This window comes from Geobacillus sp. FJAT-46040, assembly GCF_002335725.1.
Lineage (GTDB): Bacteria > Bacillota > Bacilli > Bacillales > Anoxybacillaceae > Geobacillus > Geobacillus thermoleovorans.
Window position 1 is genome coordinate 1,439,187 of sequence record NZ_NISS01000001.1, and the last position, 56,476, is coordinate 1,495,662.

Annotated in this window: 55 protein-coding genes and 12 pseudogenes (2 of these 67 only partly in view); 14 read left to right on the forward strand and 53 right to left on the reverse strand. The window is 52.9% G+C overall.

Going from position 1 to position 56,476, the window contains the following annotated elements; genetic code table 11:
* Window positions 1-538, forward strand: the 3' portion of a protein-coding gene (locus CD000_RS07700) for an acyltransferase family protein (protein ID WP_096225369.1). Its footprint begins 458 nt before the window's first position; only the last 538 of its 996 coding nucleotides appear in the window; the start codon falls outside the window, past its left edge; the stop codon is at window positions 536-538.
* A 90-nt stretch (window positions 539-628) separates the two neighbouring features.
* Here CD000_RS07700 and thiE read toward each other — a convergent pair whose 3' ends face one another.
* From thiE to CD000_RS07860, 32 genes and pseudogenes are all read right to left on the reverse strand, one after another.
* Complete coding sequence (thiE, locus tag CD000_RS07705; RefSeq protein WP_011231007.1) at window positions 629-1,294, reverse strand: thiamine phosphate synthase; 666 nt, start codon at window positions 1,292-1,294, stop codon at window positions 629-631.
* 5 nt (window positions 1,295-1,299) lie between these two features.
* Window positions 1,300-2,100, reverse strand: coding sequence for a bifunctional hydroxymethylpyrimidine kinase/phosphomethylpyrimidine kinase (thiD, locus tag CD000_RS07710; RefSeq protein WP_011231006.1), 801 nt, complete (start codon window positions 2,098-2,100; stop codon window positions 1,300-1,302).
* Window positions 2,101-2,118: 18 nt separating this feature from the next.
* A complete protein-coding gene (gene thiM, locus CD000_RS07715; RefSeq protein WP_011231005.1) occupies window positions 2,119-2,928 on the reverse strand; it encodes a hydroxyethylthiazole kinase in 810 nt (269 codons plus the stop codon).
* A 172-nt stretch (window positions 2,929-3,100) separates the two neighbouring features.
* Complete coding sequence (locus CD000_RS07720) at window positions 3,101-4,123, reverse strand: glycosyltransferase family 2 protein (protein WP_096225370.1); 1,023 nt, start codon at window positions 4,121-4,123, stop codon at window positions 3,101-3,103.
* A gap of 1 nt (window position 4,124) precedes the next feature.
* Entirely contained in the window at window positions 4,125-5,804 is a 1,680-nt protein-coding gene (locus CD000_RS07725) for a DUF6044 family protein (protein WP_096225371.1), read from the reverse strand.
* 382 nt (window positions 5,805-6,186) lie between these two features.
* Entirely contained in the window at window positions 6,187-7,167 is a 981-nt protein-coding gene (locus tag CD000_RS07730) for a phosphotriesterase family protein (RefSeq protein WP_021322572.1), read from the reverse strand.
* On the reverse strand, window positions 7,167-8,849 hold the full coding sequence (locus tag CD000_RS07735; protein ID WP_096225372.1) for a long-chain fatty acid--CoA ligase: 1,683 nt from the start codon (window positions 8,847-8,849) through the stop codon (window positions 7,167-7,169). The genes CD000_RS07730 and CD000_RS07735 overlap by 1 nt, the downstream gene beginning before the upstream one ends.
* Before the next feature lie 296 nt (window positions 8,850-9,145).
* Entirely contained in the window at window positions 9,146-9,889 is a 744-nt protein-coding gene (locus CD000_RS19560; protein ID WP_369806549.1) for a 2-thiouracil desulfurase family protein, read from the reverse strand.
* Window positions 9,886-10,656: a 5-oxoprolinase subunit PxpA gene (pxpA, locus tag CD000_RS07745; protein ID WP_096225373.1), complete on the reverse strand. Its 771-nt coding sequence runs from the start codon at window positions 10,654-10,656 to the stop codon at window positions 9,886-9,888. Before pxpA ends, CD000_RS19560 begins: the two co-directional genes overlap by 4 nt.
* The gene (locus tag CD000_RS07750; protein WP_096225374.1) at window positions 10,653-11,624 is read right to left on the reverse strand and encodes a 5-oxoprolinase subunit C family protein; all 972 of its coding nucleotides are present in this window, start codon (window positions 11,622-11,624) and stop codon (window positions 10,653-10,655) included. Before CD000_RS07750 ends, pxpA begins: the two co-directional genes overlap by 4 nt.
* On the reverse strand, window positions 11,617-12,309 hold the full coding sequence (pxpB, locus tag CD000_RS07755; protein WP_096225375.1) for a 5-oxoprolinase subunit PxpB: 693 nt from the start codon (window positions 12,307-12,309) through the stop codon (window positions 11,617-11,619). The genes CD000_RS07750 and pxpB overlap by 8 nt, the downstream gene beginning before the upstream one ends.
* Window positions 12,306-12,635, reverse strand: a pseudogene (locus CD000_RS07760) (IclR family transcriptional regulator); the annotation flags it as partial. The pseudogene CD000_RS07760 and the gene pxpB, both read right to left, overlap by 4 nt.
* A gap of 63 nt (window positions 12,636-12,698) precedes the next feature.
* A pseudogene (locus tag CD000_RS07765) lies at window positions 12,699-13,058 on the reverse strand (zinc ribbon domain-containing protein); the annotation flags it as partial.
* 18 nt (window positions 13,059-13,076) lie between these two features.
* Window positions 13,077-13,418: pseudogene (locus CD000_RS19645) on the reverse strand (IS630 family transposase); the annotation flags it as partial.
* 116 nt (window positions 13,419-13,534) lie between these two features.
* Window positions 13,535-14,237, reverse strand: a pseudogene (locus CD000_RS19650) (IS630-like element ISBs2 family transposase); the annotation flags it as partial.
* A gap of 77 nt (window positions 14,238-14,314) precedes the next feature.
* Window positions 14,315-14,440: pseudogene (locus tag CD000_RS18115) on the reverse strand (RNA-guided endonuclease TnpB family protein); the annotation flags it as partial.
* A 45-nt stretch (window positions 14,441-14,485) separates the two neighbouring features.
* The gene (locus CD000_RS07780; RefSeq protein WP_369806550.1) at window positions 14,486-14,800 is read right to left on the reverse strand and encodes a hypothetical protein; all 315 of its coding nucleotides are present in this window, start codon (window positions 14,798-14,800) and stop codon (window positions 14,486-14,488) included.
* Between the two features lie 333 nt (window positions 14,801-15,133).
* Window positions 15,134-16,654 (reverse strand): NAD(P)H-hydrate dehydratase, encoded by a 1,521-nt coding sequence (locus CD000_RS07785; RefSeq protein ID WP_096225376.1) that lies wholly within the window; start codon window positions 16,652-16,654, stop codon window positions 15,134-15,136.
* A gap of 340 nt (window positions 16,655-16,994) precedes the next feature.
* A complete protein-coding gene (locus CD000_RS07795; protein WP_096225377.1) occupies window positions 16,995-17,393 on the reverse strand; it encodes a hypothetical protein in 399 nt (132 codons plus the stop codon).
* A 63-nt stretch (window positions 17,394-17,456) separates the two neighbouring features.
* The gene (locus tag CD000_RS07800; RefSeq protein ID WP_011230991.1) at window positions 17,457-17,864 is read right to left on the reverse strand and encodes a thiol-disulfide oxidoreductase DCC family protein; all 408 of its coding nucleotides are present in this window, start codon (window positions 17,862-17,864) and stop codon (window positions 17,457-17,459) included.
* A complete protein-coding gene (locus CD000_RS07805; protein WP_096225378.1) occupies window positions 17,864-18,547 on the reverse strand; it encodes an SOS response-associated peptidase in 684 nt (227 codons plus the stop codon). Before CD000_RS07805 ends, CD000_RS07800 begins: the two co-directional genes overlap by 1 nt.
* A 95-nt stretch (window positions 18,548-18,642) precedes the next feature.
* A complete protein-coding gene (locus tag CD000_RS07810) occupies window positions 18,643-19,578 on the reverse strand; it encodes an alpha/beta hydrolase (RefSeq protein ID WP_096225379.1) in 936 nt (311 codons plus the stop codon).
* A gap of 76 nt (window positions 19,579-19,654) precedes the next feature.
* A pseudogene (locus CD000_RS07815) lies at window positions 19,655-20,287 on the reverse strand (acyl-CoA dehydrogenase family protein); the annotation flags it as partial.
* A gap of 25 nt (window positions 20,288-20,312) precedes the next feature.
* Entirely contained in the window at window positions 20,313-20,852 is a 540-nt protein-coding gene (locus tag CD000_RS19385; protein ID WP_255404859.1) for an IS630 family transposase, read from the reverse strand.
* On the reverse strand, window positions 20,849-21,379 hold the full coding sequence (locus tag CD000_RS19390; RefSeq protein WP_198962492.1) for an IS630 family transposase: 531 nt from the start codon (window positions 21,377-21,379) through the stop codon (window positions 20,849-20,851). Before CD000_RS19390 ends, CD000_RS19385 begins: the two co-directional genes overlap by 4 nt.
* A 177-nt stretch (window positions 21,380-21,556) precedes the next feature.
* Window positions 21,557-21,856: pseudogene (locus tag CD000_RS07825) on the reverse strand (AMP-binding enzyme); the annotation flags it as partial.
* Between the two features lie 62 nt (window positions 21,857-21,918).
* A pseudogene (locus CD000_RS07830) lies at window positions 21,919-23,166 on the reverse strand (RNA-guided endonuclease InsQ/TnpB family protein).
* 140 nt (window positions 23,167-23,306) lie between these two features.
* Window positions 23,307-24,212, reverse strand: a pseudogene (locus CD000_RS07835) (class I adenylate-forming enzyme family protein); the annotation flags it as partial.
* The gene (locus CD000_RS07840; protein ID WP_096225380.1) at window positions 24,209-24,598 is read right to left on the reverse strand and encodes a MerR family transcriptional regulator; all 390 of its coding nucleotides are present in this window, start codon (window positions 24,596-24,598) and stop codon (window positions 24,209-24,211) included. The gene CD000_RS07840 and the pseudogene CD000_RS07835, both read right to left, overlap by 4 nt.
* A gap of 364 nt (window positions 24,599-24,962) precedes the next feature.
* The gene (locus tag CD000_RS07850) at window positions 24,963-25,751 is read right to left on the reverse strand and encodes an ABC transporter permease (protein ID WP_011230985.1); all 789 of its coding nucleotides are present in this window, start codon (window positions 25,749-25,751) and stop codon (window positions 24,963-24,965) included.
* Window positions 25,752-25,753: 2 nt separating this feature from the next.
* On the reverse strand, window positions 25,754-26,527 hold the full coding sequence (locus CD000_RS07855; protein ID WP_023634112.1) for an ABC transporter permease: 774 nt from the start codon (window positions 26,525-26,527) through the stop codon (window positions 25,754-25,756).
* Window positions 26,524-27,495: an ABC transporter ATP-binding protein gene (locus CD000_RS07860; protein ID WP_011230983.1), complete on the reverse strand. Its 972-nt coding sequence runs from the start codon at window positions 27,493-27,495 to the stop codon at window positions 26,524-26,526. The genes CD000_RS07855 and CD000_RS07860 overlap by 4 nt, the downstream gene beginning before the upstream one ends.
* A 161-nt stretch (window positions 27,496-27,656) precedes the next feature.
* On the opposite strand from CD000_RS07860, the gene CD000_RS07865 reads away from it, so the two are divergent.
* Window positions 27,657-28,085, forward strand: coding sequence for a hypothetical protein (locus CD000_RS07865; RefSeq protein WP_011230982.1), 429 nt, complete (start codon window positions 27,657-27,659; stop codon window positions 28,083-28,085).
* Window positions 28,086-28,463: 378 nt separating this feature from the next.
* Here the strand turns inward: CD000_RS07865 and CD000_RS07870 are convergent, their stop codons facing one another.
* On the reverse strand, window positions 28,464-30,452 hold the full coding sequence (locus CD000_RS07870; protein ID WP_198962529.1) for an acetoacetate--CoA ligase: 1,989 nt from the start codon (window positions 30,450-30,452) through the stop codon (window positions 28,464-28,466).
* Between the two features lie 239 nt (window positions 30,453-30,691).
* Between CD000_RS07870 and CD000_RS07875 the strand changes: the two genes are divergently transcribed.
* Genes CD000_RS07875 through CD000_RS07885 form a run of 3 tightly spaced genes read left to right on the forward strand, consistent with a single transcriptional unit; the run spans window position 30,692 to window position 33,036 of the window.
* Complete coding sequence (locus tag CD000_RS07875; protein ID WP_096225383.1) at window positions 30,692-30,946, forward strand: FeoA family protein; 255 nt, start codon at window positions 30,692-30,694, stop codon at window positions 30,944-30,946.
* Window positions 30,939-31,673: a FeoB small GTPase domain-containing protein gene (locus tag CD000_RS07880; RefSeq protein ID WP_011230979.1), complete on the forward strand. Its 735-nt coding sequence runs from the start codon at window positions 30,939-30,941 to the stop codon at window positions 31,671-31,673. Before CD000_RS07875 ends, CD000_RS07880 begins: the two co-directional genes overlap by 8 nt.
* Complete coding sequence (locus CD000_RS07885) at window positions 31,642-33,036, forward strand: nucleoside recognition domain-containing protein (protein WP_096225384.1); 1,395 nt, start codon at window positions 31,642-31,644, stop codon at window positions 33,034-33,036. Before CD000_RS07880 ends, CD000_RS07885 begins: the two co-directional genes overlap by 32 nt.
* Window positions 33,037-33,285: 249 nt before the next feature.
* Here the strand turns inward: CD000_RS07885 and CD000_RS07890 are convergent, their stop codons facing one another.
* From CD000_RS07890 to CD000_RS07920, 7 genes and pseudogenes are all read right to left on the reverse strand, one after another.
* Window positions 33,286-33,912, reverse strand: a complete 627-nt coding sequence (locus CD000_RS07890) for a histidine phosphatase family protein (RefSeq protein ID WP_096225385.1) — start codon at window positions 33,910-33,912, stop codon at window positions 33,286-33,288.
* A gap of 36 nt (window positions 33,913-33,948) precedes the next feature.
* Window positions 33,949-34,101, reverse strand: a complete 153-nt coding sequence (locus CD000_RS07895) for a peptidase U61 (RefSeq protein WP_096225386.1) — start codon at window positions 34,099-34,101, stop codon at window positions 33,949-33,951.
* Window positions 34,098-34,553 carry a GNAT family N-acetyltransferase gene (locus tag CD000_RS07900; RefSeq protein WP_096225387.1) on the reverse strand — a complete coding sequence of 152 codons (456 nt, stop codon included), beginning with the start codon at window positions 34,551-34,553 and terminating at the stop codon, window positions 34,098-34,100. The genes CD000_RS07895 and CD000_RS07900 overlap by 4 nt, the downstream gene beginning before the upstream one ends.
* Window positions 34,554-34,601: 48 nt before the next feature.
* A complete protein-coding gene (locus CD000_RS07905) occupies window positions 34,602-34,904 on the reverse strand; it encodes a DUF5634 family protein (protein ID WP_013145569.1) in 303 nt (100 codons plus the stop codon).
* Window positions 34,905-34,981: 77 nt separating this feature from the next.
* Window positions 34,982-36,961, reverse strand: a complete 1,980-nt coding sequence (locus tag CD000_RS07910; RefSeq protein WP_096226259.1) for a putative bifunctional diguanylate cyclase/phosphodiesterase — start codon at window positions 36,959-36,961, stop codon at window positions 34,982-34,984.
* Window positions 36,962-37,095: 134 nt separating this feature from the next.
* On the reverse strand, window positions 37,096-37,833 hold the full coding sequence (locus CD000_RS07915; RefSeq protein WP_096225388.1) for an IucA/IucC family C-terminal-domain containing protein: 738 nt from the start codon (window positions 37,831-37,833) through the stop codon (window positions 37,096-37,098).
* Window positions 37,833-38,477 (reverse strand): annotated as a pseudogene (locus tag CD000_RS07920) (ABC transporter ATP-binding protein); the annotation flags it as partial. The pseudogene CD000_RS07920 and the gene CD000_RS07915, both read right to left, overlap by 1 nt.
* 293 nt (window positions 38,478-38,770) lie before the next feature.
* Here CD000_RS07920 and CD000_RS07930 point away from each other — a divergent pair.
* The 3 genes and pseudogenes from CD000_RS07930 (at window position 38,771) to CD000_RS07940 (ending at window position 41,502) form a co-directional block, all read left to right on the forward strand.
* A complete protein-coding gene (locus CD000_RS07930) occupies window positions 38,771-39,739 on the forward strand; it encodes an ABC transporter substrate-binding protein (protein ID WP_096225389.1) in 969 nt (322 codons plus the stop codon).
* A gap of 230 nt (window positions 39,740-39,969) precedes the next feature.
* Window positions 39,970-40,824 (forward strand): annotated as a pseudogene (locus CD000_RS07935) (RNA-guided endonuclease InsQ/TnpB family protein).
* 207 nt (window positions 40,825-41,031) lie between these two features.
* The gene (locus tag CD000_RS07940) at window positions 41,032-41,502 is read left to right on the forward strand and encodes a PCYCGC motif-containing (lipo)protein (protein ID WP_369806595.1); all 471 of its coding nucleotides are present in this window, start codon (window positions 41,032-41,034) and stop codon (window positions 41,500-41,502) included.
* 163 nt (window positions 41,503-41,665) lie between these two features.
* Here CD000_RS07940 and CD000_RS07945 read toward each other — a convergent pair whose 3' ends face one another.
* From CD000_RS07945 to CD000_RS07965, 5 genes are all read right to left on the reverse strand, one after another.
* Entirely contained in the window at window positions 41,666-42,394 is a 729-nt protein-coding gene (locus tag CD000_RS07945) for a 3'-5' exonuclease (RefSeq protein ID WP_014195630.1), read from the reverse strand.
* On the reverse strand, window positions 42,387-43,439 hold the full coding sequence (locus CD000_RS07950; protein ID WP_096225391.1) for a DUF294 nucleotidyltransferase-like domain-containing protein: 1,053 nt from the start codon (window positions 43,437-43,439) through the stop codon (window positions 42,387-42,389). The genes CD000_RS07945 and CD000_RS07950 overlap by 8 nt, the downstream gene beginning before the upstream one ends.
* Before the next feature lie 17 nt (window positions 43,440-43,456).
* Window positions 43,457-44,758, reverse strand: a complete 1,302-nt coding sequence (locus tag CD000_RS07955; RefSeq protein ID WP_096225392.1) for an ammonium transporter — start codon at window positions 44,756-44,758, stop codon at window positions 43,457-43,459.
* A gap of 174 nt (window positions 44,759-44,932) precedes the next feature.
* A complete protein-coding gene (locus CD000_RS07960) occupies window positions 44,933-45,340 on the reverse strand; it encodes a VWA-like domain-containing protein (protein WP_096226260.1) in 408 nt (135 codons plus the stop codon).
* Between the two features lie 153 nt (window positions 45,341-45,493).
* Entirely contained in the window at window positions 45,494-45,682 is a 189-nt protein-coding gene (locus CD000_RS07965) for a YozQ family protein (protein ID WP_014195626.1), read from the reverse strand.
* A gap of 153 nt (window positions 45,683-45,835) precedes the next feature.
* On the opposite strand from CD000_RS07965, the gene CD000_RS19395 reads away from it, so the two are divergent.
* Together CD000_RS19395 and CD000_RS07970 are read left to right on the forward strand one after the other, a co-directional pair.
* On the forward strand, window positions 45,836-45,964 hold the full coding sequence (locus tag CD000_RS19395) for a hypothetical protein (protein WP_014195625.1): 129 nt from the start codon (window positions 45,836-45,838) through the stop codon (window positions 45,962-45,964).
* Between the two features lie 15 nt (window positions 45,965-45,979).
* Window positions 45,980-46,492 carry a YndM family protein gene (locus tag CD000_RS07970; RefSeq protein WP_013145584.1) on the forward strand — a complete coding sequence of 171 codons (513 nt, stop codon included), beginning with the start codon at window positions 45,980-45,982 and terminating at the stop codon, window positions 46,490-46,492.
* A gap of 338 nt (window positions 46,493-46,830) precedes the next feature.
* Here CD000_RS07970 and CD000_RS07975 read toward each other — a convergent pair whose 3' ends face one another.
* Entirely contained in the window at window positions 46,831-48,021 is a 1,191-nt protein-coding gene (locus CD000_RS07975; protein WP_014195623.1) for a toxic anion resistance protein, read from the reverse strand.
* 2 nt (window positions 48,022-48,023) lie between these two features.
* Window positions 48,024-48,668, reverse strand: a complete 645-nt coding sequence (locus CD000_RS07980; protein WP_096225393.1) for a 5-bromo-4-chloroindolyl phosphate hydrolysis family protein — start codon at window positions 48,666-48,668, stop codon at window positions 48,024-48,026.
* Between the two features lie 159 nt (window positions 48,669-48,827).
* Between CD000_RS07980 and CD000_RS19400 the strand changes: the two genes are divergently transcribed.
* Complete coding sequence (locus CD000_RS19400) at window positions 48,828-48,956, forward strand: hypothetical protein (protein ID WP_020279162.1); 129 nt, start codon at window positions 48,828-48,830, stop codon at window positions 48,954-48,956.
* Between the two features lie 20 nt (window positions 48,957-48,976).
* Window positions 48,977-49,639, forward strand: coding sequence for an SIMPL domain-containing protein (locus CD000_RS07985; RefSeq protein ID WP_014195621.1), 663 nt, complete (start codon window positions 48,977-48,979; stop codon window positions 49,637-49,639).
* Here the strand turns inward: CD000_RS07985 and CD000_RS07990 are convergent.
* The 6 genes and pseudogenes from CD000_RS07990 to CD000_RS08020 form a co-directional block, all read right to left on the reverse strand.
* Entirely contained in the window at window positions 49,629-50,378 is a 750-nt protein-coding gene (locus CD000_RS07990) for a zinc ribbon domain-containing protein (RefSeq protein ID WP_096225394.1), read from the reverse strand. The genes CD000_RS07985 and CD000_RS07990 overlap by 11 nt on opposite strands.
* A 134-nt stretch (window positions 50,379-50,512) precedes the next feature.
* Window positions 50,513-51,016: pseudogene (locus CD000_RS07995) on the reverse strand (MFS transporter); the annotation flags it as partial.
* Window positions 51,017-51,176: 160 nt separating this feature from the next.
* Entirely contained in the window at window positions 51,177-51,911 is a 735-nt protein-coding gene (locus tag CD000_RS08000) for a CAP domain-containing protein (RefSeq protein ID WP_096225395.1), read from the reverse strand.
* A 466-nt stretch (window positions 51,912-52,377) separates the two neighbouring features.
* Window positions 52,378-52,602: a glycoside hydrolase gene (locus tag CD000_RS08005; protein WP_096225396.1), complete on the reverse strand. Its 225-nt coding sequence runs from the start codon at window positions 52,600-52,602 to the stop codon at window positions 52,378-52,380.
* 376 nt (window positions 52,603-52,978) lie between these two features.
* Window positions 52,979-54,415 carry an NAD-dependent malic enzyme gene (locus tag CD000_RS08015; protein WP_096225397.1) on the reverse strand — a complete coding sequence of 479 codons (1,437 nt, stop codon included), beginning with the start codon at window positions 54,413-54,415 and terminating at the stop codon, window positions 52,979-52,981.
* Window positions 54,416-54,773: 358 nt separating this feature from the next.
* Window positions 54,774-55,325, reverse strand: a complete 552-nt coding sequence (locus tag CD000_RS08020; protein WP_096225398.1) for a DJ-1/PfpI family protein — start codon at window positions 55,323-55,325, stop codon at window positions 54,774-54,776.
* 145 nt (window positions 55,326-55,470) lie between these two features.
* Between CD000_RS08020 and CD000_RS08025 the strand changes: the two genes are divergently transcribed.
* Both CD000_RS08025 and CD000_RS08030 read left to right on the forward strand, forming a co-directional pair.
* Window positions 55,471-56,199 carry an NAD-dependent deacylase gene (locus CD000_RS08025; RefSeq protein ID WP_096225399.1) on the forward strand — a complete coding sequence of 243 codons (729 nt, stop codon included), beginning with the start codon at window positions 55,471-55,473 and terminating at the stop codon, window positions 56,197-56,199.
* On the forward strand, window positions 56,196-56,476 hold the 5' portion of the coding sequence (locus tag CD000_RS08030) for a fructosamine kinase family protein (RefSeq protein ID WP_096225400.1). 592 nt of this gene lie beyond the right edge of the window; 281 of the gene's 873 nt are visible here — the first part of the coding sequence; the start codon lies at window positions 56,196-56,198; the stop codon falls past the right edge of the window. Before CD000_RS08025 ends, CD000_RS08030 begins: the two co-directional genes overlap by 4 nt.

The following is a 56,476-nucleotide window of genomic DNA, read 5'->3' on the forward strand; positions in this document are numbered from 1 at the left end:
GAGCTTGTCGCGAACGCTCACGTTTTTCCCGTTCTTTTTGCTTGGATTTTTCTTTCAAAAGTCGGCGATCGAGCGCTTGTTTGCCGCCCCAGTGCGCCTCGTTTCGCTATTCGTGCTTGTTGGCATGTTTTTCGTCATCCATTTCGGGTTTCCGGATTTGCCGCAAGATTGGCTGTACGGCTCGAAATCGTACGATACGCTCGGCGTCTCGGAATCAGCCGGCATTGCGAGCCGCCTCGCCATTTATGGGGCGAGCCTGCTCATGATGTTTGGCTTTCTGTCGCTCATCCCGAGCCGTCGCTTCTCCTTTTCCGTGCTCGGGGCGCGCACGTTTTACATCTATATCTTGCACGGGTTTATTTTAAAATATTTGCACGAGACGCCATTCCCAGACTTTATTATGGATGTGCACGGCTATCCGCTTCTGCTTGCACTGTCGGTTGCCATGATGCTCATCCTTGGAAGCAATCCGGTCGTCCGGCTCGTGCGGCCGCTGTTGGAATGGCGATGGCCGAACTGGCGGCAGACAACGACCTAGCAGTCAAAAAAGAAGGTGTCCCGAAATATCAACGGGACACCTTTTTCCATTTATGGCGCTTTGCCTACAAGTGGAAACCGACTTTTTCATTCAGCGCGTGCGGGCTGCCCGCACCGCTTCCGCTAAGGCGGCGGCCGCCGCCTTTGGCGACGGAGCCGAAGCGATGGCGCTGATGACGGATACTCCATCCGCCCCGGCTTCCACAACGGTTTTGGCGTTCGCAGCCGTAATGCCGCCAATGGCGACGATTGGAATGGTGATGCCGGCTTCGCGCAAGCGGCGGAGAACATCCGGTCCTTGCGCTTCCTTTGCATCCTCTTTCGAACTGGTCGGGTAAATCGGGCCGACGCCGAGGTAATCGGCGCCCGCCTCAACGGCCGCCATCGCTTCTTCGACGTTGTGCGCTGAGACGCCCAAAATTTTATCGCCGATTTTTTCCCGCACGCGCCGCGCGTCCTCATCGTCTTGACCGACATGGACGCCGTCGGCATCAATGGCGAGGGCCAGCTCGACGTCATCGTTGACGATAAACGGCACCCCATAAGCGCGGCAAAGGCGCTGCAGCTGCCGGGCGAGCGCCTCTTTGTCCGCCCCTTTTAAAGCGCCCGGCCCTTTTTCGCGGAATTGAAACAACGTCACACCGCCGTCAAGCGCTTCTTTCAGCACATCGGCGGCCGGACGTTCGCTGTTTTGGCTTCCCATAATGAAGTAAACAGCCAGCCGCTCCTTCATTTCGCCGCTCGCGATGCGCACCATCGTTCTCACTCTCCATATTGGCGGTACGCCCAATGGTTCGTCGGCCCATGGCCTTGGCCGATGCCGAGCGGGTGGGCAATCGCCGATTGCACAAACGCCTTCGCCGTCGCGACAGCGTCGACAGGATGCCGCCCTTTCGCCAGCTCAGCGGCGATCGCCGCGGCAAATGTACACCCGGTTCCGTGCGTATGGCGCGTGTCAATTCGCTTGCTTTTAAAATAGGAAAATTCGCTGCCGTTATACAGCAAGTCGACGGTTTCTTCGCCATCATCGTCATGGCCGCCTTTCACGACGACATAGCGGGCGCCCATCCGGTGGAGGAGGCGCGCGGCTTCGCGGCGGTCATCCATCGTGCGGATGACAACGCCTGTCAACGCTTCCGCTTCTGGAATGTTCGGTGTAATGACAAGCGCCATCGGCAGCAGCTCTTCTTTCAGCGCGGCCACCGCTTCCTCTTGCAACAGCGGAGCGCCGCCTTTGGCGATCATCACCGGGTCGACGACCAGCCGCTCCCATTTATGTTTTTTCACTTGTTCAGCAACCGTACGAATGATCTCGGCACTAAAGAGCATGCCGGTTTTCACCGCATCCGCGCCTAAATCGGCGGCCACCGATTCGATCTGGGCGGCGACTGCTTCCGCCGAGAGCGGATAGACTCCTTGCACGCCAAGGGTGTTTTGCGCCGTCACCGCCGTGATCGCTGACATGCCAAAGACGCCGAGCTCCTGGAACGTTTTCAAGTCAGCCTGAATGCCGGCGCCGCCGCCGCTGTCCGACCCGGCAATCGTCAACGCTTTGTACACCATCGTGTTTCTCCTCCCCTTTTACCGTTGTTCCACCCGGCCATGCCGTTTGACATCATCGACGCTTGTATACGCCAACGCGTCCAAAAACGCCGTCTGGAAACTGCCCGGTCCGCGCTCCCCGGCTTTGGCCGCCGCCTGCTCCGCTGCGACGCCGTAATACACAAGCGCGGCCACCGCCGCTGCCGCCGCATCGCGCTCAACGGCCGCAAACGCTCCGATGACCGATGTCAGCAAGCAGCCCGCTCCGGTCACTTTCGTCAACAACGGATGGCCGTTCTGAATAAGATACGTCGTCTGTCCGTCCGCAACGACGTCCTCTTTTCCAGTAATCGCGACAACGGCGCCGAGCTGCTCCGCCGCCCGTTTGGCCAACGCCACTCGATCGCCGCTGCCGCCGCCGGCATCGACTCCTTTAATCGTCCACGCCTCACCAATCATATTGGCGATCTCCGCCGCATTGCCACGGATCACGGCAAGCTTGACTTGTTCCGCGATGCGGCGCGCCGTCTCCGTCCGGTAGCGCGTGGCCCCGGCCCCGACCGGATCGAAAATGACCGGCACGCCGGCTTCATTGGCTGCCTGGCCGGCGACAAGCATCGCTTCCACCTCTTTGTCATTCAACGTCCCAATATTGAGGACAAGCGCTCCAGCGAGCTTCGCCATCTCGCCCACTTCCTCTTTCGCATACGCCATCACCGGCGAAGCGCCAAGCGCAAGCAATCCATTCGCCGTCCAATTCGTCACAACGACATTCGTGATATTATGGACGAGCGGATTCTCCTCTCTTACCCGCTCGAGCAGTTCCGCCCATTCATGCCAATTGGCCATTTCCGGTTTCTCCCCTTTCCAAGCCCTTTCGCCGGCCATACACTGGCTTTCGCCGTACTTTCGGCCAATAGAATGATCCATTCTCCCCATCCATCAGTCTACTCTTTCTTTTTTTGAATTGCAAGACAAAGAAAAAAGGCGGCCGCCAAAGCGCACCTCCCTTTTTGTTCCATTACGAACGCGTCCATTCGGCCGCCCCTCCCTCTTCGGACGGCGCCGCCGGCGACAGCCGCTGCGGCAGCGGCCAATTCCACAAATCCAAATCGATGATATAGCGTGGCCGCCGTTTTGTTTCTTTATAAATTTTTCCAATATATTCACCAATCAGCCCGAGCGCCATCAGTTGCAACCCTCCTAACAGCCAAATGGACGTAATGAGCGACGTCCAACCCGTTTCCGTATGCCCGACCCATTTGAGAAAAAGAAAATAGGCGCCAAACATCAAGCTGACGACAAACGAGAGAAACCCAACGAGCGAAATGAAACGGATCGGGGTGACGCTGAACGACGTCACGCCGTCAAGCGCAAAGGCGATCATTTTTTTCAGCGGATATTTCGTTTTCCCGGCCAGCCGCTCTTTTCGGTCATAATAAACCGTCGCCGACCGAAAGCCCAAAAGTGGAACGATGCCGCGCAAAAACAAGTTCGCTTCCCCGAACTGTTCAAGCGCGTCCACAGCGCGCCGGCTCATAAGGCGATAGTCGGCGTGATTGTAAACGAGATCGACGCCAAACGCCTTCATCAACCGATAAAACCCTTGCGCCGTATGGCGCTTGAACCATGTATCGGCATCGCGCCGCCGGCGCACGCCGTAGACGATGTCATAGCCTTCACGAAACTTTTGCACAAATTCCCGAATCGCCGCTACATCATCTTGCAAATCGGCGTCGATCGAAACGAGGCAATCGGCATGCCTTTTCGCGGCGAACAGCCCAGCAAGCAGCGCGTTTTGGTGGCCGGCGTTATGCGCCAGTTTCAGCCCTTTCACTTCCGGGTGACGCAAACTCGCTTTGTATATGATCTTCCATGTGTCATCACAGCTGCCGTCATCAACGAACAAAAGCGCGCTGTTGGATGAAATGAGCTGCTCTTCAATCAATTGTTCGCGCAACTCCCGTAAGCGGCGGATCGTCTCCGGCAGCACCTCTTCTTCGTTGTAACACGGCACAACAATAGCCAACGTCGGTTCGAACATGTCACCTTCCTCCCTCCGGCACGACTTTGTATAAATAGATGGTCCACGCGGACTCTTTGGAACGGAACACCCGCTCAAGGCGCAAGGCGTTTTCGTCGGCATTTTCAATCGGCAGCGCTGAAAAAATGTAGCGCCCGCCCATGTTATAAAACACGTTTGTGTTCAATTCCAAGCTGCGAATCGTCCGCTTCGAGTTTTTCTGAAACATATACCGCTTGCCGAGCTCATCGACGAACAAATAGCAGCGCCCGCCCCATTCATCGAAATACTCGCGCAGTTTTTTGTTTTTCGCAAGCTCCTTGGCGATGATGCGGCGAAACCGATGCTTGTATTCGAGCGGATAAAAGTTGTTGTACGTATCGAGTGTGTAAAAGCCGTTGTATTGAGCGATCGCCGGGTGGATGCCGATGCTGGCGACACGGTATGTATGCACCGGGCGGCCGATATAGCGGCGAATGGCGGCAAACTGCTTTTCCGCGTAAAACTCGCGAAACGACGGCTTGTCGCGGTAGACGATTTCCTCATTGCATAAAGCAAGCACGACAAGCTGCAAGACAATGGCCGCCGCACCGACCGCCCGCCACCTTCGGCCTTCCTGCCAAAAAATTTTCAGCGCCAGTGCAAACAAGACGTAAATCACCATTGGCCGCAAAAAATGGTAGCGGGCGAAATTGAACTTATCGAGCAAATCAAACCGTTCGGTGAGCGGCAGCCATCCTTTGTAAAACCAAAACGCATACCATGTCGACAGCGCGAAGTTCAACCCGTGCAAAATCAAAAACAGTTTCTCCCGCCGCCAGCTTTTCCGCTTCCATACAATGTACAAGGCAACGAGCGTCACCGGTAAAATGACGAGCCCATGCACGGTCATGACGTGGGTGTGGCCGAGCACATAGTTTTTGAACGTCAGCCGGATGACGCGCCAAAGCGGCAGACGGGCGTGGAAATATTCGTCGCGGCTTGTCGGCTCATTGGAAAACAAGAGCGAATGGACAAGCCGGTAATCGACCGCCAAATAGAGCATCGTCATATAGACGATGGCCGCCAAAAACCGCCAATTCCAACCCTTGCCGCGGATGACATCAATGAGCCACCAAATCCCAAGCGCGCTCAAGAAAAAGAAAAATCCAAGCACGAAGCTCGAATAGAGCGGCAAAAGCGTCAACACCGCCCAGTTCACCCATGAACGCTCGCCGCCCCGAATGTTTAAAAACGCCCAAAGCGCAAGCGGCATCCCGAGCGTACTTAACATTCCCGATGGCCAAAACGGCGTCAAGGCAAACGTCAACGAAGAGCCGATGCGAATCCATCCCCAGCGCTCGCCCGGCAGCACATGTTTTCGCAGCAGCAAATACATGCCGATGAACGCCAATACGCGGGTTGCGGCTTGACTGAGCCCATAGGCGTAAATGGATGGAAACAGGGCGTGAAGCCAAACGATGCCGCTGAATTCTGTGCCGAACGCGTTGCGCGGCAGGCCGTTGATGATTTGCGGAATGACGCCATCGACCGGTCCGAACAGCTCACCGCTTCGAGTGAGCACCTTATACCAGGCGATGTTCGAATCCAAATTGTCATGAACGCGCATATGCGCATCTTCACCGAGCACAAAGTACGGCGACACGTACAAGGCGATGGCAACGAAAGAGAAGAGCAGGAGTCTCTTTTCGATGGACGGCACCTTTTCTCCCCCTTTCGCTTTTACTCATGTCTTTCCTTATTGTTCAACCCAACAGGAAAATTATTCATGAGAATGGAAAAAAAACGGACCCCTGTCCAAACAAAAAAACCGCCGTCGGCCAATTGAAGCCTGATGACGGCGGTTTTCTATTCACCTTTTGAACAGCCTTTTGCAGGCAACACAACGTTGCCCAAAAAAGCTGGTGATGGAACGAAAAAAACGCTCGGACCATGGAGATTTCGCTCTTAAACGCTCTCCCACCTACGCTCACGCGTGGAAGTGTGGGGTCTTCTCGGTTTAGGATGATAAACAACCGCTTTTCCGCGCGTTCGCAACAACGATTTTGCAGAAAGCGCGGTTTTTACCGACCTTACAAACGGCGTCAAGCCGAGAACAGCGCCGCCGGATTGCCGATGAACATTTGCTCAAGCACTTCGTCCCGGATTCCTTCATTTTTCAGCGCGGGGATGATGTTCACAAACAAATGCTCGACATGCCAATTTTTCATCATTTCCGCAAACGGTTCCGGCAGCGTAAACGGACGACCGAGCCAAACGTTGACAGTGTCATGCGACAGCATAATTTGTTTCTCGTACCCATCGCGGAGCAGAGCAAGGAGCGTCCGCACCCGCTCCTCATCGGTCGGCGCGCCGACCATCCCTTGGATGCCGAAGCGGTCAAACGCAATGTAAACGCCGTAAGCGAGCGTCTTTCGATGATAGTCCGGGTCCGTGTTGCCGCACATATGGCCGATGACAATTTTTTTCGGATCGGCGCCGTGCTCAAGCAAATAGGCGGCTTGTTCCGGCCCCATCGTTCCTTCTTGCGTATGGGTGATGATGACCGCGCCCGTCTCTTTTTGCGCGCGGGCGGCGGCGCGGAAGAACATCTTTTCGTACTCGGTGATGCGCCCTTTGCTCGAGGCGAGCTTGATGACACCCGCCTTGATTCCGGTATCGGCAATGCCCTCGGTCAGCTCGGCCATAAACATGTCGTAAATGTCATCTTCTGCTGTTCCGAGAAGCCGGCGGAATTGGAAGTACGGCGGCGCCCCTTCCCCTTCATAATAATAGCCGGTGGCGCAAATAATGTTCAGCCCCGTCTCTTCAGCGACACGCCGCAAAAACGCCGGGTTGCGCCCGCAATCGTTCGGCGTCGGATCGACAACCGTTTGAATGCCGTGCCGCTTCATCTTTTCCGCCGCCTCGACTGCGACGCGAAGCGCCTCGTCTTCACGGAACGTGCCGCGCGTCACATCGCCTTGAAACCCTGGATAACCGAAGAGGAAATGCTCGTGGATGAGCGTTTTGCCAAGCTGTTCCACCGGCACCGGCCCGCATACCGTTTCTACCATCTCCGCCATCAGTTGTTCACCCCTTTCCCCGCTTTTTCATACTCCTCTTCCTGCAGTTTCCGCCAAAGCAGCTTGCCGCTTGACGTCATCGGCAGCGATGAGCGGAATTCAACGAGGCGCGGATATTTGTACGCCGCCATTTGCGTCTTGGACCATTCAATGATCTCTTCTTCCGTTACTTTGCCGACATACTCGTCATGAAGGACGATAAACGCCTTCACCGTTTCGCCGCGGCGCGGATCCGGCACGCCGACAACGCACGCCTGCTGAACAGCCGGATGTTTGTACAAAAGCGACTCGACTTCGGTCGGCCACACTTTGTATCCAGAAGCGTTGATCATCCGTTTGACGCGGTCGACGATGAAAAAGTAGCCTTCCTCATCCATCCGCCCGATGTCGCCGGTGCGGAAAAACCGCTTGCCGTCGAGCTCGATGAACGCTTCTTCCGTTTCTTTTTCACGCCGGTAATAGCCGCGGAACACTTGCGGGCCACAAACGATGATCTCCCCGACTTCGCCGACGCCAAGCTCCCGCCCCGTCGCCGGGTCAATGATGCGCGCGTCGACGTCAAACGACGGAACGCCGAGACATTGCAATTTCGGCCGGTCCGGCGGATTGAAATGCGTCTGCGAAATCGTCTCCGTCAGCCCGTAGCCTTCAAAATAACGGACGCCGGTGAGCTGGAACAATTTTTCCCCGACCGCTCCCGGAAGCGCCGCTCCGCCGCCGGAAATGCTCGAAAGCGAGGAAATGTCATACCGGCCAAGCGCCGGGTTGGCCAAAAAGTCGATCAGCATCGTGCTGATGTTCACCCAATGCGTGCAGCGGTGCAATTCAATCAGCCGGGCGGCCGCGTCCCGATCCCAGCGCGTCATCAACACCATGGCGGCGCCGGCGAAAATCGGCGTATGCATGCTATGGACCATCCCCGTGACATGGAAAAACGGCAGCGTCGCCAACGCGACCGAATCGCTCGTCACATCGCCCCAGTGGTAGGCGCCGACGATGTTGGCGTTCACCGTCCGGTGCGGGTGGATGCAGCCTTTTGGCACCCCGGTCGTCCCGGATGTGTATGGCAAGACGGCGATGTCATCAACATGGCCGTTGTATGGAAGCGGCGGCAATTGGGCGCCGAGGCAGTCCGCCCATAAAAGAATGCGCTCATCCCCAATGGCCCGCCGCGGCGCCGCCACTTCAGCCGGAAGCGAAACCGGCGATTCATCGGAAGCATAATCAGAATAAGCGGCGACGATGATTTGTTCCAACGCCGTTCGTCCAAGGAGCGGGGCCGCTTTGTCAAGCAGCTCCTGTCCAACGATGGCGACTCTCGTTTCGCAATCATTGACGTAAAAGGAAAGCTCCTCTGAGGTGTTCATCGGATTGATCGGCACGACGATCGCTTCAGCGCGCAAAATGGCATAGTAGGAGATGACAAACTGCGGAGAATTTTGCATGTACAATAGAACGCGGTCGCCCGGTTTGACGGACAGCTTTTGCTGCAAATAGCCGGCCAACGCGTTCACTTCATCGAGCAACTGTTTGTACGAATACACGGCTCCGTAATAGTAAATCGCCGTTTTGTTCGGATAGCGCTTCGCCGTTGTTTCCAAATGGTCGACCAGCGTCGTCTCCGGCACAGCCAGCGTTTTTGAGAGCCGTTTCGGCCAATACGGGTAATGTCTCGTATTCATTCCGTTTTCCTCCTCCTTTTCACGCGATCGTTCACTGCGGCAGCCTCCACGCAAGCAGCATTGGATAGCTTTTTTTTACTGACCAGTTGGTATATAGCCGACTATTTTTTATTGTACACGCTTTCATGAATATTTTCAATAATTTTCTGAATATACAAAACAAAAAATACACCGCCTACAACAGGCGGCAGACGATCGCTTTGATGTCTGCTCCGTGCATACCGTTTCCCCTTTCTTGGCCCGTCATCATTTGCTTGTTCGTTTTTGGTTGATAGACAAAAGCCAATATGGCAATTCTAGAAAAGCTTACCATTATGTTGCAAAGAGGAGGAACACATGATGAGATTCGTGATCCCGCTTGTCCTTTCCTTTGCGCTCGCAGCCAGCTTTTTCTTCGACTCGTTCCGTTCGGCCGAAGCGGCAGCCAAAATCAAAACGTATCCAAACTGCACCGCGCTGAACAAAGAGTATCCAGGGGGCGCGGCCCGCTCCGCCTCTGTCAAAAACAAAGGAGGTGGCAAATTCATTTCCCTCGTCCAATCTCGGTTCGTCGACGACTGCACAAGCCGCCTTTCCTCGCCTCGTTTCACAAGTCGGACCGTCTCCCGCGGAACCCCAAGCCCAATGGCCACTTCTGGGCATACAGGCACAAGCCGAGCAAACTCCCCTAAACGAGAGACAAACGAATTGTGAATGATATCGCCGTTATACCGGCAGGCAGAAAAGCCGAGGCATTCGCTGACCACCACTGTCGGAATGGCGTAGTGCATCCTTTTGTACTCCTTTCTCGTTCCGTCACCTCTCTTTGTTATTGTAACCAATTGAAGATCGACTGTCATGAAGGCCATTTCATTGATCCAGCCAAAAAATCGGTATAAGTTAGAAGAAGCAATAAACAGCTCCAAATGAAAACAGCGCCCTAAGCGAGTTTCCTGCTTAAGGCGCTTATTCGGCAGCTGCTGCATGGCAGTGCACACGCCCATATACACCATTAAAGAAGACGGCAAGGGCGCCAAATATGGTGTTCCGGCTTTCTTCATCGTCTCTCCTCCTGCCGCATCGCCTCAATGGCGACGCCTTCCTTTTGCAGCGTTTCACGCAGCCGCTTGGCAAACCGCACCGCCTGCTCATTGTCGCCGTGCAGGCAGACAGTGTCGGCTTCAATCGACACGTCTGTCCCTTGCACCGAGCGGACGCGCCGGTCACGGATCATCGTGAGCACTTGCATGACCGCTTCGTCTTCATCCGCGATGATGGCGCGCGGATCGCTTCTTGGGGTGAGCGAACCGTCCGCCTGGTAGGTGCGATCAGCGAACACTTCACTCGCCGTCCGCAAGCCGCAGGCGCGGCCGGCGCGGATGAGTTCGCTTCCCGACAAGCCGTATAAGACAAGCATCGGATCGACATCATGCACCGCTTTGGCGATCGCTTCGGCCAGCGCCGCGTCTTTCGCCGCCATATTGTACAAGGCGCCGTGCGGCTTAACATGCGTCATCACGCCGCCTTCCGCCTTCACAAACGCAGCCAGCGCGCCGATTTGGTAGACTACATAGGCGTATACCTCCTCTGGCGAAACGGCCATGGCGCGTCGTCCGAAGCCAAACAAGTCCGGAAACCCCGGATGGGCGCCGATGGCAACGCCATGCTGGATGGCGAGTTGCACCGTCCGCCGCATGACGAGCGGGTCGCCGGCGTGAAACCCACAGGCGATGTTGACAGAGGTCACGTACGATAAGATTTCTTCCTGCCCAAGCCTATACACCCCAAAGCTTTCGCCGAAATCGCAATTCAAATCAATCGTCCTCACTGTTCTCCCTCCCATTGACGGCGAATGGCCGCAATCCATTGAGCCAGCCGTTGCTGTTGTTCCCGATAAAGCCACATCGCTTCTTCCGGCTCGATCGGCTGAAATTGGATAAAGTCACCCGGACGAGCCTGCGCGAGAATCGGCAAATCCACAGACGCAACCTGAGCGATGCGCGGGTAGCCGCCGGTTGTCTGGCTGTCGGCCATCAACACGATCGGCTGGCCGGATGCCGGGACTTGCACCGTGCCGAAAACGACCGCTTCCGAGACCATCTCCCGCTCGCGCACAAGCGCCAACGCCCGTCCAGAAAGCCGATAGCCGATCCGATCGGACTGCGTCGTCACCTCATAGCGGGCGGCGAAAAACTGGCGGCGGCTCGCCGGCGTAAACTCGCCATACTCCGGGCCGGGGACAGCGCGCACCGTTTTCGTTTTCCCACCGATATAGCGGCGGGCGGCCGAAGCAAGACCCCAACGCATCCGGCCGATAACACGACGCCCATGAGTAACGCCGACCGGCAGTGCATCGCCCCGCTGCAACGGGCGGCCTGAAAGCCCGCCAAGCTGGGCTGGAACGTACGTGGAACGACTGCCCATCACGGGCGGGACGTCGATGCCGCCTGATACAGCGATATACGCCCGAAAACCCGTCCGACACACCCCTACTTCGAGCACATCGCCCGGCTCGACAGCCATCGGCTTCCAAAGTGCAAACGGACGCCCATTGAGCGTGCACGGGAAATCGCCGCCGCATACCGCAACGACGGCCTCGACGCGAAACCGAAGCGTCGGTCCGGCCATCGTCGCCTCAAGCACCGCCTCATCACCGTTGTTGCCGACAAGCGCATTAGCCAGGCGATACGCCCACGCATCCATCGCCCCGCCCGCCGGCACGCCGGCATGCCGGTAGCCAAAACGCCCGCCATCTTGCACGGTTGTAAACAACCCAGCCTCGATGACGTCAATCATGTTCCTCGCTCCAACGTGCAAATTCATCAGCCCCAATCGGCTGAAACGCGACGATATCGCCAGCCGCAAGCAAACTTGGCTTCTCTCGGTGCGGGTCAAACAGCTTCAGCGGCGTTCGACCGATCAGTTGCCAGCCGCCCGGCGTCGCAAGCGGGTAGACGCCCGTCTGTCCGCCGGCGATGCCGACCGAACCGGCAGGCACTTTTGTGCGCGGCACCGACCGCCTTGGCGTCGCCAAGCGCGGCGACAGCCCTCCTAAATAGGCAAATCCAGGAGAAAAGCCGATCATATAAACTCGGTAGCGTCCGGCCGAATGGAGCGCTATCACTTCGTCTTCTGTCATCCCATGGAAACGAGCGACATCCGGCAAATCCGGACCGAATTCGCCGCCGTAACAGACGGGAATGACGACCGTCCGCGCCGAACGCCGCACCGCTTGTTCAGACCGCCTGATGTTTTTCCTTAGCCATGCGCCTATGCCGATGTAATCGATCACCAATGGATCATAGTAGATGGTGAGCGACGAAAACGCCGGCACGATCTCCTCGATGCCTTCTTTTCGCTCGGCCTGAAGCCGGGCGGCCGTTTGGTGGACGATATCATTCACGTCCTCGTCAATGCGGTCTGAAAACCGAACCGTCACCGCATATTCGCATAATGGAAACAACGTATACTCCACCATCATCCCTTCCCCCGAAAGCCGAGTTCGCGCGAAATGTCCATCGCCGCCTGCTTCAATCGCGGAACGATGCGCGCCACATCATCTGGCGAAAAGCGTTGTTCCGGCCCGGCAACGCTCAGCCCGGCAACCGCCGCGCCTTCATGGTTGAAAATCGGCACCGCAACGGCGGCCGAATAGTTTTCCAGCTCAGAATAGCTGACCGTATAGCCGCGGTCCCGGTCTTCTTCCAACAACCGGCGCAGCGCTTCTTTGTCGGTTACCGTATGTTTGGCGATTTTGACAAGCTCGACTTGTTCTAAATAACGTTCCCGATCCGCCTTGTCCGTGAACTACCCCCACTTAATTTTCTAGCGAAAATTTGAAGTGGGGGCTTCCAAAGAAGTTTGACTGCTTCAAGCAATCCTTATTCTTTGAGGCGTGTCCACTTCGCCGCTAGAGCATAAGACACTCAGGTCTACAGCTTTACTTTTCTTTAAGATGTTTAATGCGCCATTGACATCAGCATTAATTAGTTTGCCAGACTTTGTTCGATACAAGCCGCGCTTAATACGTTTGCCGCTGAACTTATATTCTTTTGGATTGTCGGCATTATATTCAGGAATCTCATCGCCGTCAAAAAAGCTGGCTTGAGACGTATAGGATTCTTCCTGTTTCAAGAATTCAATGCCGTAAAATTCACAAAGATATTCTAGTTTTTCTTTTATGTTACCGAGAGGAATATTGACAAAGTTTTGATTTGTCTTTTTTCCTATGTAAGTTGAATTAAAGATTTACAACTGAACACACAAACGATCGATCGTTTGTTCTGGTTTCTGGTTGATTCGCTGAATAAAGGCTTGGACATTCTTTCTAATTTCTTGCACACTCGAATAGAACACGTTGTAAATCACGTCTGATTTCAGCCATTTCCATAGCCCTTCAATCAAGTTCAATTGCGGACTGTATGGTGGCAAAAAGACGAGCTCTAACCGATCTTCGTGTTCTTTTAAAAATGGCTGAATGAGTTTGGCATGGTGAATTCGAGCGTTATCTAAAATCATCACTATTTTGCCTGTGGGATAGCGTTCTAACACAAGTTGAAGAAATCGAAGAAATGTTTCCGCGTCATATATAAGTTGCCATTTTGTTTTCCATGGTATTGTTCGCTCTTCTTGTCACCGTGCCAGCTTGTCAGGTGATAAAGACGGGACATGGAGATCGGAAATTCTTTATTACAACCTATATAGCGTTCTTCTTCGATGCAAAACACTTCCCCTGTTTCGTAGTTCAACGTGCCAATCAGCTTCAGCCCTTGATGTTTTCCAAACGTCGGAATGATTCGTTGTTTTCCTTTGACAAACCATGTTTTTTGAATCGCTTGGTAATCACGAATCATCGACTCATCTTGAAAGAGGACATGGGCGATGTTCCCATCTACCAGTTTTTTTTACTTCAGGGAAGGTGATTTCGACGAATTCTTTTTGTTTCTCTTCATCGGCATTGGCTAGTGTATAGGTCGGTTTCGTATAGCTTAGCCCTAACCGATGCAGAATGTCACTTGTTCCGCGAAGCGTGTATGTTGGCCCCCACTTTTGTTGAATGAGTTCAGCGATTATCGCAAGCGTCCAATTATATTTTGCTTCGAATCCCACATCTACGGGGAGCTGATGTTCAATGATCAAAGCCAGCTCTTTTTCCTGCTCAGGGGTCAATCGACGTGGGGCGCCAGGTGAGTATTTCATCTCCAGTCCATCAAGACCGCGCTGGGCGTAGGCATGAATATAGTTATAAATAGTTTTCTTGGATCGACCAATAATCGTTGCGATTTCTCCTTTGGTATATCCCTGCAAATGAAGATAAATCGCTTGGTAGCGTTCATATGCTCGTTTACTTTTTGCTTCTTTCATGGCAGTGGACAACTTTTCGATCTCGTCTTTGTGATTTGGCATCATAGTTTTCTCTCCGTTCCCCTATTTTCTCTTTGTATTTATTCGCCGTGGAACGGGAGAAAACCTTTATTTCAATTTATATAGTATTGTCTGACATTGTACAATCCGACGTTGTACATGTTCTTGGCAATATGGCACAGTTCTCGAAGAGTCAAGTATTCTTCTTTGGTCAAACCATTTAGCTGTTGTTTGATACAAAAATACATTTTTTCACCTCCCATCTAACTATATGATACTATATTTTACTGAATCTATCCTATTTTCAGCAAAATATAGTTAAGGCGATTCATCTCCCACTTACTCCGCTTCGCTTCGTTGAAGTGGGAGTCTTCTCGCCTAATTAAGATAAAACGGCCGTTATAGAGCGTGATCATCGGCATGAATCCGACAACGGCAACCATTTTGTCCTGATCATATAACGCCGCAAGCTTATACCCTTCTTTTTCTTGCGCTTCACGCACAAGCGCGATATACGTTTCTTCATCCAAATGAGTGCGCAGCTCCCGCATGACCGGAAAAGCGCTTCTTACTTCCTCCTCCGTCTCGAGCCAAACAAATTGCGACATGATTCCCATCTCCCTTCTTCTATTTCTACATTCATGATATCCATGTTTGTCCAAAAATGGAACTTCCGCCTTTCCGCAACGTTGATCATCGTTTCGAAAGAAGACTCCCGCTTCAAGCGCGTGAAGGGCGCAGCCCAGCGATCAGTGGAAGATTGTCGGCTGATAAACCAACGATTACAGCTGCAGCCGCAAATACGGCCTCAGCGGTAAAGTTTGCGCCCGAACCACATGCCTTATGCGCAGAAGGCTGGAAGAAAGAAAACGCCAGCCGGTTATTCGCAAGCCAGCTGGATCGTTTTCATCCCCCAGCGCCCCTTTCAATGGACCGGTTGATCACGCCAGCGAAGCGAGCACAGCCGGCAAGGCCTCCACAACATCCGACGCCAATACATCCCAAGGCGAATGACCGTGTTGAACAAGCCAATCAGCAGCCTTTCCATGCACGAACGCCGCATTGCTCACCGCAGGCTGCACCGCCTCGTGCTGCAACAAAAACGCCGCCACGATGCCCGTCAACACGTCACCGCTGCCGCCTTTCGCCAAAGCCGGGTTGCCGGTCGTGTTGACATATTGCGATCCATCCGGCGCCGTAACAATCGTATACGGCCCTTTCAACACGACATACACGCCATATTCCATCGCCAACCGCTTGGATAACCCAAAGCGGTCGTGCTCGACCTCGCGAATGGAGCGACGGACGATGCGCGCCATTTCCCCCGGATGCGGGGTGATCACCGTCGGCGCGCTTCGGCGGCGCACCTGTTCGGCGTAATCATCCCAGAAAAATAGGGCATCGGCATCGAGGATAAGGGGCACCGGCTTTCGCACCAACTCCCCAACAAGACGGCGCACCCCTTCCGTTCTCCCCATGCCTGGACCAACGGCGAGCGCATCGACATCCAGCCCGTCCCAATCGGCCGCGCCGGCAAACGCTCCCCCTTCGGCCGGCCATGGCCTGCACATCGCCTCGGGCATCCGATTGGCAACCGCTTCGTACACTGTTTCTGGAACAACCATGGTCACAAGTCCGGCCCCGCTTCGCAGCGCTGCCTTGGCGGCGAGCGTCACTGCTCCTGCCATAGCTTTCGATCCGCCGACTACAAGCAGTTTGCCATACGTTCCTTTATGCGAGGACCGCCTCCGCTTTGGCATCGTCCGCATGACATCGCTTCGCTCCCACACGAACCGACGGGCTGCATTCGTTTTGACCACGAGCGGCGGAATGCCGATATCTACAACAGCGAGTTCCCCGTAATAATCGGCCGCTGGGAATGTGTACGCCCCAAGCTTCGGGCATTGAATGGTGAGCGTCATATCCGCGCGAACGGCCGCGGCGACATCACCGCCATCCGCCGGCACCCCGCTTGGCACATCGATTGCATACACAACAGCCCGCGAGCGGTTCAGTTGTTCAATGATTTCTTGATACGGAGAGCGAACCTCGCCTTTCACGCCGATGCCAAGGAGCGCATCAATGATCACGTCGTAGTGCGGCGCACGCATCGCAAACTCTTGTTCATTCCCTTCATACGGAATCCACGAATACCCGGACCGCTCGTACACCTCAAGCGCGGTGCGCGCCGCTCCTTTCACCTTTTCCTTTGGTGGAATGAGCCATACATCGGTTTCGTAGCCGCAGCTTTTCAACATACGGGCAACGACAAATCCATCCCCGCCGTTGTTGCCCGCCCCGGCAAGCACCGCCACCCTATCAGCGCGCGGAATCCGCCCTTTCAGCACCCGAAACAGCGCCTGCCCTGCGTTTTCCATCAACGAATCAGCGCTGATGCCGATCCGCTCCGTCACTTCTCGGTCGATGGCGTACATTTCATCAGATGTTACGACCGGAATCATTCTCCTTCCTCCTCTCTTCTTTTGGCCTTCGTCCCCTTTGGCGCTCCATCTTTTGCACATGTTGGCCATGGGAGAATCAGGCTTTGAGAACGAACCACGATGCCCGATGGAACGGTCTTTATGGAGCGTTCATGAAACGTTTGGCATTCCCTGCCGCGCCTTCCCATCATCAATGTATGATTTAGGGAAGCCTTGCCGGAACAGCCGGCGGCTGCGTCTAGGCGCATTTTCATTGGAGCGGCGTCACCCCTTTATCGCCGTGTTGCTCGCCTTGTCCTACCCGCTTATCCGCTATGCAGAAAAACGACGGCCATCGCCTTCACGATGACCGCCGCCTCGATTACGGCTGCTTGGCGATCACTTGCAGCCCAAACTGCAGGCAATCGTCGCAAATTGCCGCCAGCGGACCTTTGGCCAGCCTTGGTTTTTCTTTGAGACAAAATGAGCAGCGGCCGCCGCCATGCGCCTCTTCTGCCTCCAAGGCCAGCGTTTCCTCAAGTTTTTCCAATGAGAAGACAGCCAACGCCTCGTATACGTTATCAAGCAAATGATCATCAATATAGGCACATTTTCCTTCCCAACGGAGCGCGATGAGTTTCGCCCCCACCGCCATCCCTTCGTAAAACCGGCGCCGGGCTTCGTTCTCCCTTTGCTCGGCCATAGCGATCAATTCATCGGCAAAACGCTCAAGCGCCCGAGGCGTGCAATCATCAAGCCACCGTGTTGTTCCGTTTGCCATATCCATTTCCCCTCCCACGTTTCTTTCCCTTTTCAATACGACAAACGGGCGTATTTTCCTTCTTCACCACAGCGGCCATTCATCAAGAAAGCGGGATCGCAGCTCAGGCGGCGGCAGCTGACAATGATCGCGCTTCAGAGTGAGACGATGCCGATGGTTGGCGACCGTGTCATATATATGATCGCGCAACAGCCGAGGGATGAGAAATCCAGACGCTGCCAGCCAATTCCAAGGCCAAGCAAGACGCCGGCCGATGCGCAGGACAGCGTCGGATTTTACATAACAGCACCCGTTCTCGATGAGGACGACGCTGTCTCCCGCTGACATCTCCTGCTTGGCTAACAATGCTTGACCAACGGCGCTCTGTTGCGCCGCAAAGCGGAACACCGCCTGGCGGTCGCGGGCGGCGATCCAGTGCGCGCTCGCATGGCAAAACAGGCAATCGCCATCAAATAAGATGACAGGATGCATCACGTTCCCTCCATTGACCGGCTGTCGACCGGCTCGATGCAGGCGATCACGTCGTTTTTCGGCGAGTTGACCAGCGGCGCCACTTCGTACATGCGCATCTCGCCGCTCGGATACGGACGCAGCAACGATTTCAAATACTCGCTGTCATCCAAGCGCGGATCAAGCCAGTCGTCATGCCGCTCGGGAGGCAACATGACCGGCATCCGATCGTGAATGGGGGCGATGAGCTCGTTCGCCTTTGTCGTGATGATCGCGCACGTCTCAATCGGATCGCTCGCTCCCTCCCAGCGCTCCCACAATCCAGCGAACGCAAATGGCTCGCCCGTTTTGAGGGTGAACCGGTACGACACTTTTTTCGTTCCTTCCTTTTTCCACTCGTAAAACCCGTCAGCTAAAATGAGGCAGCGCCGCCGCTTGAACGCATGGCGAAAACTCGCCTTTTCATCGACCGTTTCCGCCCGGGCGTTAATCATCTTGGCGCCGATGCGGGCATCTTTCGCCCAAAACGGCACAAGCCCCCAGCGCATCATTTTCCCGACTCTTTCTCCCCCCTCGGCGACGATGGCCAACACATCTTGACCCGGGGCGATGTTGAACCGGGGCGCAAGCGAACCTTGATAACGGAAACGAAACAACGCCCGCAATGTTTCCAAATCAACTGTCAACGTAAACCGACCGCACATGGCATTCACTCCTCGATTCGTTGATCAATGCCATCTTCATTCTCTATTTCTTCCATTATAATACAAAAAGCGGCCGAACACGAATCGCAGCCGCCTTACGAAGAAGTTTTTACCAATGAGCGCAAAAACGCCGACACTCTTTCTACATACTCATCGCTGTAGAGAGAAAAACTTTTCACATGATCCGCTTTGTCCGTCAGCCATAGTTGAAACGCATGCGGATGGGTGTTGTACAACTTCACACTTTCTTTGTATGGAATCGAACGGTCGTCTTTGCTGTGGATGAACAAAATCGGCCTCGGCGCGACACGATCGACCGCATGGATGGGCGAAGACACGTCCAAATCCAAATCAGCCAGCGCCGGGACGATCGCTAAAATCAAATACGTAAACGGCACGTTCGGCAAATGCGTCCACACCGGCATATTGGCGCGCAAATATGATTCGAGGTCGCTGAACGGGCTGTCGGCAATCACCCCGCGCACATCCTGGTCCTCTGCCGCCGCCAAAATCGATGTCGCCGCCCCCATTGAAACACCATACAGGGCAATGGGCTCATCGAAGTGCTTTTTCGCGTAATCAATGACGCCAAGCAGATCGTCTTTCTCTTTGACGCCGATCGTAATCATATCGCCTTCCGACTCGCCGCTCGCGCGAAAGTCGAACAAGATGACGCGATATCCGTCGTCAACAAGCCGCTTGGCGAGCGGCAAAAACGGCACATTTTCTTGGACGCGGTTGTTGCCGTATCCATGGGCAAAAATGACCGTCATTTTCGCCGTTCCTTTTGGTGGAATAATCCAACCTTTAAGCGCCGTTTTTCCATCTTTGCTTGTAAACGTCGCCCGTTCATACGCCATGCCATAGTCTTTCGGCGTCATGGTAACCGGCTCGCGCGGTTTATGCGTCAGCTGCCAGCCGACATAAACGGACAAACCGACGCAGGCGAGCAACCCCAAAATGACAACGCCAATGGCCGCAGAAATCCAAACGCGCCGTTTTGTCCGGCGCGGCGTGCGCACCACTTCCATGTCCGTTTTTCCCTTCCTTTCTTTCATCCTACTTGTTGAATTGCTCATTTGGCAGTCAAAAAAAGAGATGTCCGCCAAAAACGAACTTCCCTTTCGTCCCCGGCCCGCTCCCGTCGATGCGCGCCAATACGAGCGCCACGCCGCAGCGGCCGGCATTGCTGGCAAAATATTTTTCCCCATATAGTTTATAATGGTCGCCGCACGGCACAGCACGCACCGCGTTGGCGCCAACGTCCGACCCTCCCTGTCGCTCGGTTAAAAACGTCGCCCCTTCGTACAACTCGACTTCCCCGGTGGAGATGACATGGGGCAAATACGTCGCCTTCAGCTTTTCATCGGCGAAATGTTCAAGCACATAGGCGGTCGCCATCGTCAGCGTCACCGGACAATAAAACCCGGGCTCAGCTTGGGATAAAATGTACCCTTGGGCGTACGAATACATGTAGTTTCCTTTTCTTCCAAGCTCGGGAATCGGTTTGTGCACATAACCGACAATGCCCGTTTCGTACGTCTGTTTTGCCGTCTGCACGTATCCTTCGTTTACCCATACTTCGGAAATGTCGTTCCCAAACCGGTCGTACTTGATGAGGCGCGGCTGCCCTTCGCGGTCGGTGTGCACGGCGCGGCGGTCGACGTCCGTCAAGCAAAATTCGTAAAACGACGCGAGCTTTTCTTCCGCATACCGATACAATTCGTCATCCATATACATGCAACATGAAGAGTTAACTTCTCAGTCATCCTGCACACCCTAAGCGCTGCAGCACTTCCTCCGGACGTTCGTGGATGTAGTTGACAAACCGAGTAATGGCTTGAATGATATCGTTGCGATCCTTGTGAAATACATTGGCAATCACCGTATCTTGCAGCCATTTCCATAAGCGTTCGATCGGGTTCAGTTGCGGAGAATACGGAGGAAGGTAAATAAAGTGAAAACACTGTCCTTCTTCCCGCAAAAACTCCTTGACCATTTTGGCATGGTGAATGCGGGCGTTATCCAACACCAAAACCATGAGACGGTCTAAATAGCGCTGTTTGAGCATTCTCAAGAAATCCAAGAACGTCGCGGCATTGGCAGCGGTCGTTTGATGAAGCACCGTTTCACCATCATGGACGTTGACCGCGCCAAACAGCGATACGTGGGCATGATGGCCAAACGTCGGCACTTGTTTTTGGCGGCCGACTTCCGACCATGTGGACCGCAAGACATGGTAAGAGCGGATATGGGTTTCATCGATGTACAGAAGAACAGCATCTTCTGTCTCCTTGGTGATCAAGTTTTTTTTATCAGATCCATCTGTTTTTCAAATTGTTTTTGCTCATCCGGATTTCCTTTCGCCAGTGTGTACGTCGGTCGTGTCCACGACAGCCCTTTGCGGTGCAGGAGTTTTCGCAGCGCTTCGCGGGAAATGGAAACACCGAATTGCTTTGTGACATAGGATTGCAGGAGTTTGGTGTTCCACGCCGAAGCGACGTCCCAGCCCAGTTCCGCGGGAGTAGTGGTCAACACAAGCTGTTTGATCTTTTCCTGCTGTTCTTCGGTGAGAAACGGCTCCCGCCCGGGGGCGAAATCCCGATGAAGCAGGAGTTCAAGGCCGCCTTCGTTGAACAGCGACACATAATGGGAAACAGTTTGTCGGCACACGTTGACCATGGAGGCCACCTCTTTGCCCAAATAGCCTTCCATGACCAGGCGGACGGCCATCACCCGTTGGCGAAGAAGGGTGTTTTTGATTTTCCGTTCCTGTTTGCGAAGTGTCCGAGGTGTCCATCCGTGATCGTTGGTGATTTTGAGACGTTTCATGCAGAATTCCGCTCCTTTTCCATGCTTTTCCTTAGGAGCAGTATAACCGGAGTGGGAACCACTTATACGAAGGTTAACTTTTCAATGAGCATATATACAAATGCCGTTTCAAATTCGCCAGCAAATTCGGATCGACTTCATAAAGCGGTTTCATCGTCTCTCCCCTTTCCCCTCTTCTTATCGTCCCTGTGCTCCCTGCGCCGTCGTCTCCCACATCCGCAGCACTTGTTTCAACACTTTTCCCGTCGCATTGCGCGGCAGTTCAGCGATCGCCTCATACAGACGCGGAATTTTATAGTCAGCCAGCTTGTCAGATAGGAAACGCTTGCACTCTTCCGCAAGCGGTTCGAGCGGTTGGCTCAATACAACAAACGCTTTTGCCGTTTCGCCCCACTCCGGATGCGGCACGCCGATCACGGCAACATCGGCGATCGCCGGATGCGTTCGCAGCACATCTTCGACTTCCTTTGGGTGAACTACCCCCACTTAATTTTCTAGCGAAAATTTGAAGTGGGGGCTTCCAAAGAAGTTTGACTGCTTCAAGCAATCCTTATTCTTTGAGGCGTGTCCACTTCGCCGCTAGAGCATAAGACACTCAGGTCTACAGCTTTACTTTTCTTTAAGATGTTTACTGCGCCATTGACATCAGCATTAATTAGTTTGCCAGACTTTGTTCGATACAAGCCGCGCTTAATACGTTTGCCGCTGAACTTATATTCTTTTGGATTGTCGGCATTATATTCAGGAATCTCATCGCCGTCAAAAAAGCTGGCTTGAGACGTATAGGATTCTTCCTGTTTCAAGAATTCAATGCCGTAAAATTTACAAAGATATTCTAGTTTTTCTTTTATGTTACCGAGAGGAATATTGACAAAGTTTTGATTTGTCTTTTTTCCTAGATTAATATTGCGTTGCCATGTTTCCGCATAGCCAATGACAAGTTTGCCAATTTGATTTTCAATACAGTAGTTAATGATGTAACGGCAAGTCTTGTTGATATAATCATTCACTTTATTATTGCGATTCATAGCAAGCACAGCCTGTTTACGAGTGGTGCCTTTGATTTTTTGCTTATCTTTTATGCTTTGAAGTCTGGCCTTTTCTTTGTTAAACCATTGATTTATACTTTTTCATCTCCGCCCATCAATGATGAATGATCTGCCGTCTGATGTGACACAAGTGGCAACATTGTTTAATCCTAAATCAATTGCCAGTGCTTTTTGGTCATTTAATTCTCTTTGATCTTCAGGCATTTCATATTTGTACTGAATCTCAAAGAACCTGGCATGATGCTTAGGAATGATTTCAATCTGCTTAATCTTTTTGTCCAGTAACACAGGCGGAATCGTTATCGTGATAGGCTTGTGAGTCTTTTTAAATAGGCGAGAATACGGTATCGTGAATTTGTTGCCGTCTATACGAATCTGGCCAATGATCAGTGAATGAAAGCCATCTTTTTTAAGATATTTGGGAATACTGATAGCCTTGTAGTCATATTTTCCTTGTTTGGCAAGACTGATCAAACCAAAGAAGGATTTAAAGGCTTCATTGACCTTTTTTAAAATTTGCTGTGCCATGTTGCTGTTTAACAGCTTATAGTTTTCGTTAGTTGTTGCAAGATGATAATTTTTCTCATAATTAAGAAATTCCTTGTGTTCAAAATAGTATTGTCTGACATTGTACAATCCGACGTTGTACATGTTCTTGGCAATATGGCACAGTTCTCGAAGAGTCAAGTATTCTTCTTTGGTCAAACCATTTAGCTGTTGTTTGATACAAAAATACATTTTTTCACCTCCCATCTAACTATATTATACTATATTTTACTGAATCTATCCTATTTTCAGCAAAATATAGTTAAGGCGATTCATCTCCCACTTACTCCGCTTCGCTTCGTTGAAGTGGGAGTCTTCTCGCCTAATTAAGATAAACACATCATCCGCCCGGCGCCAAAGCGGCTGGCGACAAACTTCACTTCCTCACGCGACAGCGGAGCCCCGCCGTACATCCAGCAACGGACCGAAGAAAGGTCGTATTCGTCAAACCGCGGATGCTTCGCCGTCAACAAATACGCCACTGGCGCGCCGAAAAAGTGGGTGATCTTGTGACGCTCGACCAGTTCGAGCAACGCATCCGGGGAAAACGCAGGCGCTAGGACATGGGTCGCACCGACGTACGTGCCGCCTATGAAAAACAAATGAAGCGGCGCTGAGTGGCTGAGCGGCATGAGATGCAGCAGGCGGCTTTGACGGTCGATTTTCGTTTCGATCACGATCATGTCCGCAACCGTGATCACATTGCGATGCGTGAACAACACCCCTTTTGGCCGCCCCGTTGTCCCCGATGTATACAAAATCGTCGCCTCATCATCCTCTTTGGCTGGGCAGACGATCTCTTCTGGATCACCCGAATCGATCAACTCCCCGAGCGACAGCCAACCGCCTTCCGCCTTCCCGGTCTTCACCCAGATTCCATCGCTTCCACCGACAAGCGGGGCGAGCACTTGATGCACCCAATCGTGGGTGATGAGCGCCTTTGCCTCGCTATGGCCGAGAATATACTGCACCTCAGCCGCCGTCAAGCGCGCGTTAATCGGCACAACAACCGCGCCAAGGCGCAAAACGGCAAAGTACGAAACGGCAAACTCTTTGGTATTGGGCATATACAGCGCGACTTTATCGCCGCGTCCCACACCAAGCCGAGCCAATGATGAGGCCAAGCGATTGACCATGCAGTTGACCTCGGCATACGACAGCGATGATTCTCCTTCGATGACCGCCGTTTTCTCTGGAAATTTCCTCGCATTCCGGGCGAGCAGCTCTGAAATGTTCATCCATCCGATTCCTCCCATTCTCGCAATCGCTGTTCAAAATCGGAAAGCAGCGCTTCCATCTCCGCCTTCAGCTGAAGCAAATCCTCGATCCGCTCGCTCACTTCCTTCAATTTCAGCCGCCCGTATTCGACCGTTTTTTCAAGCTGTTTCTTCCCCGTGCGATCCTCATCAAACAGCGCAATCATCTCATGAATTTCGTCAAGCGAAAAGCCGAACCGTTTGCCGCGCAAAATGAGCTTGAGTTTCGCCCGCTCCTTTTTCGTATACAGCCGCTGCCCTGACTCGGTCCGGATTGGGGAGAGCAATCCGCGTTCTTCATAATAGCGGATCGTCCGTGTGCTCACATCAAACTCTTGCGCCAAATCGGAAATGGTGAAATAGTGCATGGCCATCCCTTTTCTAGAATCAATATTCTGAATTTTATTTTAATTGACGTTTACGTAAAAGTCAACGAATATGAAAGCAAAGAAACAGTCATCCTCCCCCTTCTCCGTGTCCATTCTCTTCGCCATCCAACCATCAATATGGAAAAAATGGATCTGGGAGCCGTCGGCGAAAGGAGACATCCTAAGCCAATGCAAAGAAAGAGACAGTCGACCGAACGCACAGGTCATCAGCACTGAAACGCTTTTCCATTATTCATGGCGGCTAGAAGCGAATCGGACGGCATGGGTCGATATACGCGCCGCTGATTCCCTGGCGAAATCACCATGACAAAAGAAAAAAGCCCCTGTCTAAGGAGCCGTTTCCTCACCCGCCCGCCCCGGTGTAAAAGCGCAAGGCAAACCGCCAAAAGCGACGGGCCAGCCATAAAAAGAGAATGGCCGCAGCCAAAGCCGCCAGCGCTGTCGGGATGCGCCATTTTCCAAGCAGCGCCAAAGCCGGCGTATTGGTGATCAACACCGCCGGCAAGATGTAGGTAATCACCAACCGCACCGCCCCGCGGTACATGCTGCCGGGAAAGCGGGCCGTATCAAAAAAAGAATCGAAAATAAACGACAAGTCATCGATGCGCACGACCCAAAACGAGGTCGTCATCAACATCATCCATAGCGAATAAATGAGCAAAAGAGAAGCGGCCATCACGATCAGAAACATGCATACGTCGGCCGCCGATGGCACGTAGCGTTCAACATACAAGCCGAAGCCGATGACGCCGATGCCAAGCGCCACATCGATAAGCCGCCAAAAGACAAGGTGGCGGAAGCTGACGTAAAACATGCTGTCGACCGGTTTCGTCAAAATATAATCGAGCGTGCCGCGCCTGACATGCTCAAGCAGCCTTGGCATGTTCGGGCGGAGCGCAAAATCGATGAATCCGCGCAGCGTATTAAAGACGCCGAGCAGCACAAGCACTTCCCCATACGTCCAGCCGCCTAAGCGATCCGTCTGGTAAAAAAAGATATGGACGGTCAACAGAGCGATTGCGATGCCAAAAAAGCTGGCGATAAAATTGCCGAAAAATTCGCTCCGGTATTCCATTTCCTCGACCAAACAAGCGCGGAAAAACTCGCGGAACACCCGCCCGTATCGCCGCATGTTCATCCACCTACCGCCTGATTTTTTCTCATCCCCGCTTTCCACAGCCATTGCAAAGCACCAATCAGCGCCATCATCCACCCGGCGGCGATCGCAAAGCCGCGCGCCAACTCTCCTCCATCCGCCGCCCCGGTGGCGATTTCGATCGGAAAACTGATCATATAGCGAAACGGCAGCCACTCGCTCCATTCGCGAAGCTGCGGCGGAAGCAGCCCAAGCGGCGCGATCCGTCCTGACAAAAACAACGAAATGACGTCGATCACGCCGTACACAGCCGCCACTTTCGTCATCCAAAACGCAAGCAACCCGCACGAGTAACTAAGCAAAAAACGAAGCGCCGCACCCAATACAACCGCCATCAAAAACAACATGATTTGACTTGCCGTCATGTGAGGACGAAGCGCCGGCCAAAATGTCGCTGCCACTACCCAGACAGGCACTAAAATGACGGCAAACAGCCATTTATAAATGATGTTTTCCGCGATCGCCCAATGGATCGGGTGAAGCGGCCTAAGCAGCAAATTCGAAAACGTCCCTTCGCGAATTTCACGGTCCAGCTCCCATACATCCCACGCGCTCGTCATTCGTTCGACAAAAATGACGGCCATAAAATAAAAGACAAACGAATCGCTCTCTTCCGGATGAATGTTCATCCAGACAAACATCGTGATCAGCGGCTGCGTGATCGCACCCGTCATCCAGACGAACGTCGCCAAACGATACGCGAGCATTTCGATGTATTTCATCCGCAACAAAGCGATATATTTGCGAATCATACACGCTCCTCCTGAAACGCGCGCGTAATCACTTCCTCAAGCGGCGGGTCTTCAATATTGATGTCGCGGACATCAAACCGCTCTAATAACCGCGCTGCTGTCCCCGCCGCCTTCTCGCGCGCCACCCGCAATACGACTGTTCCTTCTTCGATTTCCGCCACTTCGCCATACTCTCCCCAATCCATGTCCGGAACCCGTGAAAACCGGACTTCCAATCGCTTGTACGGCGCCAGCTTCTCCGTCAGCACCGACAGTTCCCCGTCGTAAATCAATCGCCCGTAGTTGATGATCATCACCCGGTCGCAAAGCGCTGCAACATCACCCATGTAATGCGATGTCAACAAAATCGTCGTCTCGTGCTCCCGATTGTAGTCAACGATAAAGCGACGCACGTTTTCTTGCGTATGAACGTCAAGCCCGATCGTCGGCTCATCCAAAAACAACACTTGCGGCCGATGCAAAAGCGCCGCCGCCAGCTCGCAGCGCATCCGCTGCCCGAGCGACAGACTGCGCGTCGGCTTGTCCAACAGCGGCGCCAAGTCGAGCAGTTCCGTCAATTCCTCGAGCGTCTGGCGGAAAGCCCGATCGTCGATGTCATAAATGGCTTTATTGACCAAAAACGTCTCCATCGGCGGGATGTCCCAAATGAGCTGGCTTTTTTGCCCCATCACCAAGCTCATCATTTTTTTAAACTCCGGCTTTTGCTCAAACGGCACAAACCCGCCGACCGTGATCTCTCCTGATGTCGGATGCAAGAGGCCAGCAAGCATTTTCATCGTCGTCGTTTTCCCCGCCCCGTTTGGACCTAAAAAGCCGACAATCTCCCCTTTTTCAATCGTAAACGAAACGTCCTTCACCGCCTCAATGACGCGGTAGTCGCGCCGCCATAAACTGCGCGCCGCCTCAAGCCATCCCGCTTCGCGGCGATGGACGCGGAACGATTTATGCAAATGGCTGACACGGATCACCATGTTCATCCTCCAGTATGTGCATACTACTGACATTCTTTTGTTATATCACATTCGAAGGACGCGCCGCAAAGAAAAACGTTTCGTCATCTTTCTTCTATCATCTCTTTCTTTCGTCATGTATAATAGAAGGAGAATCGAACCAGAAAGGGGATTGTCGAATGGGAGCGATCTCAAATGAAATGATTTGGCAAGCCATTAAAGAACTTGCCGAGCAGCTGCAACAAACGAACGGACAAGTGCAGCAACTGGGCCAACAGGTGCAACAAACAAACGAGCAAGTGCAGCAACTGGGCCAACAGGTGCAACAAACAAACGAGCAAGTGCAGCAACTGGGCCAACAAGTCCAACACCTTAACAGCCAAGTGCAGCAGCTGAACCACCAAGTACAGCAAACTCATGAGCAAGTCGACCAGCTCGCCAAACAAGTGCAGCAAACGAATGAACAACTCAACCAATTAAGCCAGCAAGTGGCCGACATGGACAAACGGATCACCGATGTCGCCAACGGCCAAAACATTTTAGTTGAAGAGCTGTTCGAAAACAAAAAGGAGATCAAGCGCGTCAAAACGGCGCTCAATATGTACTAGACGTCAGTCCGCTCCATTTCGTTGATCTCTTCGACGTTTAACGCTTGTTCCATATCCTGTGTGAACATAGCCATCATCAAACAACATCCCCCTGCTTACGTCATACTAAAACTCCGAATCATCGTCGCCGCAAATGAAGCCCGGAAGGTTCTCCTAAACAGATCTTCCGGACTTTCTCATCATGAAAACGGACACCGTCTCGTCTCATCGCCCCAACATCTCTTTCACCGTCGTCCGCTCCTCAATCACCGATGGATTTCCAAACTGGCCTAGTCCGCTTGCTTTCTTCCATGCCCCCGACTCCTCTATTTATAATTCACTAAAATACATAGAAAGGTTGTTATTAAGCATCGTCATTTAATAACAACCTTTCGCATTTCAGCTTGTCTGCGTCTTCGCCGCCAGCGTCTTCGCCAGCTCGAGGAAAAAGTCGAGCGCCTCTGGATTGGCCATTGAGCCCGGGTTGACTGCCTTTTCGAGCGGGAAGCCTAAGAGCAGTTTCCGGATCGGAATCTCCATTTTCTTTCCATTTAGCGTTTTCGGAATTTGCTTCACCTCGTAAATTTCATCTGGAACAAAGCGCGGCGAGACGTGTTGCCGAATCGATTGGCGGATGCGTTCTTTCAGCTCGTCATCGAGCACTGCGCCCGGCTTGAGGACGACAAACAGCGGCATAAACGATTGCTTGCCCATCATTTCCAAATCGACAATGAGGCTTTCGAACACCCCGTCGACCGCTTCGACCGCACGGTAAATTTCGCTCGTGCCCATGCGGACGCCGGCGCGGTTGATCGTCGAGTCGGAGCGTCCGTAAATGACGCATCCCCCTTGTTCGTCAATTTTAATCCAGTCGCCGTGCTTCCAGACGCCCGGGTACGTGTCAAAATAGCTGTTCCGATACCGTTCGCCGTCTGGATCGTTCCAGAAAAAGAGCGGCATCGACGGCATTGGTTTTGTAATCACAAGTTCACCGACTTCATTCACAAGCGGCTGGCCGTTTTCGTCAAACGCCTGCACATCCGCGCCCAACGCGCGGCACGAGAGGATGCCGGCGCGCACCGGCAAAATCGGCGAACCGACGACAAACGCGGTGCACACATCCGTTCCGCCGCTGCATGATGCCAGGCAAATGTCATCCTTGACGTTTTCATACACCCAGGCGAACCCTTCGACCGTCAGCGGCGAACCGGTCGAGAGCACGGCCTCGAGCTTTGACAAGTCATATTGCTCTTTTGGCTTCAGGCCGAGCTTCATGCAGATGTTGATAAACGCCGCGCTTGTGCCGAAATGGGTGATGCCTGCCTTCTCGGCGAGCTCCCATAAAACGTTGCCATCCGGATACGTCGGGCTGCCGTCATAGAGCACGATGGTCGACCCGGCCAGCAGTCCGCCGATCAAAAAGTTCCACATCATCCATCCAGTCGTCGTAAACCAGAAAAACGTGCTGTCTTTCGTCAAGTTTTCGGAAATCGTCAATGCTTTCAAATGTTCAAGCAAAATGCCGCCATGCCCCTGGACGATCGGCTTCGGCAAACCGGTCGTTCCCGAGGAATACAAAATCCAAAGCGGATGGTCAAACGGAACGTCTTCATAGACGAGTTCCGCCTTGTCCGCCACGACATCATCCCACAGCACGACGCCCTCATCCGGTGCTTCCATCTGCCCGCGCCAATACGGAAGCAGCACCGTCTTTTTCAATGACGGCAATTTGGCGCGCAATTCGGATACGACCGGCATTTTGTCAAATTCTTTGCCGTTGTATTGGCAGCCGTCGACGGCAAACAAGACAGTCGGCTCGATTTGCGCGAACCGGTCAATGACGCTGCCAGCGCCAAAATCCGGCGAGCAGCTTGACCAAATGGCGCCGATCGAGGCGCACGCCAAAAACGCCATCACCGTCTCGGGGATATTCGGCATATAAGCGACGACGCGGTCGCCGCGCTTCACTCCCATCGCTCGCAATGCTTTGGCGATCGCCGCCGTTTTTTCGCCGAGCTCCTGCCATGACACTTCCCGGTACGGCACGCGTTCCGAGCGGAAAATGATGGCCGGGCGGTCGGCGCGCGCATGCCGGAAAATATGTTTCGCATAGTTGAGCCTAGCGCCTGGAAACCACTCCGCCCCTGGCATCTTCCGCTCCCGCAGCACACACTCATACGGCGTTGCCGCCTGAACACCACAATATTCCCAAACCGTTTCCCAAAATGACTCAAGCTCGTCGACCGACCATGTCCACAGCTCGCGGTATGAAGAGAAGGAGAGCCCTTTATGTTCTCTCAACCAATCCATATATCGATGAAGGTTGGAGCTCTTGATTTGTTCCTCCGTCGGCTGCCAAAGAATCGTCCCTTCCGTAATCGCTTTCATTTCATCGTGCGTCAATGGACGCCGTCACCGCCTTTCTGCCGATAGTTTGTTCAGACTATTCATATGATAACATGATTTCCTATTGTTTTGAATAGTCGCCAGTTCGACAACTCTGTCAGAAAAATGATGAAACAAATTTGTTGACAACAGCGAGGCAACTGGAATATGATAAACACAAAAGTTGGTCTAAGCAAAAAAAAATGTCTTTTATAAAAAATATTAACCGGAGGGAAACTTTTATGGCACAAGGAAAACGTTGCCGCCTCTCCGATATGAAACCGGGCGATCGATTTCGCATCGAAAAGGTTGATGTTCCTGATCCTATGTTAAAACGACGATTGCTTGATTTGGGATTTGTACCCAGCGGGGAAGTGAAGGTTGGACAAAAAAGCCCGCTTGGCGACCCGACCGCCTATCGCGTTTGTGGAACGACGATCGCATTAAGAAAAGAAGAAAGTGACTATATTTACGGGGAGAAGATCAGCCATGACTGATATGACGTATACGATTGCCTTAATGGGAAATCCGAACACCGGCAAAAGCACGTTGTTCAACGTCTTAACGGGCCTGCGCCAACATACCGGCAACTGGCCCGGGAAAACGGTCACTCATGCGGAAGGAGAATGCCGCCACCGCGGCACGTTGTACCGGATCGTCGACTTGCCGGGAACGTATTCGCTCTATTCCAATTCAGCCGATGAAGAGGTGGCGCGCGATTTTCTCCTGTTTCAACGTCCTGACGTCACGGTCGTTGTGGTCGACGCTACGGCATTAGAACGCAACTTGAATCTAGCGCTTCAAGTATTGGAAATGACCGACCGCGTCATTATCGCTATCAATTTGATGGATGAAGCGAAAAAGAAAGGCATTCATATCAACACAAAAAAATTAGCCGTCAAACTCGGCGTGCCGGTCGTGCCGATCTCGGCCCGCAACCGGGAAGGAATCGATGCACTGCTTGATACAGTGGATGCCATGGCGCATGGCCGCATCAACACCAACCCGCTTTCCATCCGGTACAGCCCGGAAATCGAACGAGGCATTGCCAAACTTCTTCCACTCGTGAAAGACGTGATGGGAGACACGTATCCTGCTCGCTGGATCGCTCTTCGTCTCCTTGACGGCGATACATCGCTGCTTCAAGCGCTGAAACAACCGCCGCAACCATTGATCAAGGAGGGGAACGCGTATGCCTGTTGCGGATCCATCAAATCGATTTGACCGCTTAATGACAGAAGCGAAATCATTGGCGCCGGACAATGTGCGCGAGCAAATCGTTGCCGCCATCTTTCAAACATCGGCCGAGCTTTATCGAGAATGTGTCAATCATACGAAGAGCGTGAAACGTGATCGAACGGAACAGATTGACCGGATCGTCACGTCGAAGCGGTGGGGATTTCCAATTATGCTGGCGCTTCTCGCCGCTGTCCTTTACATGACGATCGCCGGCGCCAACGTATTTTCCGATTCGCTCGCCCGCTTGTTCGGAACGATCGAAACGTATCTCACCATGGCCTTTCAAGCGATTCACGCCCCCGACTGGTTGCACGGCCTCATTGTACTTGGCCTATACCGCGGCACGGCTTGGGTCGTCAGCGTGATGCTGCCGCCGATGGCGATTTTCTTTCCCGTATTCACTTTGCTCGAAAATTATGGCTACTTGCCGCGTGTCGCCTTTAACATGGATCGCTTGTTTAAAAAAGCGGGGGCGCATGGCAAACAATCACTGACGATGGCCATGGGCTTCGGCTGCAACGCGGCGGCCATCATGTCGACGCGCATTATCGAATCACCGCGCGAACGAATGCTGGCCATTTTGACCAACAACTTCGTCCCCTGCAATGGACGTTGGCCAACGCTGATCCTGCTTTCGTCCTTATTTATGGCAGCCGGCTATACAGGCGGATGGAAAACGTTCGTTACGGCGGGTGTGGTCGTCGCCATGGTGTTGTTTGGCATCGTCGTCACGTTGACCGTTTCATGGGTCTTATCCAAGACGGCCTTGCGCGGCATTCCGACCCATTACACGCTGGAGCTGCCGCCGTACCGACGCCCGAAAATCATGGAGACGATCATCCGGGCCACCCTCGACAAATCACTCTATGTGCTGAAACGGGCGGTAACGGTTGCGGCGCCGGCCGGCATTCTGACATGGGTGCTCGGCAACGTTCACGTGGGAGATACGACCGTGCTGGCGTATTTAGCCGACTGGCTTGACCCATTTGCCAAAGCATTGGGATTGGATGGCTACATTTTGATGGCGTTCATTTTAGGCTTGCCAGCCAATGAAATTGTCGTGCCGATTTTGCTGATGGGCTATTTATCCGCGGGGGCGCTCACTGAAGTCGATGGCCTGCATTCTCTAAAACAAATTTTGCTTGACCACGGCTGGACGTGGCTCACCGCCCTCAATATGATGCTGTTTTCCCTGCTTCACTACCCATGCGGCACGACGCTCGTCAACATTTACAAAGAAACGAAAAGCGCGAAATGGACGTTCGTCGCCTTTGCCTTGCCGACAGCGATTGCCATTGCGGTCACCTTTACGACCGCACAGCTTGTGAGATGGCTCGGGCTCGTATAAACGGCGCAGCCCCGCTTCCCGATCGAGGGAAACGGGGCTGTTTTTTTGGACAACTAGACTTTATAAGAAAAAGCAGTTCTTCACCAAACGTTGTACTGGAAGGCGCCCACTCATGTCTTTCATCCATTTCTTGAATCATGAATGAGGTTGCATGATGGCGCAAGAAACCGATCCGATTGGCCAAGCGCATATTATGGCGATGAACCGAAGAAACAGCGCCGCCTCCAATTCTCCATCCTTCTTCCCTATCTATACTTCCTTGACTTCTTCTAGATGGGAAACATCGCCTTCCACAACCAGGCGAAACACGTCCGCATTCACCTCCACAATCGTCACGCTCGTGCCGTACATATACGGCGGCGCCCAAAGTTGCTCAAGCGGCGCGCCTTTGAAGGCTGTGACAAGCGTTTTCAGCACGACGCCGTGAGTGACGATTAACACCGTTTCTCCCTCGTGCCGATCAACGATGCTCTGCACCGCTTCAAGCGCCCGCTGCTGCACGTCACAAAACCGCTCGCCTCGCTGTGGAGCGTACAGATGGGGCGCGTTCCAAAAATGGTCGAACGCGATCGGATCCATTTGCCGAATCTCGTCATGCGTCTTTCCTTCCCAATCGCCAAGATGAATCTCGCGCAGCCGCTCGTCTTGATAGATCGGAATGAGCCGCCCGCCGCGGACAATCTCCGCCGTCTCAAGCGCCCGGCCGCTTGTGCTTGTGTAAATCGCGGCCAATTCCACCGCTTCAAGCCGCTTTCCAAGCCGCATGGCGTCTTGCCGCCCTTTTTCCGTGAGCGGCGAGTCTTGCCAGCCTTGCATCCGCCTTTCGACGTTCCACTTCGTTTCCCCATGTCTGGTCAAATACAAGGTTGTCGCCATGTCTTCCCTCATGTCTCCTCTCTATTAATCTACCTCTCATTCAACCGCCCGCTCAGGCAAGCGAAACGCAACAGATCCGCTTTTGTCCGTTTTCATCCCTGCTTGAATGCCTTTTGGCAACACTGCCATTGGATCTGTATGGCCAAAATCGGCATCATACACAACCGGAAACTCGTACCCGCGTGTCATCCGCTTCGTTTCACGAGTTTCGTTAACTCGATTCTTTCCGGCGTTTCGATGCGCTCGATGGCACGAAACCCATGGCGTTCGTAAAAGCAAATGGCCGGCGCGTTGCCGCTTCCGGTCGTCACGACGATCTCGCTGATCGACGGTTCTTGCTTGATGACAAAGTCGAGCAACGTGCTGGCGATCCCTTGGCGGAAACAATCCGGATCGACCATCAGCCGGCAAAGGTGAAGCGTCGGGCCGCTTCGCTCATAGGCGATCGCCCCAACGAGCCATTCGCCTTGAAAATAGCCAAAAAAGCGCTCGCCGCATCGTTGCAGAGAAGCGATCGTATCGTGAAGCGGCGGGAGCGCCGTGCTGCCGATGATCTGCGCCTCGATCGTATACGCGCGCCGCTGTAGGTGCAGCACCTTAACGGCCGTTTCGTCGTCTGCTATGTGAAGTTCCGCAATCATGCTCCTCTCTCTTTCGATGGCGAAAAAGCGGCCGAGCCCGGCCGCTTATCATGAATGAATCACTTCCTCCATCGCCTCTTGCAGCGAATGAAAGCCTTTTTTCTCCCGACCGTCTTTTCGAACGGTCCATTCCTGCTTCTCAAGCGCCAGTTCACCGCGTTCGTTTTTTACAAACGGCATGTGAATGGTGATCATCTCATCGTCTTTGTTGATCGTATAGCCGACATAATAGCGATTGCCTTCACCATGCTCTTCAAAAATGCCGACTTGGTCGAGTCCATAGGCTTCCATCATCGGCTCGAGCGTGTCGATGAACTCCTCGATCACAACGCTTCTTGGCGCAAATTCCATGGTTTTTCCTCCTCTTGCCTAGTCATCAAGTGTAGTTTGCGGCAAGCCGAGGAAACTCATGAGTGGAAATGACCGACTTATGACGAAGGCCCATTGCAAGCCGTGCGGTTGTACTCCTCAAGCCATTGCTGCAACTTTTCCGCTTCGAGCGAGCGGCTGAAGTAAAACCCTTGTGCATAGTCGCAATGCATTTGCGAAAGAAGCGCCACTTGCGATTCACTCTCCACCCCTTCGGCCAATACTTCAATATCCAGGCTTTTTGCTAAATGAATGATCGTATCAACAATCGTGGCATCTTTCGAGTTTTCCGCAATGCCTTCAATGAAACTGCGGTCGATTTTCAACAGCGACACTGGCAAATTGCGGATGTAAGCCAATGATGAAAAACCGGTTCCAAAGTCATCGATCGCCGCCTGCACACCGAGACGTTGCAATTCGGTTAAAATGTGCTGCCCTGTTTCGATGTTTTCCATCAGTCCGCTTTCGGTCACTTCCAAAATGAGCCGATCGGGTGAAAGCCCCGTCTCCCGCAAAATGCGCTTCACATGCTCGATGAGCTCCGGACGATTGAGCAAAAACGGCGACAAGTTGACTGCGAGCTTGAGGCCCGGAAATTTTCTTTCCCACTCTTTCACTTGACGGGACGCCTGTTCCAACACCCATAATGTAATTTCAAAAATAAACCCGCTTTCCTCCGCCAACGGAATGAAATCGAGCGGCGGAATTTCACCGAGCGACGGATGACGCCAGCGCAAAAGCGCCTCAACCCCCATCGCCTTTCCTTTAGCAAGTTGCACTTTCGGCTGATAGCATAAATACAACTGCCCGCGCATAATGGCAAACGGCAAATCTTGCTCGATCACCGCATGCCGATGCTCGGTCGGCCGGTAAAAGGCATAGCCGTTCCGCCCCCGCTCTTTCACTTCGTACAACGCTTGATCGGCATATTTCATCACTTGCTCGATCCGATCGCTGTCTTTCGGGAAAAAAGCGATGCCGATCGATAAGGTCGATTGGATGAGCTGTTTTTCGTAATAAAACGGCTCGTGAAACGAACTGACAAGCCGCTCCGCCAAGGCGGTCATCTCTGTTTTCGTTATGTTCGGCAGCAAGAGAACAAACTCATCACCGCCGATGCGGGCAAAAAAGTCGCCGGGACGCAACGCCCGCTCGACGCGCTTGACCGCCTCGCGCAAAAAGTAATCGCCGGCTTGATGGGAAAAATGATCGTTGATCCATTTGAATTTGTCAAAATCCAAATAACAAAGAGCAAACGGCGTCTGACTCGCGATCAGCTCATGAATATGCCGCTCGAAATAGCTGCGGTTGGCGATGCCCGTGAGCGAATCGAAATAGGCAAGTTGGCGCAGCTTTTCTTCGTACCGCTTCCGCTCGCTGATGTTTTTCACGGTCACAATGACGCAATCGAGCGTCCCCGCTTCATCGATGATCGCCTTCCCTTGCGCCTCCATCCAAACCCATTCGCCTTTCTCACCTTGCTTGCGAAATTCGGCGGATTGCGTCTCGTATGTATCGTACAGCTCAGCCAATTTTTGTGCCACGACCGGGGCGTCATCAGGGTGGACAAATGTCAGCACCTCTTCGTATGACACTGGAAGACGCTTGTTTGTTTTTCGCTTCCATGACGGCGGAATGTATGACAACTCACGATTGGGAGAAAAAATCAACACGTAATCGTTCGAATGCTCAACAATCAGCTGCAGACGCCGTTCCGCTTCGGCAAGCCGCGCTTGCAGGCCGCTCTCCTCCGCTTGGCGGCGAAAAACGCATAAGACGGCGGCCGTCTGTCCGTTTTCACCGATGATCGGCGACACGCCCGCAACCAATAAGCCGTCAAGCAACTCCCAGCGAAAGGCAGCCGGGCGCTGTTTCACCCGTTCAACCAACGCCCGTCCTTCGACGGACAGCGTCCTCTGTTCTTCTTCACTCAGCGCCAAGCCGGCAAAAGCCGGATTGTTGTAAATGATCACGCCTTGCAAATTCAAGATGACCACTGCTTCTGTGAAGTGATGGAAAAAGGCCGTATATTTGTCCATGCAATTGCTACCTCGCCGTTTCACCAAAATAAGCGATGTCCACACTTCCATTTTCACGAAAATACCGGCAAAAATCAACAAATTTCGCAAACATTTTGTCAAAAACATGAAACTGCCCACCGGCGGCCTCCCGGTCATCCGGTTTGCCGCTGGCGGGCTTTGAGTGGGCACGTTTGGCAGCATGTCCCCCCGTTGGTTTGCACGTATAGGCAGCACGTTGTCCGCTGCATGCCGCTCGCGCCTTTCCAAAAGCGACGGAGCGGATTGTCTTTTTGGCCAAACAGGCGGCCGTCGGCTTCATGAATAAGGAAGCGGAAATCATCGCGCAGCCGGTCGGCGACCGGGGCAAGCGACTCATCCTCAAGCCAACGTTCATATACCCAGTACACATAAATCGCGACATTTTCCCATAAGACGAGCGGCGATATGCGCGTCAGACGCCGCAACCGAGCGATGAGCGGAGCGAACAAGCCGGCGAACACGTCGCGAACGACTTGCTCGCGCCAACCGCTGCGCTCAATGCCGCACGCCTCCGCTTCCGGCGGCTCAAAGCGAAACCGCGGCATCCACATTTCCCCTTCGCCGTCCGTATCAAGCCAAATTCGCTCAGGATCGAGCACAAGCCGCTTGTTCCATACCGACATGGCGTATAGCGCCATCGGTGCCAAAAAGCTTAATCGTTTGACAAGCATCGACGCCGCAACGGCGTCGTTTGCCGCCCCCATCTCGGCGCGGACGTGCGCCACATACTTCGCGAGCTGCCCGTCATCATTCAGCAGCCGGGCCAACAACATCGATGACGAGACATCAGCAGCTTCGCTCGAAAAACGGTACGTTTCCAACGCTTTCACTTCTTCTTCACTTAACCTCATCACGATACGCCTTCTTTCTGTAGGATGCGCCGCCCTTTGCCGTACGGAATGCAAAGCGGAGTGCCAAAGAGCGGATCGTACGTAATTTGACAGTCCATTTGGAACACATCTTTCACGAGCTGGCGGGAAATGACATCCTCCGGCTTCCCTTCGGCGTACACCGTTTTGTTGCGAATGGCGACGAGATGATGCGCATAGCGGCACGCCAAATTTAAATCGTGAAGCACCATGACGATCGTCCGCTGTTCTGTTGCATTGAGTTCGAACAATAAATCCAAAATATCAATTTGATGCGCCAAATCTAAGTAAGTGGTCGGCTCGTCAAGCAAGATGATGTCCGTTTCTTGCGCCAGCGTCATGGCAATCCATGCGCGCTGGCGCTGGCCGCCGGACAGCGAATCAACCGGCCGCTCGGCAAGCTCTGTCAGTCCTGTTGCTGACAAAGCGCGCGCAACGGCGCGCTCATCTTCGTCGCTCCATTGCTTGAGCCACGTTTGATATGGGTAACGCCCTTGCTTGACGAGCTGAAGGACCGTCAATCCTTCCGGAGCCACAGGCGACTGCGGCAAAATGGCCAAACGGCGGGCGATTTCCTTGGTCGGCTGCTTGGCAATCTCTTTTCCATCAAGCAAGACAGCGCCGCCTGCCGCCAACTCGTATCGGTATATCCGCAAACGATGCTCATCCACATGGCGGCAAGCAGCACAATTAGCAAAACGATGAGGCCAACCATTTTTTGACGGTTTGTCACCAGCATCTCTGAGATCTCCCTTGCTTCATTCTCTATATCTCTATCGTCAAGTCTATTTGATAATGACTCTCATCGTCAATGTTTTTTTCGCATTTTCTTATGATATAGTTGACAACGATTCTCAATTTTATTTATTATAATCAACGTAAATGAAATTCATTATCAAACTTCAAGGGGGATTGGCTAGTGAAATCACGACATCTCACCCTTCTTTCCGCCTTCATCCTTTCTCTCCTGCTTCTTGCCGGCTGCGGCGGAAAACAGGAAGAAACGGCCAAACCGAAGGACAGCAATCAATCGAAAGAAGCAAGCTACGCAGTCGAACACGCCATGGGCACGGCCGAAATCAAAGGCACGCCCAAACGGGTTGTTGTATTGACAAACGAAGGAACAGAAGCGTTGCTCGCGCTAGGCGTGAAGCCGGTCGGCGCGGTCAAATCGTGGACGGGCGATCCGTGGTACGACCACATTAAAGACCAAATGGATGGCGTCAAAGAGCTCGGTCTCGAATCGGAGCCAAACGTGGAAGCGATCGCCGCGTTAAAACCAGACTTAATCATCGGAAACAAAATGCGCCATGAAAAAATTTACGAGCAACTGAAACAAATCGCTCCGACTGTGTTTGCGGAAACGCTGCGCGGCAACTGGAAAGACAACTTCATGCTCTATGCGAAAGCCGTGAACAAAGAAGAGAAAGGAAAGCAAGTCATCGCTGAATACGACAAGCGCATCGAAGACTTAAAAGCGAAACTTGGCGATAAGCTGAAGATGAAAGTATCGATCGTCCGCTTTATGGCCGGCGACGTGCGCATTTACCATAAAGACTCGTTCTCCGGCGTCATTTTGGATCAACTTGGCTTCGCCCGCCCGGAATCGCAAAACGTAAACGACTTTGCGGAAACCGGCGTGACGAAAGAACGCATTCCAGCAATGGATGGCGACATCCTGTTCTACTTTACATATGAGACGGGGGACGGCAAAGCGAGCGAACTTGAAAAAGAATGGATCAACGACCCGCTCTTTCAAAACTTAAACGTCGCGAAACAAGGCAAGGTGTACAAAGTGAGCGACACGATTTGGAACACGGCTGGCGGAGTACTTGCGGCCCACTTGATGTTGGATGATATTGAAAAATATTTTCTGCAAGGCCAGTAATGCAGTGAAAGGCGATGCAAAGCCTCTTCTTCCTTTGCATCGTCTTCTTTTTTTCTTATGAAAACGCACTGCCTTGATCAGCCATTTTTATCTTAATTAGGCGAGAAGACTCCCACTTCAACGAAGCGAAGCGGAGTAAGTGGGAGATGAATCGCCTTAACTATATTTTGCTGAAAATAGGATAGATTCAGTAAAATATAGTATAATATAGTTAGATGGGAGGTGAAAAAATGTATTTTTGTATCAAACAACAGCTAAATGGTTTGACCAAAGAAGAATACTTGACTCTTCGAGAACTGTGCCATATTGCCAAGAACATGTACAACGTCGGATTGTACAATGTCAGACAATACTATTTTGAACACAAGGAATTTCTTAATTATGAGAAAAACTATCATCTTGCAAAAACTAACGAAAACTATAAGCTGTTAAACAGCAACATGGCACAGCAAATTTTAAAAAAGGTCAATGAAGCCTTTAAATCTTTCTTTGGTTTGATCAGTCTTGCCAAACAAGGAAAATATGACCACAAGGCTATCAGTATTCCAAAATATCTTAAAAAAGATGGCTTTCATTCACTGATCATTGGCCAGATTCGTATAGACGGCAACAAATTCACGATACCGTATTCTCGCCTATTTAAAAAGACTCACAAGCCTATCACGATAACGATTCCGCCTGTGTTACTGGACAAAAAGATTAAGCAGATTGAAATCATTCCTAAGCATCATGCCAGGTTCTTTGAGATTCAGTACAAATATGAAATGCCTGAAGATCAAAGAGAATTAAATGACCAAAAAGCACTGGCAATTGATCTAGGATTAAACAATTTTGCCACTTGTGTTACATCAGACGGCAGATCATTCATCATTGATGGGCGGAGATGAAAAAGTATAAATCAATGGTTTAACAAAGAAAATGCCAGACTTCAAAGCATAAAAGATAAGCAAAAAATCAAAGGCACCACTCGTAAACAGGATGTCAATGGCGCATTAAACATCTTAAAGAAAAGTAAAGCTGTAGACCTGAGTGTCTTATGCTCTAGCGGCGAAGTGGACACGCCTCAAAGAATAAGGATTGCTTGAAGCAGTCAAACTTCTTTGGAAGCCCCCACTTCAAATTTTCGCTAGAAAATTAAGTGGGGGTAGTTCACGCCGGAATGGTGAGCGCAGCGCGCCTAGCTACAAGATGGTTGCCGCCCAAGACAAAGTATGATACACTCAAACTGTCAATAACCGAGCCAGGAAACGACCAAAAAGAAAGGAAGAAGAAATTTGAGACGTCCAGTATGGATGGCGGCATGTATGTTGTCGTTTAGCGTTCTTCTGTCAGGCTGCGCAGATGGCAACAGCCAAGAACAAAGCCATTCGCATATAACGAAAACAGCTACTGGCGATATTCGCGAAACAACAAAATCGATCGAGCATTTGCCAAACTTTTTGAGCGCGTTTGAAGAAGAGATGGCGGTCTTGTACCAGCAGGCGGCCGAACACCGCGAGCTGCTTGAGAATATCCCTTGCTATTGCGGCTGCGGGCAATCAGCTGGCCATAAGAACAATTATGACTGCTTTGTCTATGAAAATAAACAAGACGGCTCGGTCGTCTGGGATGATCATGCGACCAAATGCGGCGTCTGCCTCGACATCGCCGCTGAATCGATCGCCGCTTACGATCAAGGGAAATCGATCAAAGACATTCGGCATATGATCGATGAAAAATATAAAGAAGGCTACGCCGAACCGACGCCGACAAAGCCGCTCTAATACGAACGAAAAAAAGCGCCAAATCCGGCGCTTTTTTCATTGCAGCCAGTCCCCCGTTTGCCCCACCGAGCGCCCACTGCTTTTCGATCAACAGAAACAAGGCTGCTGAAACTGGATTTCGCTCCTCTCAAGGAGAGTTCACAAAGGCTTCGCACAGGCAACATCAACACCGGCTGAGCGCGGCGTACAAGTCATGCAATGTTTCGATGCCGCGCTGGCGGAATTCATCAAGCAAGATCGCCCATAGCTTCGCCATCGCTTCGACGTCGCCATCCGCCGTATGGCGGCGCGGGCAACGGATGCCATAACAAGCTAACGCATCGTCAAACGTCGGGCACGAATGGCCGATCAGCGTCATCATCGGCTGCAAGTCGACAAAACGTCCGCTCCATTTTTGCCGATAATGGCGCCAAAGGGCATGGCGCAAAAACGCCAAATCATGGCCGATATGATAGCCAATTAAGACGCCGGCGGCAATAAACGGCACAAACGTGCGCAGCGCCTCGGCAAGCGGCGGAGCGAACACCACATCCTTCGCCTCAATCCCGGTCAAGGCGGAAATATGTTCCGGAATCGGCTTTTCCGGCTTGACGAGCGTCATGTACGCATCCGTCACGACTCCTCCAACCGTTTTCGCTGCCGCCATGGCCAAAATTTCATCGCCTTGCTCCGGGGAAAAGCCGGTCGTTTCCATATCGATGATGACAAACGGGATGTCAGTCAAACGGTCATGCCAATCGATGATGTGCTGTTTTTCCTTTTGCAGCGAGCGAAGCCATGTTTCCTGTTGCAGCGAATGGTCATGCCCAAATAAGGCGGATGATGCCTCGCGCGGAACGCCGAGCGACAACAAGCGGAGCGCCCGTTGCCAAAACCGGTGCCGCTCATGCATGAATGTTAGCCACCCGCCGGGCGACAAAGCGCTGCAACCGTTTTGCGGTGCGCATCGCTTGTTTCAGCTGCTTTTGTTCCGTCCGCTCAAGCGCCCGCCATAACACATATTCACGTCCGTCCCCCGCCTCAGTGCTGTACTTAAGGCGAATCGAATAGTAAACAGAAAGCGCCTCGCAAACGGCGTCGGAAAGCGGCGCCGTCAATACGCCATTCGCTTCAAGCGCCCGCCGCCGCTCGGCTGTGCCCGCCGTCGGGACGTGCGCAAAACAGGCCAACCATTTCAGAGCGTTAGTGAGTTGCACGTAGCCGCTTTGTTTCATATGAACGGCCCCGCTGTACGGCCCCCATCGCTCCGTTTGCACGTTGCCCAGCCAACCGAGCGGAACCGGAGGAAATTGAACGTGCTCGCCCATGCGCGCCAACAGCGGCGGCCGTTTGGCCACCGCCGCAAACAGCGCCTTTCTTGCCTTCTCAGCCAATTCTGCTTCCCCATAAAGAGGCCGCATATCCATTGCAATCAACAAAAAACGAATGTCGTTCGGCCACCCGCTGTCTAAATAGGAAGAAAGTTGTTGCTCCCAACCGCGGACCGACTGCGCCCACCGCTTGTTCGTCGCCATCACGTAACCGGAGCAGTACGGATAGCCGGCCTCATGCAACATGTCCACCCCAACCGCCGCCATATGGCGAATGAATTCATAACAAGCCGCCTCCTCTTCCTCAGGACAGTTGAATAAAATGCCGTGGTCCTGGTCCGTCCAAATCGTCGGCTCACACCGGCCGATGCTTCCCATCACATACCAGCACCACGCCGGGGGACGAATGCCGACCGACCGTTTCATCGTCTCCCGCTCCGCAAGGAAGAACGCGCGGCGAAGGATGGCTTCATGCACACAAACGACGTCGCTTGCAAGCTGCTCCATTTGTTCAAGCGTCAAACAGCGCCGCAGTTCGCGCGCCAGTTCATCGTGGCAAAAACGAAGTTCGGCGGCCGACTCGGCTCGGTTTAGCCGCTCGACCACCTTTGCCGCCAACGATTCCATCACCTTTCCCCTCCTGGCTACTGCTGGGCGAGGGTCTTGGGCTGATACGCCGGATCGAGCTGTTCCGGATAGCCATAAGAACCGTGCTCGCTAATATCAAGACCTGAAATTTCTTGTTCCGCCGTGACACGCAGCCCGATCGTTTTCTTCAGGGCATATAAGATGACAAACGAAACAGCAGCGACATACACCGCAGCGCCGAGCACCCCGACCGTTTGCACAATCAGCTGATCAAATCCGCCGCCGTAAAACAGTCCAGCCTTCCCGATGCCCGTGATCTCGACTAAACGCGGCGAGGCGAAAAACCCGGTTGAAATCGTGCCAATAATGCCAGCGACACCATGGACGGAAAAAGCATAAATCGGATCGTCAATCCCTTTGCGTTCAAAGTAGATGGATGTCCAGAACGTAAACGACCCCGCCACTGCACCGATCACAACCGCCGCCCACGGTTCGACGAACGCGCACGCGGCGGTAATGGCAACCAAAGCCGCGAGCACGCCGTTGACCATCGCTGGAATGTCCGCTTTGCCGACCAAAATTTTCGCCGTCACAATCGCGGCGATCGCTCCCGCCGCGGCGGCCAAATTCGTCGTCAGCGCGACATAGCCGAAAAATCCGTCGCCAACCGCCATCGTGCTGCCAGCGTTAAAGCCGAACCAGCCGATCCATAAAATCAATCCGCCAATGACCGTATATACTTGGTTATGCCCAGGAATGACGTTTGGAGTCTTATCTTTATTGAACTTGCCGATGCGCGGCCCAAGCAAAATTGTAGCCACGAGCGCCGCAATCGCTCCTTGCAAGTGAACAACGGTCGAACCGGCGAAATCTTGCATTCCTATTTTTCCAAGCCAGCCGCCGCCCCACACCCAATGGCCGATCACCGGGTAAATGGCGATCGTAAAAATCGTGCCGAAAAGAAAATAAACAGACAGTTTCGCCCGCTCAGCGAAGCCGCCCCAAGCGATGGCCAGCGACACGCCGGCAAAGCCGAGCTGGAATAAAAATTTGAGCTCGAGCGGCACATTCGCCCACGACAACGAGTCAAACGTTCCTTTTCCTTCTTTTAAAAACCATCCTTCCGTCCCGATGAAGCTATTCCCAGCCCCAAACGTAATCGCAAAGCCGAACGCCCAAAACGCCAATGAGGCGATGGCAAAGCTTAAAATTTGTTTGCCAGCCACATGCCCGGAGTTTTTCATGCGCGTTGATCCGGCCTCAAGCAAAGCAAACCCTGCCTGCATGCCGATGACGAGCACCGCCGAAAGCATGACCCAGAGTGCATCCAGCCCAAGCGTCAACGTTTTTTCATCCATTTTACGCATCCCCCTTTTGTCATTTATCATCCCTTTTATATGTCATAATATATAACATAAACCAACCAAAAGCAACGCGTATTTTTGGTTGTAATCGGTTTCAAACACAAAAAGTTTGTTAAATTTCTTAACAAAAAAGAATGCCCCTCATCACGAGGGGCATTCCTCACAGTGTTACGCCACACGAATGGGCTTGCCAAACGGCACGCGCGGCATATAATCGTCCGGCACAAGCCAAAACACTTCATAGTCGACTTCGAGTTCTTCATAAAAATAGCCGGTTACATCGGTGACGTAAAACAACGTATCGATTTTTTGCGCAGCGGCCCATTCCAACACTTCGGTGTACGACGATTTCCCGTGCTTGAAATATTTAATCGTCGCCACGCCAACCGGAGAGACATCGCGAATTTTAAAATCCGCTTGGACGAGCAGCGTATCCGGACGCAGCTTTTCAAACAGCTTCACAATGTTTTGAATGAGCATTGGCCGCTCCGGACGGTTTGATGTGTCGATCGCCAACGCGATGGAATGGTCTTTCCGCTCTTTGAGCAACGCCAATAAAGCCCGCTGCCATCTCACGATGATCATCCCCCTTATATCGGTGAATCGCCGTGCGCACTACTAGTATAGACGACGATGGGGGAAAGTACGAACTGTTTTTCTTTCCTTTTTCCCCTCCCGTTTCACAAACATAAACCAAAACGCCAAGGAACAGCTCCTTGACGTTTCTTACTACTGCGAAAGGGGGATGTTCGAACCATTTTCTTGATTCACTGCCGCCTCAATCGTTCCTTCTGCATACACATCGCTTACCTGTTCGCGCGTCTCAGAGAGCGCCTCATACACAAACGACTCGTCCCCGCCATCTGCCGGATCGTATTGCTGCCCCGCAATCGCAACGGGCCGTTTCTTTTTCGTCATCCACCATCCTCCTACATGAATGCTGTTTCGTGATTAGTGTGAAAACAAGAGCGAAAAATGAACAGAGGAAGTTTATGGATGATGAATGCATATAGAAAGGCAAACGTGGCAAACTAACGAATAAACAACGATCAAGAGAGGATGATAGCCCCGATGAGAAAGCCAACACGAAACGACAGCGTTGAACAGCAACAAAAAAAGCAGCAACCGGACAAAGACAGGGAAAAACAGCCGGGATGCGGCGATAAAAAACTAGAAGGTCCAAACCATCCAGCAGAATAAAGGCGGCGAATCCCAATGAGACATTTGCTTGCGTTAGTGCTGAAATATTTGCTGACCGCCACGGTGATGTTTGCCATTTTACCGCTGTTTTTGCGCATTTCATCGGCAGAGATTTTATGGTTCAGCCTTTGGCTGACGCTTGTCGCCTATGCGCTCGGCGACTTGTACGTTCTGCGGCGCCTTGGCAACGTCTCAGCGACGATTGCCGACTTTGGACTTGTGTTTGTGGCGGTATGGATCGGCATCGGTGCGTTTTATGACATCGCCGGCGCCGCCATATTAAACGCGGCGTTTTTCTCTGCTCTGCTTACAGCGTTCGGAGAATTGCTGTTTCACGCCTATGTGCTGCGATTTGTCACTGTCGAGCACGGTGAAAAAGACGCCCCGCTCATCGGCCGCCAATGGCAAACGGAGGCGGCAGAAGAGTTTGATGTCCGCGCCGCCCGCCCGGACGGCAACGATCGTGAACGAGCGGAACAAGAGGATGAACAGCATCATCAAGAGCCTCCCCATCCCCCCATCCTATGAAGGAGGAACAAATGTTGGCGGCTGCAGTCTGAGACGCCAGCCGCTTCTCCTTCCTTCCAAACAGGGCTTCAACGTGAATGACTCCACCTTTGTTTGGAACATTCAATGGCTGCATCTCCACTTCGTTTTGGGTTGCGCCCTGTACAAAAGGGAAGTGGGGGAGCTTCAATTGGGAAATCATAACACATATGGCGAACGAAAAAACGGGTGTCTTCTCGTTCGCTAGACACCCGTTTCGCATGAGGATCTTTGGTTTTTCGGCGCTTTCTTCTACAGCCATGGGCGGATCCATCGGACGTTTGGCCGCAAGCCGAAACAGGACGATCTCCTATCCGCCCTTATTGCTCCGGTCGCTTCAGCGCAAGCAGCGTCTGTTTCAATTCCGCTTCCATCGCCGCCAGCTCGCGTTCGGCCTGCTGCCGTTTTAAGCGGCCTTCCGCTTGGATTTTCAACGTTTCTTCGAGCGTAGCGATCAAATTTTCTTGTGTTCGCTTCAACGTTTCGATATCAACCAAGCCACGCTCGTTTTCCTTGGCGATTTCGATGCTGTTTGTTTTTAACATCTCCGAATTGCGCAATAACAGCTCATTCGTCGTTTCGGCGACCTGCTTTTGCGCCGCAGCCGCCCTTTGCTGCCGAAACAGCGTCAAGGCAATCACGACTTGATTTTTCCAAAGGGGGATGGCATGCAAAATCGACGATTGAATCCGCTCGACAAGCGTTTCGTTCATATGCTGAATCATGCGGATTTGCGGTGCCGTTTGAATCGTCACTTGCCGGCTGAGCTTTAGGTCATGCACCCGCTTCTCAAGCCGCTCGGCAAACTGCCGCAAATCCTGTACATCCTGCCATGCCATTTGGTCGCCGGAGCGCTCCGCTTCCGCTTGCTTTTCTGGAATCGTCTTCGTCCGCAGCTCTTCGAGTTTGTATTCCGCTGCCGCAATATAAATATTGAGCGCTTCAAAATAGTCTTTGTTTTTTTCATAGAGCGTCTCAAGCATCATGATGTCGCGAAGCAACAAATGCCGGTGCTTCTCAAGCCGATCAGCGATTTTGTCAATTTCAACGCCGATTTTTTGGTATTTCGCCACCATCTCTTGCAACGGCTTGGCCACTGCGCCGAACAAGCGGGACAGCCACCCTTTTTTCGCCGGCATTAGGTCATCGGGGTTGACCTCCTTAATTTTGGCCATCAGTTCGCTGATCACTTCGCCGACCGGCCCAGCGTCTTTCGTTTGCACATGATGCAAAATCGCATGAGAAAACTTCGACAGCTCGGCTTGCGCCGCCACACCGTATTGCAAGACGGCCTGATGGTTGGCCGGGTCGATTTGTTTGGCGAGCGCAAGCGCTTTTTCCCGATGCTCAGGCTTCAACGCATCAAGCGCGCGCGCCGGCTTTTCTTCCTCCTTGAGCCGCGATTCGGCCGGCGAAGAAAACGGCTTTGCAAGCAGCTCATCAAGGGAACTTGTCCGTTCCAGCCCTTGCAGCCAATCCGTCGATTCCATCCCGTGATTCCGTTCGTCCATCGTCATTCTCCTTTCTTTGACAGCGGCAGACGAAGCCCATCCGATTGTCGGAGCGATCGCTCGAGCCATTTCGCTTCCGTTTGCAGCGACCAGATGTCGTTCGATAACACCTCAAGCAACTGCCGTTCAGCCGCTGAAGTCAGCTCGTCAAGCACTCTTTCCGTCTCCTGCAACGCTTTTGCCATATCAGCGCTTTGCACCGGCTGCTGCGCCAAATAAACGTATTTCTCCACCATCTCCACCGCCGTCGGCCATTCGTTTAAGAAAAATGGCTGGGCGAGGCGCAGTTGATGTGGTTGTTGCTCGATGGCGCGAATGATTCGATCGACGATGGCACTCAACCGGGAAACCGTTTGCCACATCACCACAGAACGAAGCCGATAGCGAGCGCGACGCAGCCGCTTCCATAACGCGCGCGCTTCGCCAAGCTGGCTGCGAACGTAGACAAGCTCCTCAGCGGACACATCAGCCGGCAGGCGATGATGCCGCCTTTTCATGATGGCGGACACCCCCCACATCGCCCCCATTCCGGATAAAATCGAAGGCCAAAAGCGAAAATCAGCAGTGATGAATACGATCACCGCGACGATGACCCCTGCGTTCCATGCGACAAACCAACGCCATATCGTACGAAGCAGCTGCTTCATTGTCCCTCTCCTTCTTTATCTTTTCTTTCATTATAGCATGTCCATTCCATGATACGTACAAGCGCCCAAAGAAGTTTCATCGCCAACTGGACGGCGCGCATAGGACAATGGCCGTTTCGAATAGGCTATAGTAACAGGGCCATCGAAAGGGGAATCGGGATGAAAGCGATGAATTGGCAGCTTGTCTCCTTTGTCGCGATCTCGCTGTTGAAAGAATATTGGTGCTATGCCGGACTGCCGCGCGTCTACTATTGGCAGGCGGCGGATGATGACAAAAAAACTGCCTAACAGCAGGAGGAGGGAACACGATGCAGCCTTGGCACCGCCCCACACCGCCAACCGCCTCCCGCGCCGCACTGACCGTCACCGGCCAAGGGACAGTCATCGCCAAGCCAGACACCGTCCTCATTGCGCTCGGGGTGCGCACCGAACACGTCCATATTCAAGAAGCGCTTGCTGACAACGCGAAACGCACCGACGCAGTCATTGGAGCACTCAAGGCGCTTGGCGTGCAAACAGAAGATTTGGAGACGACGGCGTTTTCCATCTATCCCCAATACGAACATCACAATGGAGCCGACGTATTATCCAGCTATGGAGTCGAACATTGGCTTGAAATCACCGTCCGCGACCCTAAAAAAGCCGGCGCCATTTACGAGGCGGCCGTTGCCCATGGAGCAAACCTCGCCCGCGGCTTGGAATTCCGTCTAGCAAACGAACAAGCCTATTACCAACAGGCATTGGCGTTGGCCGTGAAAAACGCCAAAGAAAAAGCGCTGGCCATCGCCCGCGCTCTCAGCTTGCCTCTTTATGACACGCCGATTGAACTGAAAGAACAGTCATCGATCCGGCCGACGCCATACGGTCCGGCTGTTCTCAGCGTTCCCTCATCAGCGCCACCTGTGCAGACGCAAGATGTTGTCATTACCGCCGTCGTGGAAGCGGTATTTGCTTATTCGTTCATTTCGTGATGTCGACTTCATGGACACGAGCGCCGCCAAACAGCTCGACGCGGGTGGTTTTCTTTTTCCCGTTCGAATGGACGATGGTCACAGCGTACGCGCCCGGCAAATACGGGCCGATTTTTTTGACAAATGGGTCTTTCGTCGCCTCCTCTTCCGTTTTCACCCCATTGACGACAAGCGACGCCTTCGGATCATCGACGCGCACATGGAGAAAATAGAGGGCTGGCTCAAACACATACCGGTCCTCAAACACATGAATCGTAAACACCGGCGGGTAAGATGTCAATCCTTTAATATACACGTGGCCGCTCTTGCGCTGGCGGGCAAACTCCCGATCTAGCTGTTTATACGCTTCTGGGTGCCGTTCCACATACGCGAACAACGGCGCCAACGTTTTCTCGTTGATCGGCACGCTTTCCTCCGTCACCCGCAGCATCGCCTGCAAAGCGGCCACATCGCGGTCTTCGATCGCATCTTTTAAACGCATAATGGCCATTTCTCGGCTCGCGGCCGTCTTCAACGCCCCATACCCGCTCCAAAGAAGCGTGCTCGCCCCCCACAGAACGACGATGGCGACAAGCAGCCAGCCGATGAGACGGTATTGCTTTTTTCTCCTCTTTTCCCGAGACAAAACGCGCGCCTGCTGCCTCTTTTCGCTGCGCGCCAACGCCGCGGCGCCGTTCTGACCGCCGCGGCTTCCCGTTTCCCCCTCAATGGCATCCGGTTCGAACACGCGCGGTTTCATGAGCGCTTCCCCTCTCCTTCTCGCTGTCTAGTTCCACTTTATGTCAGAGACAGGGAATATATGTTACACGAACAACGGTGCGCTTTTTATTATACCCGCCTGAGCGAAAAACGGATAGCCGTTTGCACCGCCCATTATCGCGAAAACGAAGCGTTCGGTCGCTCCATTCGCCGCCCGACTTGTTGAAACATCCAGGCGTATAAGGCCGCGCTTCCTAGCGCCAGCATCCCAAGGGCAACAAACGTCCATGCATAGCCGATCCATTCCGCCGCGGCGAGCGACAGCGGCGCCAACATCCGCCCAATCGTAAAACGGAGACTGGCGGCGGCAAAATATTGGCCGCGCATCGCCTCCGGAGCCAAGCGGGAAATGAACGACTGCTGCAAGCCAGCTGTCATCAACTCAGCCAGCGTAAACAGCGCCATGACCGCGATCAATCCGAGCAGCGAAGACGTTTGACTAAACAGCCACATCGAGATGCCGTATAAGACGGATGAACCGACAAACGCCTGCCGCTCCGAGTAGCGAGACATCCAACGCGTCACAGCCACCGTGCATAGTGCGACCAACAGACCGTTTTCGGCAATGAGCCAACTAAAGGCGCACGCGCCGTCAATCGTCCATCCTGCCAATGTTTTATAGGGGATCGGAGAAATATTTTTCAAATAAAAAAGGGCTGACCCAAAAGGGTGTTTTTCCTTAAACCAAACACAACATATTGTTTCATGCCTATATACATAATAAAAAAAAGTGTCCCGATCCTTTTGGGACACCCTCGACTTGCATTTCTTTTGTCTCTTACTTGCGGATGAATTGCTGCGTCCAAATATATCCATTTTCTTCAAAACCAACGCCGATGTGCGTAAAGTTTTTGTTCAAAATGTTCGCGCGGTGGCCTTCACTGTTCATCCACGCATTGACGACTTCCTGTGGTGTGCGTTGGCCTTTGGCGATGTTTTCCCCGGCAGCCGTGTACGAGATGCCGAATTTTTTCATCATCTCAAATGGAGAACCGTACGTCGGGCTGTTGTGCGAGAAGTAGCGGTTCACGGCCATATCGCGCGATTTTTCGCGTGCGACTTTGCTGAGGGCCAAGTCAACTTGAAGCGGCGGCAAGCCGTATTTTGCCCGCTCTTTATTCGTCAGTTCAACGACTTGTTGCTCATAGGCGTTTAAGCCAGTTGCTTTTTGCGGTGCTGCTGTTGGGGCCGTCGCTGGCGTTTTCGCCGGTGCTGGCGTATTCGCAGCCGGTTTCGTCGCTGGCTGTTTGACCGTTGCCGGCGCCTGCGGTTTTGTCGTTGGCTGTTTTGCCGCCGGTTGTTGTGTTGCCGGTTTTACGGGTTGGAACGACACGAACGGGAAGTATTGTTGCAGCCATTTCTCAAAATCTTGAACGTTTGTGCTGACATATTTTACTTGATACGCATTCGCTGTCGGACACGTCGTCCCAGCTGCTTCCGTTTTCGTTGCCGCGAACGAAGCGCCGGCGAGTGCGACCGAAGCTGCGATTGTTGCTACCATTTTTTTCTTCATCGGAATTCCTCCTTGTATCCTCTATTTGAAAGTTTCAGAGATATTGCGTCCGTCAGTCATGCCTACACGATGAGATTCGAAGAGGAACGGTTTCGTTGTTCCCTTGCCTTCGCCCTCATTATAACACGGGTTTTTTGTAATATTTTTGGGCTAAAATGGAAAAAACGCAGGCTGGCAACACCCGGAAAAACAAGCGCTTGTTTTCATTGCCAGTTGGCTGCCCATCACGGCAGTTGCAACGATTGGAAGCGGCATCCTTTCACTAACTGCCCTTCCTTTTTCCCCTCTATTATCCTAGCCACCCACATTTTTCTAGGAAAAAGGGAGTTGACAGCCTCTTTTTTGGACCATTTCGTTTAACAATTGTTACAGCTGTGTTACAAAACAGGGGAGATATTCACATTCTTGTTTTAAAAAAGAAGCTGGTGGCGATCAGCCCCAGCTTCTGTCATGATCTTTTTCGTTCCTAGTCGACAACGAGCACCGTTTGCACTTCATTCGGCTTCACCTCGACGGCAAACGTCCCGCATTCGTCCGCCGCGAGCGAGTCAAGCGGCTCCTCGTTGAGATTCGCGCGAAAAACGCCCGAAAACGGCTTGTTCCATTGGGACGCCGCCGTCGTTATCGTTGGCGTTGAATTGTAAAAGAGGAGCTTATCGGCATACAGCCGCACCCGTTCGACAAAGCGCATCGATCTCCATCTCCCACCGTCTCATCGTTTGCTACTATTTTAGCAAGAACGGATGGCGGTTGGCTATAGAGCGCCTCTTCTATTGCGATAGTTGATGCCCCTCAACCAACACCGGAATGCGTTCTTTATATTTCTCCACCCATCGCGGTTATGTTCGTCCGCCCCCTCAATGTTGCCGCTTAAAACGAGTTCCAGATGTTCATTGATTTTTTGGAAATATTGATTGATCATCGGCCATTCGCCCCTTAAGCGCTTGATTTCCTATCCCTAAACTAGATTTAGCCCGCCGCAGCCACGGTTAGACCCGCTCCTGCAGCCAAAAAAACGGCTTCCCCTATAAAGGAAACCGTCCGTCGGTTCCATCGCATTCCTTGCTTTACTGCCCTGTATATCCGCCAACCGGGATATTGTCCTTCCGCGCCACCCCAGTGCGGTAAGCGGCTTCGATGACCGCTTGTCTGACGCGTTCAACGACTTTGCTGTTGAAGACGCTCGGGATGATGTATGTTTCGTTCAATTCATCCTCCGTCACGACAGAGGCAATCGCCTTCGCAGCGGCAAGCTTCATTTCCTCGTTAATTTCTCTCGCCCGGCAGTCGAGCGCCCCGCGGAAAATGCCCGGGAAGCAAAGGACGTTGTTAATTTGGTTCGGATAATCAGAACGTCCGGTCGCCATAACGCGCACGTACGGTTCGGCCAGCTCCGGATCAATTTCCGGAGTCGGGTTGGCCATCGCAAACACGATCGGGTCGCGCGCCATTTTTTTCACATCTTCCACTTTTAAAATGCCGGGAGCTGAGACGCCAATAAACACATCTGCGCCGGCGATGACATCGGACAAGCTTCCTTTCAGATTATCCGGGTTCGTGATTTGCGCATATTCTTGCCAATACGGATTTTCATACGTTTCATCGCGATGGATGGCGCCGTGGCGGTCGACCCCGATAATGTTGCGTACGCCGGCCGCAAGCAAAATTTTCGTGCAGGCGATGCCAGCGGCGCCAATGCCGGTGAGAACCACCTTAATGTCCTCGAGCTTTTTGTCGACGATTTTCAACGCATTAAGCAACCCGGCCAAGAGCACGACCGCCGTGCCGTGTTGGTCGTCATGGAACACCGGGATGTCGAGCTCTTCCTTCAACCGCTTTTCAATCTCAAAGCAGCGCGGAGCGGAAATGTCTTCGAGGTTAATGCCGCCAAACGCCGGGGCGATCGCTTTCACAATTTGGATGATCTCTTCCGTATCTTTCGTGTTCAAGCAAATCGGAAACGCGTCCACTCCGGCAAATTCCTTAAACAGCATCGCTTTCCCTTCCATGACCGGCATCGCCGCATACGGGCCGATGTCGCCCAGCCCGAGCACCGCGGTGCCGTCCGAAACCACGGCTACCGTATTCCGTTTAATCGTCAACGAATACGCCTTGCGCGGATCTTCAGCGATGGCCGTGCAGACGCGCGCCACGCCAGGCGTATACACCCGCGACAAGTCATCACGCGTTTTCACTGGGATTTTTGAATTTGTTTCAATTTTCCCCCCGATGTGCATCAAAAACGTGCGGTCGGAAACGTTGATGATTTTGACGCCTTGAATTTTTTTCAGCGCCTCAATGATCAAATCGCACTGCTTCGTGTCGAGCGCGCTGACGGTGATGTCGCGCACCGTATGGACTTTGCTTGATGAAATGACGTCAATCCCGACAATGTCCCCGCCCGCTTTGCCAATCGCGGCGGCGATATCGCTGAATGAGACGATATCTTTTTCGAACTGGAGACGAATCGTAATGTTCATCGCTGCCCCGCCTGGTAATGCCATAGATAACCGCCTTCCTTTTCTCTATTTCATGGTAAGACACTCTATGGTACAAATGTTATCTCATGAATGGGAAAAAGACAACCCTTATCCTCCATCAACCTCTTTGCCGCGGCCGCTTCTTGCTTACCGCCGCATTGCGTTTAGGCTTGGGGCTATGCAGTCCATTTTCGAATTCGCCACCGGTGCGGCCGTCCCATTCGGCATCTATTGGGCAATCAAAGCACGGAACAAAACGGAGGTCGCCAAGCAACCATCTGTCCTGCCGCCCCACACGGTTGGTCCGAACGGCAAACGGTCGGCGACACAACAAAACAACGGCCTCCCTTCCTTTAGCCCAAAGGGAGGCCATTCTCTTCCACTATTGAAGCAAGCGGAGAAACTCGCGCATAAACGCCGGCAAATCCGGCCACGCATGGGCGGAGACAAGGTTGCCGTCAACATGGACCGTATTGTCAGACACATACGTTGCTCCGAGCGCTTCGACACCGGGTTTGCAGGCAATATACGCTGTCAAGCTCCGTCCTTTCAACAAATCCGGCATCGTTTCAAAAATGAGCGAGGCGTGGCAAATTGCGGCAATCGGCTTATTCGCCTCAAAGAAATGACGGACGATGCGCTGCACGTTTTCATCAAGGCGAATGTATTCCGGCGCCCGCCCGCCTGGAATGACTAACGCATCGTATTGCGTCGGGTCAACCTCGGCGAACGATGCATGGGCGTCGATCAAATAGCCTTGTTTTTCCACATACGTATCCCAGTCGGCAAAATCATGGACAACGGTGTGCAGTTTCTTTTTCTTCGGCGCGGCAATCGTTACGTCATGCCCTTCCTCCAACAAACGATAATACGGATAATACACCTCCAGCGCCTCAACAGCGTCGCCGGTGATGATCAACACTTTTTTGCTCATGGATTCCCGCCTCCTTGTCCATTTTTTTCTTTCATTTCTATCATACTGGAAACGAGCGAAAAGGAAAAGTAAAATGATTGGTGGAAAGGTATGAAGCAGCAGAAACGAGAGTCGCTATGGTTGCGACAGTAAGGAGGGAAACAGAATGACCATCACCTCATGGCTGGCCACCTCGCGCCACACCGTCGTGCTGACCGGCGCCGGCATGTCAACCGAAAGCGGGCTGCCCGATTTCCGCTCGCCGCGCACCGGGCTGTGGGCGCGTTTTAACCCGAGCGAACTCGCTACCATCGATGCGCTGTACCATCGCCGCGAATCGTTCGTCGAGTTTTACCAATATCGCATTCGCACCTTGCAACAATGCCAACCGCATGACGGACACCGCTTATTGGCCGATTGGGAGCGGCGCGGGATCGTGCAAACGATTGTGACGCAAAATGTCGATGGCTTTCACCAAGAAGCGGGAAGCCGACGCGTCATCGAACTTCATGGCTCGCTCCGCACCGTCCATTGTCAGCGGTGCGGGGAGTCAAAACCCAGCTTTGTCTATTTGCACGGTGTGTTGACGTGCGAATGCGGCGGAGTTTTGCGCCCGTCGGTCGTGCTGTTTGGCGAGCCGCTGCCGGAGAAAGCCATCGATCAAGCGTGGGAAGCGGCCCGCCAAGCGGACTTGTTCGTTGTGCTCGGCTCCTCTCTGCAGGTATCCCCAGCCAACCAGCTGCCGCTTGTTGCCAAGCGGAGTGGGGCTAAACTCGTGATCATCAATTGGGAACCGACGGAACTGGACGATCTCGCCGATGCTGTCATCCATCAGCGAAAAATCGGTGAAGTGCTGAACGAGCTCAATGAGCAGTTGGCGGAGGTGGATCCATGACCAAAGAAACGATGTTGCAAATGGCGCTCGAATCGATCGGCGACCACTCCCACATCCGCCATTGGCGCCGCGTATCAGGCGGCGACATCAATGACGTCTATCGCGTCCAAAGCGGCAAACAAACGTACTTTATCAAAATGCAACGTTTCCCGCCGAGTGGATTTTTCGCTGCCGAACAGATGGGCCTCGAGCTGATCAGGCAAGCACGCGCCATCAACGTTCCGCATACCTTCGGCTTCGGGGAAGCGGACGGCTGGGGCTGGCTCGTCTTGGAGTG

Bases quoted from the DNA above. Each gene is read 5' to 3' on its own strand.
- CD000_RS07890 (WP_096225385.1), bottom strand. From the start codon at position 33,912: ATGGCGACAACCTTGTATTTGACCAGACATGGGGAAACGAAGTGGAAC.
- CD000_RS07910 (WP_096226259.1), bottom strand. From the start codon at position 36,961: ATGGACAAATATACGGCCTTTTTCCATCACTTCACAGAAGCAGTGGTC.
- CD000_RS07805 (WP_096225378.1), bottom strand. From the start codon at position 18,547: ATGTGCGGTCGGTTTACGTTGACAGTTGATTTGGAAACATTGCGGGCG.
- CD000_RS07955 (WP_096225392.1), bottom strand. From the start codon at position 44,758: ATGGATGAAAAAACGTTGACGCTTGGGCTGGATGCACTCTGGGTCATG.
- CD000_RS07885 (WP_096225384.1), top strand. From the start codon at position 31,642: ATGCCTGTTGCGGATCCATCAAATCGATTTGACCGCTTAATGACAGAA.
- CD000_RS07730 (WP_021322572.1), bottom strand. From the start codon at position 7,167: ATGGCGGAGATGGTAGAAACGGTATGCGGGCCGGTGCCGGTGGAACAG.
- CD000_RS08005 (WP_096225396.1), bottom strand. From the start codon at position 52,602: ATGCGCTTTGTCGAACGGGTGCGGCTGTATGCCGATAAGCTCCTCTTT.
- CD000_RS07800 (WP_011230991.1), bottom strand. From the start codon at position 17,864: ATGCATCCTGTCATCTTATTTGATGGCGATTGCCTGTTTTGCCATGCG.
- CD000_RS07905 (WP_013145569.1), bottom strand. From the start codon at position 34,904: ATGGAATTTGCGCCAAGAAGCGTTGTGATCGAGGAGTTCATCGACACG.
- CD000_RS07895 (WP_096225386.1), bottom strand. From the start codon at position 34,101: ATGACACGCGGGTACGAGTTTCCGGTTGTGTATGATGCCGATTTTGGC.
- CD000_RS19395 (WP_014195625.1), top strand. From the start codon at position 45,836: ATGAGAAAGCCAACACGAAACGACAGCGTTGAACAGCAACAAAAAAAG.
- CD000_RS07750 (WP_096225374.1), bottom strand. From the start codon at position 11,624: ATGATTGACGTCATCGAGGCTGGGTTGTTTACAACCGTGCAAGATGGC.
- CD000_RS07950 (WP_096225391.1), bottom strand. From the start codon at position 43,439: ATGGAATCGTTGGCGGCAAAGGTGGTCGAGCGGCTAAACCGAGCCGAG.
- CD000_RS07900 (WP_096225387.1), bottom strand. From the start codon at position 34,553: ATGATTGCGGAACTTCACATAGCAGACGACGAAACGGCCGTTAAGGTG.
- CD000_RS07865 (WP_011230982.1), top strand. From the start codon at position 27,657: ATGGGAGCGATCTCAAATGAAATGATTTGGCAAGCCATTAAAGAACTT.
- CD000_RS07875 (WP_096225383.1), top strand. From the start codon at position 30,692: ATGGCACAAGGAAAACGTTGCCGCCTCTCCGATATGAAACCGGGCGAT.
- CD000_RS07880 (WP_011230979.1), top strand. From the start codon at position 30,939: ATGACTGATATGACGTATACGATTGCCTTAATGGGAAATCCGAACACC.
- CD000_RS07980 (WP_096225393.1), bottom strand. From the start codon at position 48,668: ATGAAGCAGCTGCTTCGTACGATATGGCGTTGGTTTGTCGCATGGAAC.
- CD000_RS07735 (WP_096225372.1), bottom strand. From the start codon at position 8,849: ATGAATACGAGACATTACCCGTATTGGCCGAAACGGCTCTCAAAAACG.
- CD000_RS07795 (WP_096225377.1), bottom strand. From the start codon at position 17,393: ATGGCAAACGGAACAACACGGTGGCTTGATGATTGCACGCCTCGGGCG.
- CD000_RS07975 (WP_014195623.1), bottom strand. From the start codon at position 48,021: ATGGACGAACGGAATCACGGGATGGAATCGACGGATTGGCTGCAAGGG.
- CD000_RS07720 (WP_096225370.1), bottom strand. From the start codon at position 4,123: ATGTTCGAACCGACGTTGGCTATTGTTGTGCCGTGTTACAACGAAGAA.
- CD000_RS08020 (WP_096225398.1), bottom strand. From the start codon at position 55,325: ATGAGCAAAAAAGTGTTGATCATCACCGGCGACGCTGTTGAGGCGCTG.
- CD000_RS07780 (WP_369806550.1), bottom strand. From the start codon at position 14,800: ATGTCGCAATTTGTTTGGCTCGAGACGGAGGAGGAAGTAAGAAGCGCT.
- CD000_RS07870 (WP_198962529.1), bottom strand. From the start codon at position 30,452: ATGAAAGCGATTACGGAAGGGACGATTCTTTGGCAGCCGACGGAGGAA.
- CD000_RS07940 (WP_369806595.1), top strand. From the start codon at position 41,032: ATGGCGGCATGTATGTTGTCGTTTAGCGTTCTTCTGTCAGGCTGCGCA.
- thiD (WP_011231006.1), bottom strand. From the start codon at position 2,100: ATGGTGTACAAAGCGTTGACGATTGCCGGGTCGGACAGCGGCGGCGGC.
- CD000_RS19560 (WP_369806549.1), bottom strand. From the start codon at position 9,889: ATGAAGAAAGCCGGAACACCATATTTGGCGCCCTTGCCGTCTTCTTTA.
- CD000_RS07970 (WP_013145584.1), top strand. From the start codon at position 45,980: ATGAGACATTTGCTTGCGTTAGTGCTGAAATATTTGCTGACCGCCACG.
- CD000_RS19390 (WP_198962492.1), bottom strand. From the start codon at position 21,379: ATGAAACGTCTCAAAATCACCAACGATCACGGATGGACACCTCGGACA.
- CD000_RS07990 (WP_096225394.1), bottom strand. From the start codon at position 50,378: ATGAAACCGCGCGTGTTCGAACCGGATGCCATTGAGGGGGAAACGGGA.
- CD000_RS08000 (WP_096225395.1), bottom strand. From the start codon at position 51,911: ATGAAGAAAAAAATGGTAGCAACAATCGCAGCTTCGGTCGCACTCGCC.
- CD000_RS08015 (WP_096225397.1), bottom strand. From the start codon at position 54,415: ATGGCATTACCAGGCGGGGCAGCGATGAACATTACGATTCGTCTCCAG.
- CD000_RS07915 (WP_096225388.1), bottom strand. From the start codon at position 37,833: ATGAGGTTAAGTGAAGAAGAAGTGAAAGCGTTGGAAACGTACCGTTTT.
- CD000_RS07965 (WP_014195626.1), bottom strand. From the start codon at position 45,682: ATGACGAAAAAGAAACGGCCCGTTGCGATTGCGGGGCAGCAATACGAT.
- thiM (WP_011231005.1), bottom strand. From the start codon at position 2,928: ATGGCCAATTGGCATGAATGGGCGGAACTGCTCGAGCGGGTAAGAGAG.
- CD000_RS07985 (WP_014195621.1), top strand. From the start codon at position 48,977: ATGCAGCCTTGGCACCGCCCCACACCGCCAACCGCCTCCCGCGCCGCA.
- CD000_RS07855 (WP_023634112.1), bottom strand. From the start codon at position 26,527: ATGATTCGCAAATATATCGCTTTGTTGCGGATGAAATACATCGAAATG.
- CD000_RS07850 (WP_011230985.1), bottom strand. From the start codon at position 25,751: ATGCGGCGATACGGGCGGGTGTTCCGCGAGTTTTTCCGCGCTTGTTTG.
- CD000_RS19400 (WP_020279162.1), top strand. From the start codon at position 48,828: ATGAAAGCGATGAATTGGCAGCTTGTCTCCTTTGTCGCGATCTCGCTG.
- CD000_RS08025 (WP_096225399.1), top strand. From the start codon at position 55,471: ATGACCATCACCTCATGGCTGGCCACCTCGCGCCACACCGTCGTGCTG.
- CD000_RS07840 (WP_096225380.1), bottom strand. From the start codon at position 24,598: ATGCACTATTTCACCATTTCCGATTTGGCGCAAGAGTTTGATGTGAGC.
- thiE (WP_011231007.1), bottom strand. From the start codon at position 1,294: ATGGTGCGCATCGCGAGCGGCGAAATGAAGGAGCGGCTGGCTGTTTAC.
- CD000_RS07810 (WP_096225379.1), bottom strand. From the start codon at position 19,578: ATGGAAGTGGTGCGCACGCCGCGCCGGACAAAACGGCGCGTTTGGATT.
- pxpB (WP_096225375.1), bottom strand. From the start codon at position 12,309: ATGATGGTGGAGTATACGTTGTTTCCATTATGCGAATATGCGGTGACG.
- CD000_RS07945 (WP_014195630.1), bottom strand. From the start codon at position 42,394: ATGCATGAGCGGCACCGGTTTTGGCAACGGGCGCTCCGCTTGTTGTCG.
- CD000_RS07785 (WP_096225376.1), bottom strand. From the start codon at position 16,654: ATGATTCCGGTCGTAACATCTGATGAAATGTACGCCATCGACCGAGAA.